Raw genomic sequence first — 57671 nt, 5'->3', positions numbered from 1 at the left:
GAGCAAAAGAGATCTTTTTTAGCAGTAATGATGCTGGAAACCCAGCGAAGTTTTACTTGAACTCTACACCCGCACATCAGAGCTATCCAACCAAACGCGTGACGAAAGCGGAAGCAAATAAAATTGAATTAGGTTCGATGGAAACGGCAAACCACCGCGTTATCAACCAAATGTTGCTTCATAAAGTATTGGACACCTGTCAATTGCAGATGGGAATGACCGAATTGAAACCAGGATCGGTTTGGAATACCATGCCGTCCCACACGCATGATCGCCGTATGGAAGTGTATTTCTATTTTGATTTACCAGAAGACCAAGCAGTTTCCCATTTTATGGGCCCAACGGATGAAACACGTCATATTTGGATGAAAAACGAGCAAGCGGTAATCTCGCCACCTTGGTCAATCCACTCGGGTGCCGGAACGAGCAATTACACCTTTATTTGGGGTATGGCGGGTGAAAACTTGGATTACGACGACATGGACAAATGTGCGATAACGGATTTGAAATAGATTACAACCCTGAAAATAAAAGAATATGTCTGTTTTAAATACATTTGATTTATCCGGAAAAGTAGCCCTAGTTACGGGTTGCAAACGCGGAATCGGAAAAGCATTAGCAGAAGCACTAGCGGAAGCTGGCGCCGATATTATCGGCGTCTCCGCATCGCTGGAATTAGAAAATTCTAAAGTTGCTCAGTCCGTAGAAGCCCTCGGGCGCAAGTTCTATGCGTATCAATGTGACTTCGCAAACCGGGATTCACTTTACCAATTCATTGAGCAGGTAAAAAAAGATCATCCAGTTATTGATATCTTGTTTAATAATGCCGGCAACATCTTGCGTAAACCCGCTGCGGAACATCCAGATGAATATTGGGATCAGATCATTGAGATCAACCAAAACGCACAATTTGTACTGACCCGTGAACTTGGGAAAGAGATGATAGCTCGTGGATCGGGAAAAATTGTCTTTACCGCATCCTTGTTAACATTCCAGGGCGGTATCACCGTACCGGGTTATGCGGCATCCAAAGGGGCGATCGGTTCATTGACCAAAGCTTTTGCCAACGAATGGGCATCAAAAGGCGTAAACGTGAATGCCATTGCTCCGGGTTATATCGCTACGGATAATACGGAGGCGCTACGCGATGATCCAGAGCGTTCCGCGTCTATCTTGGGGCGCATCCCTGCCGGGCGCTGGGGAGAACCGGAAGACTTTAAAGGTCCTGCCGTATTCCTCGCTTCCAAAGCTTCTGATTACGTGCATGGTACTATCCTAACCGTCGACGGCGGTTGGATGGGGAGATAAGTTCTTTACCTAAGAAAAGGAGAAATGGTGCGACAAGGTAAAATATTCGCACCATTTCTTACTATCTTATTACCATGGCATACCTAGGCCATGCAACTACACGAAATGTTCGTGGCATCTTCTCCCATTTTATCACCGAATCCGCTCAAAGACGGACACGAACTAAAACTAACTACACGCTTTTTCCCTGCCTTAAGGCAACGTCATCGTAGCATGGTCTACTTATACAAAATGTTTGTCGTACTTTTTTCTATATAACGACAACAATATCTCCGCATCGACGACGATTGTTATACGCTTGCTGTATTTTCCGCTACAATCGTACGATAATGCTCCGGCATCTTTCCATCACATAAAATCCTTGCACGAATTTTTTAGGGTGTTACACGCTTTTTATAAAAACGCTTACCATAATTTTGCATTGTTGTACAAGTTTGCAAAAAACTTGTCCGTTTCTTATTTAGACTTTTATCCCCTCACGGGAGTAAAAAAACCACCTTCAAAGGCCTTTAAACATTGTTTTTATCTTAAAAAGAACGCGTTTCAAACACCTCTCATAGGGTAAAATCCTGCCAAAAGTTTTTCGGGGTACCCCTATTTTTGGCAGGATTTTTCCCCATCCGCGTCAAACCAATGTCTTATGTTTGTATCGTTGCAGCAATTAAAAAAACAACTGTTTACCATTTAAATTTTGAAAATCATGAAAAGACCAACAACACAATCACATCTATTAAGCGATGACGCAATGATGCAATATGTAGAACAGATCATCACCAAAATGGAAGCGAATGAAGCTTTGTTTCCTGATCCGGTACCGGCACTAGGCGTTGTTGAAACCGCACTGGCGGCATTCCGTCTGTCGGCCACCGAAGCGGCTTACCGAGACACGCGGGCGGTAAAAATCCGGAAAGCAAAGCGAAAAGCGCTCGTTTACCAACTTCGCGAACTATCGAAGTATGTCGATACCGTAGCACAAAAAGATGATACCATTATTCTGGCGGCAGGCTTCGTTCCTTCCAAAGATCCGGAATCGTATGCCGGGTTCATACCCAAAGCTACACGCCTTATCGCTAAAACGCAAGAGGTCGGATCGTCAAGAATTAAATTAAAGGTAGATCGTTGGCAAGGTGCCCGCATGTACCAGTTTGAGTTTCGTAAAAAAGGTGCCGAAACAGCTTGGTCGGTACAACTCTGCTCCAAATCGACTTGTTTGCTGGAGGAGTTAGATAGGTTTGAGGAATATGAATTCCGTGTTACCTATATCGGGATCAACCCGAAACCAAATTATAGTGATATTGTATCAAGTTATGTGGTATAAATTAACCCAAGGGGTTTTATCAACGCAGATAAAGCCCTTTTTTATCGATAAACTCAATAACCTTATCCGGTACATAAAATTGGATGTTTTTTCCAGCTTTTACTGCTTGACGAACAAAGGTAGAAGATAGCTCCATCACAGGGGTTTCTGTCAGGGTAACCGATGGATGGGTCTTAAGTTTGCCGCCGTCATAGCCAGGTCTAGGATAAACGATAATATGGTAATCCCGAAGGAGAATATCAGCATTTTTCCACTTATGGAAACCCGATAGATTATCTTCTCCCATGATTAAGGAAAAATCTCTTGTAGGATATTTTTCTGCCAAATGGATCAAGGTATCAATGGTGTAGGATGGCTGCGATAAGGAGAATTCGATATCCGAAGCACGTAATTTCTCTGCGCCTTCAATGGCCAAGTTGACCATTTCGAGTCGATCATACATATTACCGAGGCTCTTCTTGTCTTTAAATGGGTTTTGAGGTGAAACAACGAACCAAACCTCATCAAGATCGGTATAGTTGGCCATGTAGTTCGCAATAATCAGGTGCCCGATATGGATGGGATTGAACGAACCAAAGAATAAACCAACCTTTTTATTTGCCATTATTTAGTCAAAAAATCCAACACCAGTGCTTCTGCTTCTTTACAGGCGGTTTCCAGATCGAAGTTATTTAGTACGACATCAAACTTATCTGCATAGCTCAGTTCCAGTTCTGCCTTCGCAAAACGCTCTTGCAACTTCTCTTCGGCATCGGTCCCCCGGCCCCGCAGACGTTCTTTCAACACCTCCAGTGAAGGTGGATTAACGAATATGGCCAAGGCTTCGTCTGGAAATTTAGATTTTAGGCGCAGTCCGCCGACAACATCAATGTCGAAGATCACCGACTTACCCAGTGACCAGATACGCTCAACCTCTTTTCGTAGGGTGCCATAAAAGGTCCCGGCATATACTTCTTCAAATTCTATAAATTCGTGTTTAGCTATTTTATGTAGAAAATCCTCCTTGGAAATAAAATAGTAGTCTTTTCCATCAATCTCTCCCGCACGGGCTTCTCGCGTACTGGCCGAAATAGAGAAAGCAATCTTATCGCCATGATCTGCTAAAAGGCGTTTAACAATGGTGGTTTTACCGGCGCCCGATGGAGCGGAGAATATGATCAGTTTTCCACTCATTTTATAAGACATTAAGTAACTGTTCCTTTACCTTTTCCAATTCTTCTTTCATCCGCACGACAATCTGCTGGATATGCGCATCATTTGCTTTAGATCCTAAGGTATTAATTTCCCGACCCATCTCCTGCGAAATAAAGCCTAATTTTTTTCCGTTGGAATCACTGGCGTTTAACGCTTGTATAAAGTAGTTGCAGTGGCTTTTCAAACGGACTTTTTCTTCCGTAATATCCAATTTATCGATATAATAAATAATCTCCTGCTCAAAACGGTTCATATCCACATGCTCTTTACCGACAGCTTCATCCAAATAATGGCTCAAACGCTCTCGTATTAACGGAATGCGGCTTCCTTCTACTTCTTCCACTTGCGACAGGTAGGAGAGAATTAAATGCACACGGCTTTCCAGATCTTTTTTCAGAACTTCGCCTTCATCCTCCCGAAACTTGGTAAAATGTGTTATTGCAGTATAAAAAGCTTCCATCAACACTTTTCCCTCTTCTTCATCTACCGCATCTTCGTTTACGCTTACAACCTCCGGCATGCCGAGTGCCATTTCAAACAGGGAAGCATTGGTTTCCCCCACATCCTGTGCTATTTCTTGTAATTGTGCGTAATATTGCTTTAAGAGTGCAGCATTAATCGTCGAAGCTTTCGCCGTTTGGTCAGCATATTCAACGGACACCGAGATGTTTACCTTGCCCCGCTCAATCAATTTGCTGGCTTCCGTGCGCAATGTAAGTTCTCGGTCTGAGACAACCTTCGGTAAACGTAAACTGAGCTCAAGAAACTTGGAGTTGAGGGATTTCAATTCGACGGTATATTTGACTTTTCCATTTTCATGGCTGCCTATACCGTATCCTGTCATTGATTTTATCATATGTTTATACTGCTTTTCTACTCGCTATTTTTTCTTTAACCACCTCAAAAATAATAGGAAGGATGGATAGAAAAATGATCAGTAATACCACTGTCGAAAAGTTATCACGTATAAGCGGGATATTACCTAAAAAATAGCCGGCCAAGGTAATGCCCACCACCCATACAAAACCGCCGACAACATTGTAGGTTAAAAACGTGCCATAGTGCATTCTGCCGATGCCTCCCACAAAAGGGGCCAGCGTCCGTACGATAGGTACAAAGCGGGCAATAACAATCGTTTTGCTTCCGTATTTTTCATAAAAGGAATGCGTTTTTTCGATCTGCTCGTCTTTTACAACGCGTTTTCCAAATAGTTTGAACTTTGTTATCTGCATCCCAAAGCGTCTCCCGATCGAATAGTTCATGGAGTCTCCGGCGATCGCCGCAACCAAAAGAAGGGCGATCAAGATCCATACGTTAAGGTCGTTGGGTTGTGCAGCTAACATCCCTGCCGCAAACAAAAGGGAATCGCCCGGTAAAAAGGGCATAACCACCACGCCTGTTTCAATAAATATAATAAGGAACAGGATAAGGTACGTCCACATCTGGTAATCATTCACGATCTCCACAAGATGTTGATCAATATGGAGAATAAAGTCTATTAACGAATATACTACTTCCAAAACGGATGGTTTAGATATTATTCAACATAACGGGCATCACCAACATCAAAATATCTTCGCTGTCTTCTTTTACCGCTGGAATCAATAATCCGGCTCTATTCGGTGTACTCATTTCGATAACCACTTCACTGGAGCTTAGGTTGCTCAACATTTCTACTAAGAATTTGGCGTTAAAACCAATTTCCATGTCATCGCCTTCAAATTGACAATTCAAACGTTCATGTGCTTCATTGGAAAAATCTAAATCTTCTGCCGAAATGTGGAGCTCACTTCCAGAGATCTTTAACCTCACCTGATGTGTTGTCTTGTTAGCGAAGATGACTACCCGACGTAGTGTATTTAAAAATAACAACCGATCTACCGTCAATTTATTCGGGTTGACCTGCGGAATAACAGCTTCGTAATCGGGATAGCGCTCATCAATAAGGCGACATATTAAATGGATGTTTCCAAACTGAAAAAATGCATTGGTATTGTTGTATTCAATAGAAACGGTCGCGTCATCGGTCGGGAGCGAAGATTTTAAAAGCGTTAGCGCTTTTTTAGGCAAAATAAACGAGGTCGGTTTTTCCGACCGCACATCGGTGCGGCGATAGCGAACCAATTTATGAGCATCTGTAGAAACAAACGTAATATTCTGTTCTGCCAGCTGTACCAACACACCGGACATCGCCGGGCGTAATTCATCGTTGCTCACCGCAAAAAGCGTCTTGTTAATTGCCTCCGAAAGGATCGATGCTTCCAGCGCCACGGTAGAAACATTTTCCACTACCGGAATCTTTGGAAAATCGTCGGCATTCTCTCCACTTAACTTATATTTACCATCACCCGCACTAATCTCTATAGCCAAGGTATTGGTATCCACAGAAAATGCTACTGGCTGATCAGGAAGGGTTTTTAACGTCTCGATCAATATCTTGGAAGGCATGGCTACACGTCCTTCTTCCTTCGCTTCTATCTGCAAGGAAGTCACCATACTCGTTTGTAAATCGGTTGCCGAAATCGTCAACAAATTATCTTTAATTTCAAACAAGAAGTTTTCGAGAATAGGTAACACGGTACTGCTGCTCGAAGCGCCGCTAATTGATTGTAGTTGTTTTAATAAAATTGAAGTGGATACAATAAATCTCATTTCCTGAATTTTATAGATTTTTATATGCAATATTACACAAAAGAATCTATATTTTGTACCGGAAGATGGGTTAATTCTTATCGCAAATTAATTAATTAGTACCTTTGTCTGGTTATATAGACATGCAGTTTAAGGATATTATAGGTCATCACGCGATAAAAACGCATTTGGTACAAACCGTAAAAGACAACCGGGTAAGTCATGCCCAGTTGTTTCTCGGTAAGGAGGGTTCCGGCGGCTTGGCTGTGGCGGTTGCCTATGCGCAATATATCAATTGTACACAACCTTCGGATAACGATAGCTGCGGCAGCTGTAGCTCCTGCCGAAAATATGAAAAATTGATTCATCCGGATCTGCATTTTTCATATCCTTTTTTTGCGAGTGGAGAAAAAGATGTGGCTACCACGTATTTGGATATCTGGCGGACAGCTTTTCTGACTAACCCTTATATGGGTCTGGATTATTGGCGCCATCAGTTGGAAGCAGGTAACAAGCAGGCAAACATCAATATCGCTGAAGCCCACGATATTATCAAAAAACTAAGTTTGAAAGCCTTCGAGGCGGAATATAAGGTACTAATCATGTGGCTTCCGGAATACCTGCAGACGCAGGGAAATGCTCTCCTAAAACTGATCGAAGAGCCCCCTGAAAAAACCTTGTTTTTGCTCGTATCAGAAAATCAAGACAGGATATTGAACACCATCATATCCCGTACGCAACTGGTCAAAATACCGAAATTTTCTTCGGATGATGTCAGGCAGTTTCTAGTAAGTGAAAAGTCGGTACCGGAAGATCGGGCAAATGAAATTGCCTTTATAGCCGATGGAAATATGCAAACGGCGATCAATCTGCTCGAAGAGGAAACGCATCCTTACTTTGAGCTACTTATCAACTGGTTACGATTCGTCGTGACCGATTCTGGGCTAAATATTATCCGCTTCTGTGAGGAGGATTTTCCGAAGTTAGGACGGGAAAACCAAAAAAATTTTTTACTTTACACCATTAATGTATTCCGCCAGGTGTTATTGATACAGACGGGACTTTCCCAATTAGTGCTTTTAAAGGGAGATGAACTAGATTTTACTCAGAAATTCGGCGATAATTTTAAAAGTGAACAATTGGAAGCCGCGATCGGCTTACTGGAAAAAACACATTATAAGGTAGAGCGCAATGCTAACCCTAAAATTTTATTTTTAGATTTATCTTTGCAATTAGTTTTAATATTTAAATATCAAATGGAAATATCTAAAAACTCCATAGATCAAGGCCTTTAAAAAAGTTAGACCCGGAGTTTACTTTCGTAAATGAGGATTTTAACTTTTTTAAGTAACGCAGAGATATGGGTTTTAGGTGTTCCAGAAACGTTCCCGCGAGGGACTCAATATATAAAAGGAAAGAATATGGGATGTGGCAATTGCTCATCCGGTGGTGGTTGTGGTAGTGGTTCTACCGGAAAAACACCTGCAGGCTGTCAAAACAACGGCTCTTGCATGACCAGCGGATGTAATAAATTAGATGTATACGACTGGCTTTCCGACATGGATCTGCCAGCAAACTATAAACCATTCAATATTGTAGAAGTGCGATTTAAAGGGTCGCGTAAGGACTTCTACATCAACACGGACAACCTCTACTTAGAGATGGGCGAAATGGTCGTTGTGGAGCCTTCAACAGGTGGATATGATGTCGGACATGTATCCTTAACGGGGGAATTGGTGCGTTTACAGTTAAAAAAAAATAACGTAAAAGCAGAAACGGTTAGCAAGAAAATATACCGAAAACCGACGGAAGCCGATGTACAGAAGTTTAATGCGGCAAAGGATCTGGAATGGGAAACCATGCATAAAGCAAGAAAGCTTGCGCTCGATCTGGGCTTATCCATGAAAATTTCGGATGTGGACTATCAGGGCGACAAAACCAAAGCAACGTTCTATTATACGGCTGAAGGACGGGTTGATTTCCGGGAGCTGATCAAACGTATGGCAGAATCGTTCCGAATCCGTATCGAAATGCGGCAGATTGGTATGCGCCAGGAAGCTAGCAGACTGGGAGGTTTAGGCTCCTGTGGTCGGGAGCTCTGCTGCTCTACCTGGTTGACAGACTTTAAAACGGTTTCTACCGCAGCAGCGCGATACCAAAACCTTTCTTTGAATACCCTAAAACTGGCGGGGCAATGTGGCAAATTAAAATGCTGCCTCAATTACGAACTCGACAGTTATATGGATGCGCTTAAAGATATTCCGAATAACGTGGATCGGCTGGATACCGAGGCTGGGACGGCTTATCTGCAGAAGACCGACATCTTCAAAAAAATTATGTGGTATGCTTATCCAGGTGCGGAAAGTTGGATTCCGCTGGAGGTATCTCAGGTACGTGAATACGCGGACATGAATAAGTCTGGCCGCAAATCTCAAGACCTAAAAATTCACCAAGAACCTGTAGAAGAAATTGAGAAACCCGTGTCGTACGATTATGAGAATGTAGTAGGACAAGATTCGTTGACGCGACTAGATGAGAAGAATAAGAAGCGGAGAAAAAAGAAGCCTAAGCAAAAAAGAGAGCCGGGGGCAAGTACCGGTAAAATTGCGGAATTGAAAAAAATAGAACCGGAAGAGAAAAAGGTACGGTCCGTAGCGAGTGAAAATTCCGGCGAGCAAAAGCCTAAAAAAAGGTTCAATCGCAATAAAAATAGAAATAGAGGTAATAGAACACCAAATAACGACAAGCAATAGCTAAAAGCTTTTCTAATGGAGAATGCGCTATTTTATGAAACGATGCAAAAGGATTGCGATATTTAGTCTGCTATTTTTTCTGGTGGCCTGTGTCAATGAACCTTTTTACGATGTTTACAAATCCGTTGAAAACAGACAGTGGCATCGTACGGAGAAACAAATGTTTCATGTACATGTAACGGAAAATAGCAGGCCCTATGATGTCTGGATGTATATCCGACATACAGGCGAATACGATTTTGAAAATTTATTTTTTATTTTCAGTCAGCAAGGCCCGGGAATTCCAACAAGCTCTTATAAGCAGAAACTAAATCTTGCTACGCCGGATGGGCGCTGGACCGGCAAAACGGCGGGTAATCTGTATGAAAATAGGCTTCTGTTACAGAAGAATTATATTTTTCCCGATACGGGCGTTTATGTTTTTGAAATAGCGCAACATATGCACGAAAATCCCATACGGAATATCACCGATATCGGATTAAAAATTGTTGTCAAATAATGGTACGGTTCTTTCGGTGGTTACTTTTTCCGTTTTCCATCTTATATGCTTTGGTGGTACGGTTCCGAAACTGGGCTTATGATAGTGGTCTTTTCAAAAGCACTTCTTTTAATTTGCCAGTAGTGGTTATCGGTAACCTATCCGTAGGTGGCACAGGAAAAAGCCCGATGACAGAATATGTGCTGCAGCTCATGAAACCTTACTTAAAGGTAGCGGTACTGAGCAGAGGATACGGAAGGAAGACTGTAGGATTCCGCTATGTAGAAACGGACGATACGGCTAAACTTGTCGGAGATGAACCCCTCCAGATTAAGCGTAAGTTTCCGGATTCGATGGTAACGGTCTGTGAAGACCGCGTATGGGCTATTCATAACATCCAAGACGAAGTTGATGCCGTGCTTTTAGATGATGCTTATCAGCACCGCAAGCTTAAACCCCGCTTTTCTATTTTGCTGCTGGATTACGAATCTATGCAGCATCCGATCCTTCCCTTACCTACTGGAAATTTCAGAGAACCGCTGCGGGGAAGCAAACGCGCGGATGTCGTTGTGATAACCAAATGTCCAGATGAACTACCTGTATCGATAAAAAGCACACTATCGGAGCGTTTGCGTAAATATACCTCGGCACCTATTTTCTATACGAAAATACACTATCAGCAGCTACAACGAGTAGATGGATCGTTGCTGGAAAATAAAACTGGGATGGATCGTATAGCTTTGGTCGTAACTGGTATTGCTAAACCCCAGCCTCTGCTCGACTATTTGCAGCCGCAATTTAAAGAAATCATTCATTTAGCTTATCGGGACCATCATTCCTTTTCGCCTACAGATCTTCAGAAAATAAGTCAAACATTCGCAGATATCGATACGTCTGAAAAAATTATTATTACGACGGAAAAGGATATGCAAAGACTTCCTCCTTCCTTTGTAGAGAAACATCCGCTTTATTTTCTTCCTATTGAACAAGTTTTTTTATACGATCAAGCTCCTGCTTTTGATCGTATCGTTAAACGTGCATTCGCTTGTTAATATTTCATCGCTTCAGGGATTTTAACCATTCCTAAAACCTTAAAAAGTAGCATTTTTATACGTAACGCTGTGAGGGTTAGCACGGTATCCGGTTTGTATTTATACGGGAACGTAGTTAATAAATGTTAAATTGTAACACTTTCGATACATAACAAACAACAAATCACACTCTCAAGGAGTTATATAACCGTAAATAAATTAATAATGGTATAACAATTAAAATATTCAGTCATGAAAAAACTATTTTTAACGGGAATCAGCTTATTGTTTGCAGCCTCTTTAACGTTTGCGCAGAGTGGAAATCCAGAAGACAAAGCGAAAGAAAAAGTGGAAAAACTAACCGAAAAATTGACATTAACAGCGGAGCAGCAAACTGCTGTACATGATATTGTACTCGAACATGTAAAAGCTAAAGAAGCGCTAAAAGCGGACGCTTCACAGTCACCAGAAGCTTTGAAAGATGCAAAAACGAGATTACAAGAGACAACCGATGCGCAAATCAAAGATAAACTTTCTGACGAACAGAAGTCTTTGTATGACAGCTTAATCGCTGAACGTCCGAAAGAGGAAACGACGGCACCGGCTACACCGGTAATCACACCAACGCAATCGGATCAACAACCCACCCAACCAACTGGAACGACAGATCCTATTGATCCTGGACAAACGACAGATCCAGGACAGGGTACTCCACTTGGACAGCCAACTGATCCTATGGGTCAATAAGCTTTAAAAACAATCATAAAAAATGCGAAGCCGATGATGGCTTCGCATTTTTTATAAAATTAAACTTAAATGATAATGAACTATCTCTAGGAGGATTTCAGCTTTTTCTGGATATCCTGTACATATGTTTTAAATTTTTTATCTGTTTCAATAAGATCTTCCACGGTTTGGCAAGCATAGATTACGGTAGAGTGATCGCGACCTCCAAAAAAGTTTCCAATAGATTTTAAGGATGACTTCGTATGATTCTTTGCTAAATACATGGAAATTTGACGGGCTTGTACGATCTCTCGCTTTCTAACCTTTGATTTTACCATCTCTACCGGCACCTCAAAATACTCACATACGAGCTTTTGTATATACTCCATCGAAATCTCTTTGTGAGTATTTTTTACAAAATTTTTCAGCATGGATTTTGCCAAGTTTAGATCAATCTCCTTTTTGTTTAGGGTAGATTGAGCAAGAAGGGATACCATGGCTCCTTCCAATTCCCGAACGCTATTATCGATCTGGGTTGCCACAAATTCGACAACATTTTCGGGTAGTTCTATGCCGTCAGAATACATTTTCTTTTTCAAGATGGCCATGCGTGTTTCTAAATCAGGTATCTGGATATCTGCAGACAATCCCCATTTAAAACGACTTAATAAACGCTCTTCTAAACCAGAAAGATCTTTAGGTGCTTTGTCCGAGGTCAAGATAATCTGCTTACCAGACTGATGTAGGTGATTGAAAATATGAAAGAAAATATCTTGTGTCTTTTCTTTCCCGGCAAAATTATGGACGTCATCCATAATAATTACATCCATCGCCTGATAAAAATTTACAAAATCGTTTATGGTATTGTTCTTTAAGGAGTCTACGAATTGCTGACAAAATTTTTCGCAAGATACATAGATCACCAGCTTATCCGGCAGATTCTTTTTCACCTCATTGCCTATTGCTTGTGCCAAATGTGTTTTGCCTAAACCTACGTCACCGTATAGCATCAAGGGATTGAAAGAAGTTCCTCCCGGTTTATTCGCCACGGCAAAACCGGCCGAACGGGCTAAACGATTACATTCTCCTTCAATAAAATTTTCAAATGTATAATTCGCATTTAACTGCGGGTCAACTTGAAGTTTCTTTAGACCCGGAATAACAAACGGGTTTTTAATATTCTTATTCAATGCAACCGGCACCGGAATAGATTGCTTTTTACCCTCCGCCCCATTTCCATTCGAAGGAATATTGGTGGTATAGGGGGTATTCGCCGACGACTTATCGACGATAATATTATACTCTAAACGACCCTGCTCGCCCAAGAACTTTTTTATCGTTTTACGAAGGATACCTACGTAATGTTCTTCCAGCCATTCGTAAAAAAATACCGAGGGTACCTGAATAGTTAAAACGTTACCATTTAAACCCACTGCTTTAACAGGTTCAAACCAAGTCTTGAAACTTTGCGCAGGGATATTGTCTTTGATAATCTGAAGACAGCTATTCCAAACACTCGTACACGTTTTTTCCATTCCTAAATTGTTAATAACTTGAAAACCAATATTTGACAAAAAATTGTTTAAAACTTTCGCCTTAGACGAAGATGACAAAAAAAAACGATCAAAAAAACTAAAATCTTAAAAAAAAGATAACTCGTTTACAGTTAGGTTTTTAACATAAAATAATAGTGTTTTCTTATGTTAAAATGGTGTGCAAAATAATTTTTCAACATGAACTATTTAAAAGTACTTACGATAGCTTTTTTGCTTCAAAAATAACCCTAAATAATTTCAGTGTGGAAAACTATTCTTTTTTTTATTTTATAAATATAGTAAAAATTTGTGGTTTCCCCCTAGGATACCATGGTATCGGTTTTTATTCCCGCGGTCAGTTTTTTTACTCGGCTAACAATCGATAAGGCATCGTATTCACATATTTTCCACAGCTCTGTTTGTTCTCCATGTTCGACCACTTCATCGGGTATTCCTAAGCGGACGACGGTAGCCTCATAACCTTGATCTTTCATAAATTCTAAAACAGCAGACCCTACTCCACCGATTATACTGCCATCCTCCAGGGTTATCACTTTTTTAAATTTTTTAAACACTTCATGCAGGAGTTGCCCATCCAGTGGCTTCGCAAAACGTAAATCATAATGTGCGGGATGTATCCCTTCTTCATTCAATAGTTGTACCGCTTTCACCGCTTCGTTTCCGATAGCTCCAAAACTGAGAATGGCAACTTCTTCTCCATCCTGTAATCTTCGTCCTTTACCAATTTCTACTTTAGTAAACGGACGCCTCCAATCCACCATAACCCCGTTACCTCTTGGATAGCGAATCACGAATGGCCCGGCGTCTGGTAATTGTGCTGTATACATCAGGTTTCGAAGTTCCTCTTCGTTCATGGGCGCGGAGACGGTTAAGTTCGGAATGCAGCGCATGTAGGCGATATCGTAGGCACCATGATGTGTTGGCCCGTCCGCTCCTACCAAGCCTGCGCGATCCAAACAGAAAACTACATTTAAGTTCTGAAGTGCAACATCATGAATTACTTGATCATAAGCCCGCTGCATAAATGAAGAGTAAATATTACAGAAGGGGATTATCCCTTGGGTTGCTAACCCGGCACTAAAGGTAACCGCATGCTGTTCGGCTATCCCTACGTCAAATGCGCGATTGGGCATTGCTTTCATCATGATATTCATGGATGATCCCGAAGGCATAGCGGGGGTAATACCCATAATTTTATCATTGACTTCGGCCAACTCTACGAGGGTATGTCCGAAAACATCTTGATACTTCGGAGGCTTAGGCTGATCGCTGATCGATTTTTTTATCTCTCCGGTAATCTTATCAAACAAACCAGGTGCATGCCATTTGGTCTGGTCTTTTTCTGCTAAGGCGTATCCCTTTCCCTTAACGGTCACAACATGCAATAGTTTAGGCCCAGGAATACGTTTAAGATCTTCCATCGTTTTTACCAACTTCGTCACATCATGTCCGTCTACTGGTCCGAAATAACGAAAATTCAACGATTCAAATAAATTAGCATTCTTTAACAAGGTACCCTTAATTCCTTGCTCTAATTTTTTTGCCCATCCGTAAGCATCTGGTCCATTTTTCGAAATCTTAGCTAAAACAGCAATCAAATCGTCCCTAAATCTATTGTAACTTCGAGAGGTTGTTATATTGGTTAAGTATTCTTTCATCGCTCCCACGTTAGGATCGATCGACATACAATTGTCATTAAGTATAACCAAGAGGTTTGACTTTTCAATTCCCGCATGATTTAACGCTTCGAAAGCCATTCCACCCGTTAATGCGCCATCACCGATGACCGCAACATGCTGTCTATCCTTTTCTCCCTTATATTCTGAAGCGACAGCCATCCCCAAAGCAGCAGAAATCGAAGTAGAAGAATGCCCTACACCAAACGCATCGTATTCACTCTCGCTTCTTTTGGGAAAACCCGACAAACCGCCAATAATCCGGTTGGTGTGAAAAGTATCTTTTCTTCCTGTGAGAATCTTGTGTCCGTAGGCCTGATGACCTACGTCAAAAATAACTTGATCATACGGTGTATTTAATACATAATGCAACGCAACCGTAAGCTCTACTACTCCCAAACTCGCTGCAAAATGCCCACCATTCTCGGAAACAATATCGACAATATATTGCCTCAATTCCTTGCAAACTTCCTCCAATTCGCTAGGTTTCAGCTTTCTTAAATCAGATGGAAAATTTATTTGTTGTAATAGTGGACCTGCCTCTACTTGCATGTTCTAAATTATATAAATAAGTTACAAACTTAATAACTTATTCCCTAAACTACAGAACAATGAAAGCAAATAAATGTTTATTCCTGTTCTTTGTGATCGCAAAAAGAATCAAAAATTCCTCGCTTCGGATATTTGAAATAATGTATAGTGCAAAGAAAAAGAATTTCTACAAACTTCAAATGTCCGAAGGCGGCATTAAAAGTTAAGGGGGATAGTACAAATGAGTAAATAAAGGCGATCAATAACGCTTCGCGGTTATGCGGCGTATAACGGCCTTGCATTGTTCCTTTTTTTGTTAAGAAAAAAAGAAAAGAAAAAAACCGTTGATAGAAACCTAATTGTGGATAAAATAAGAAGCTGCTTTACCTCACATTTGTTATTTTTGAACTAGATATGGAGACGACAGGTTACGAAATCAAACTAGCGCAATTTGAAGGTCCTTTTGATCTATTGCTTTTCTTTATAGAACGGGATGAACTAAATATCCATGACATCCCTATCTCTAAAATAACGGATGACTTTCTAGATTATATACAGAAAATGCAATCCCTGAATATAGAGCTAGCCAGCGAGTTTATATTTGTAGCCTCAACCTTAATGCGTATTAAAGCTAAAATGCTTTTGCCTCGCCCCAATTTGGATGATTCGGAACACGAAATAGACCTTAAAAAAGAACTTACGCAAAAACTTATTCTTTACAAACAATTCAAGGAAATATGTGAAGAGTTGCGCCTATTAGAGGAAAAACGAGCGCAATTACATCCACGCGGAAATATAAATAACGATAATAAAAAAGCGAGGTATACCAATACAACGGAAGAAGAACTTTCTTCTTTCGATTTATACAAGCTTTTGATGGTTTACGAGAAGTTAATGTTCAATTTTACGCATCGTATCCAGAAAACTGTCCATACGGTTGTAAAATTTCCTTATACTATTGAGCAACAAAAAGTTGCTATTACACAGTTACTGGAAATGAATAAAAAGCTTGATTTCCAACAAATAATAAAAAATTCTGAAAATAAAGTCCAATTGGTCTTCAATTTCTTAGCTATTCTGGAGATGCTCCAACAACGCTTATTGGAAATAGAAATTGGTCTCGGATTCAATAACTTTTCTGTCGGAAAAAAAGTAGAAAACCGCTATGAAGCGGAATATGTCGCTTAATTCATTGAATTATTTTTTAAAGGCATTCCAACCCTGTGCTGTAATGGGATGAACATTTCCTGATTTGGAAATCATCTCACAACCAGCAGCTTCTTCCGTTATGTAGCCGATAATCGTAATATCCAACTGATTTTTTACTTTATCATACGCATCTTGTGGGACAGTAAATAACAATTCATAGTCTTCGCCTCCATTTAAGGCACATACAGTTGGATCTAAACCAAATTCCCTAGCGGTATCATAAGTCATGGGATCAATGGGAATTTTATCCTCATATAATTTACACCCTACCTGTGATGCTTTACAAATGTGCAATATTTCTGAGGCTAAGCCGTCTGAAACGTCAATCATAGCGTGAGGTTGTATACCATATGTTTCGAATAGTTGGATTAGATCTTTCCGGGCTTCGGGCTTCAATTGGCGTTCTACGATATAGTCTTTTCCTTCTAAATCTGGCTGAATCTGCGGGTTCTCTAGAAAAATTTGTTTCTCGCGTTCTAAAAGCTGTAGTCCTACATAAGCACCACCTAAATCGCCACTCACACAAAGTAGGTCACCTTCCTTTGCACCTGACCGATAGGCGATCGCGTCTGCTTCCCCATACCCGATACTGGTAACCGAGATAACTAGACCTTGTGCTGAAGCCGAGGTATCACCACCGATAAGATCTACCTCGTATTTTTTACAAGCTATGAGTGCTCCTTCATATATTTCTTCCACCGCCTCCAACGGAAACTTAGACGAGAGCCCAATGGAAAACGTAATCTGAGATGCCTTACCATTCATGGCATAAATGTCGCTTAAATTTACCTGCACAGCTTTATATCCCAAATGTTTTAAAGGTACATATCGCAGGTCGAAATGTATTCCTTCGAGCAAGAGATCGGTAGATATCAACGTTTTCTTGTTAGAAAAATCCAATACCGCCGCATCATCTCCGATTCCTTTTAGGGTAGTGGATTGAGTAAGTTCTACCGCCTTCGTAAGGTATTCGATTAAACCAAACTCCCCTAATTCATTTATTTCCGTTTTATCTTTGTTATCAAACATTATAAGCCGAGCCTTTCTGATATTTCCAACATTCTTTCAATAGGTTTTCTAGCACGTTCTACCACATCCAACGGCAAGTCCACTTCCGGCAGTTCATAATACAAACAATTATAGAGCTTTTCTAAGGTGTTAAGCTTCATATGTGGACAATCGTTACACGCGCATATATTATTTGGCGGCGCCGGAATAAAAGTCTTCTCCGGACTGGCCTTCTGCATCTGGTATAAAATTCCTGACTCTGTAGCCACGATATACTGCTGAGCACGATCTTCGATTGTGAACTTCAACATACCCGAAGTAGACCCGATATAGTCGGCTTCCGCTAGAATATGATCTTCACACTCAGGATGCGCTATAAATTTTGCTTCGGGAAACTGTGCTCTTAAATCAGCTATTTTATCTTGCGAAAATATCTCATGCACCATGCAGGCTCCGTTCCATAACACCAAGTCACGTCCGGTTTTCTTCTGTACATATTCTCCTAAATTTCGGTCAGGACCAAAAATAATTTTTTGATCTTTTGGTAAACTTTCTACAATCTGTACCGCATTGCTCGATGTACAGACTATATCAGATAAAGCTTTTAATTCTGCTGTACAATTGACATAGGTAATAACCAAATGATCGGGGTATTGCTCTTTAAATTTAGCAAACAAATGGGGCGGACAACTGTCAGACAATGAGCATCCAGCTTTCAAATCCGGTAATAAAACCTTTTTTGATGGTGATAAAATTTTGGCTGTTTCAGCCATGAAATGTACCCCTGCAAAAACAATCACGTCGGCATCTGTCTTAGCGGCTTGCTGGGACAGGCCTAAACTATCGCCAATATAATCCGCGATATCTTGAATCTCTGCGTCTTGATAATAATGCGCTAAAATAACAGCATTCTTTTCTTTTTTAAGCCTTTGAATTTCAGTTACAATATCTATGGTAGGGTCGATCGGTTCATCGATATAACCTTTCGCTTCCAAATCCCTTTCAAAAATCGCTTTCATTAGTTCTCTCTATTTAGCTTCTTTAGTTTGACTAAACAACAATACAAAGGTAAAGAAAGAAAATCAAACGAAATCCACATTCCCTTTTTTCAATAAATGATAATATTTTTTTAAAGAAAGAATCTTATTATTTATTAGCGTGTGGAGAATGGGGATAAAAGGGCTTAAATTTATTTGGAAAAATGTTTTTTGTTGTGTTTTCCACAGGTTGTCCACATTTAGTAGAATATTAGTACTTGATTTTCAAATAGGTGATTTTTATAGCGATTCTTTTTCCATAATTTTTTGTTGAATGTTTGTTGTTTATAATTTGTTAATATTAGCTTCATTTTTACTTAACTTATCCCCCGAATTTATGAACAGACGAGGTTAATTGTGGATAGTATTAAAGTTTTCATTTTTAGTTAACGCTTTTTATACAGCTTTTCCACATATTTTGTTAATTTGTTCTTTATAAAGATGAGCGGTATTTAGCTTGATACACATTTATGATACATAGACACGTTGATTTTTTGGTAGTAGGTTCAGGAATTGCTGGTTTGAGTTTCGCACTTAAAGCAGCGGAATTAGGTAAAGTATTAATAGTGACAAAGTCCAATGAAGATGAATCGAATACCAAATACGCGCAAGGCGGTGTTGCGGCTGTTGTGGATAAGTCGGATAGTTTCGAAAAGCATATAGCTGATACACAGGTAGCTGGTGACGGTTTATGTCAGCTAGATATTGTGGAAAACGTTGTTAGGGAAGCCCCGGAGAGAATTAAAGAGCTTATCGATTACGGAACGAATTTCGATAAAGTCGATGAGGAACATTATGATCTAGCGCGTGAAGGTGGTCATTCCAATCATCGGATTCTACATTATAAAGATATCACGGGGTATGAGATAGAGCGAGCGTTATTGGAAAAGGTGCATCAGCACCCTAATATCGAAATATTAACGCATTATTTCGCTGTGGATTTAATCACTCAGCATCATCAGGGTATCCATGTGGATAGAAGTACTGCGGACATACAGTGTTTTGGTATCTATGCCTTGAATACGCGTAATAACACCATTGAGACTTTTCTTAGTAAGGTTACCTTAATGGCCTCGGGTGGAGCAGGTCATGTATATGCGAGTACCACTAATCCTACAATCGCTACGGGTGATGGTATTGCGATGGTATATAGAGCAAAAGGAAAAGTTAGAAACATGGAGTTTATTCAATTTCACCCAACTTCTTTATATAACCCGAAGGAATCTCCCTCATTTCTTATTTCGGAAGCAGTCCGTGGTTTTGGTGGAGTGTTAAGACGTGTTACGGGAGAGTCTTTTATGGAGGAATATGATGAGCGTGCTTCTTTAGCGCCGCGTGATATAGTGGCTAGAGCGATCGATAATGAGATGAAGAAGTCAGGGATTGACTTTGTATATCTAGATATTACCCATCGTGCAAAAGCGGATATTATCGCACATTTTCCGAATATTTATGAGAAGTGTCTGTCGGTGGGATTGGATATGACTACGGATTATATCCCGGTTACTCCAGCAGCGCATTATTTATGTGGTGGGATTAAAGTCGATGAAGTGGGTAGGACATCCATCAAAAATTTATATGCTTGTGGCGAGTGTTCCTCCACGGGGCTTCACGGTGCAAATCGTTTAGCTTCGAATTCATTGTTGGAGGCGGTAGTATATGCACATAGAATTTTTGAGCATGCTTCTTCAGTACTCGATACGTTATCGTACGCTATTGATATTCCTGATTGGGACGAATCAAAAGTGCAATTAATGAATGAGGAAATTTTAGTCACACATAATTTACGTGAAGTGCAAAAGTTGATGAGTGATTATGTAGGGATCGTCCGATCAGATTTTCGTTTAGACCGAGCGATCAGAAGACTAGGATTTTTATATGAGGAAACCGAAGATTTTTATAAGAATACAAAGTTGTCTGTTAAATTGTGTGAACTGCGGAATGTAATACAAGTTTCTTATTTAATTGTAAAGTCCGCGATGCAACGCAAAGAAAGTAGAGGGTTACACTATACTACTGATTTTTCTTTCAAATCCAAAGTATTAAGCGATACCGTATTATAACATTATGCCGATTATTTTACCTGTAAGAGAAAACTATCCGCAGATCGACACATCTGTATTCGTAGCGGATAATGCTACTATCGTTGGAAATGTATCGATAGGTGAAAGTTGTTCAATTTGGTTTAACGCGGTCATCAGAGGTGACGTGAATTATATACGGATCGGAAATTATACCAATATTCAGGATGGCGTTGTAATACATTGTACCTACGAGAAAAATGGAACGGATATTGGAAATTTCGTGAATGTTGGGCATAACGCAATCGTCCATGGATGTGTTGTGCAGGATCATGTCCTTATTGGTATGGGCGCTATTGTTATGGACAGAGCGGTTGTGGAATCTAACGTGATTATAGCCGCGGGGGCTGTTGTTTTGGAAAACACTAGATGTGAATCTGGATACTTGTATGCAGGTATTCCAGCAAAAAAAATAAAGCCTCTTACAGATGAACAGGTGGGCATGCTACAGCAATTGCCGCATAATTATGTTTTATATAGCTCATGGTTTAATACGTAAACTTTCGTTGGATGTCATTTTACATTAATGACTTCGTTCTGATCCCAGTTCGCTCGAATAGTAAAGGTTTTGTTCAGATACCAGATATTTTCTGCTTGTTTTTTTGCATATACGTCGGCCGGATCCCATCGTCCATTTTTATTTTCATCGAAAATGATTCGTAAAGAATATTTACCGCCAGGATAGTTGGTATAATTTATTTTCGGGTTGATAGCTTCAAGCTTTCGCCTGTCGAATATCTTTTCTTTAGATTCATCAATAAGTTCGACAATATAGTTCATGGTAGAATCGAGTCCATTTACTGTAAAATGGATATTTCCATAATTTTCGGCTTCGTCTAGTGTAAATCTTGTTTTCGTTTCTATATTCACATCATCAAAAAATGTTTGCATAGCCCCTTCTTCGATAACTAATTCATAATCTTTTTTAGGACGCCAATTGTATCGGATGTGATAAAGGTTTTTGTTTGTAGAGTCTTGTTGTAGTTGAAAATTTCTTCGAGATACAGAGTCTTCATAGATAAATATTTTAGACTTATCTACATTTTGTAAAGGACTTTCACTGGTTAAAATTATATGACGTACACGATCTACTTTGTTTGAAATATTCAATATGGGTTTTACTTCGCGGTCGAATTTTGCATTTTTATTCGTTCGGATGAGAATGGTATCCAGTATTGTGTCAGCATCACGTAATTCTAGCTTTATTGAATCGAGTTCGGTACTTGGTAGATAGATTTTAACGGAGTCCTTATGGAAACTGTATCGCTCTATTTTAGTATCGTTTACTTCCAAAGGAAATAGAATATTTATTGTTGGTTGCTCGATTGGTTTAGTAAATGTCAACAAGATATGGCCTGTAGGCTCGAATTTTTTTTCCAATGTGCGAAAGTCTTTTGGATAAGCTTTGGTGATCTCAAGCTGTATGTTTGAGGTGTCTTTATTTAATTGGATGCTATCTTTCAAAAAGCCAATCCATTCGTCGTTTCCGTTAAAAATCCGGTCATTGTTTTGTTCCTTTAATGCATAGATTCGGTAGGTGTTTTCTCTTAAGTTATTAAATTTAAAATTTCCAGAGGTGTCTACATTAGCAAATATATTAGCTTTTCTTTTTCCAAATATAGAATCTTGTGCAGTTGGGATAAGTAGAATTTTGATATTCTCATCTTTCTTTTGATCAAATTCTTTCGTGAATCCGTTCCTAACAGAACCTGTGATAGAAAGAGAGTCTAATTCGTCTCCTGTAGAAAAAACATAGTTGTAATCAATAAAAGGATTACTTTCATTATAGTCGACCAGGCCTTTCCCAAAATTGATGGTATAAGTAGTATTCTCTTCTAATGAATCGGGCAATGTAATGATCAAGTCTTTTTTTCGTACACGATAATCTACAATGTCTTCCACATCTGGGCTTATACTGAATTCTTTATATTGATTGTTTAATTTAATGAATTCATCAAAACGAAGCATAATTCTCTTCTCCGTAAAATTTGTACTAAAATTAGGTACGGATTCCGCGAGAAGTTGGGGTGGAATAGAATCCTTAGGACCGCCGGTAGGTCGTTGCATATTGGCACACCGCATTAAGCTAAAGGATAACAAAAGGAAAATACTAAAAAATACGAATGGTCGTATATTTAGTGTTTTAACGCTGTTAGAGCGATTTTCTTTCGTTTTGAAGGTCCAACTCATAAATATTAAAATTATTGCTTGTGTGGCTTTAATTAATGTTTTGTTATTTTTTTAATTAAAATATTGATTTACAATAAGTTAACTCATATGTACCATTAATACGCTGATATCCGATGGAGATACGCCGGATATCCTCGATGCTTGACCTAGCGTGCGCGGTTTTACCTTTAATAACTTCTCTCGTGCTTCAATGGAAAGAGACACTAGTTGGCGATAATCAAAATCGGGATTTATTTCTTTATCTTCCATTTTCTTCATCTTCTCCACTATTTCCATTTCTTTAGCAAAATAGCTATCATATTTGACTTTTATTTCCGTTTGTTCTATCGTTTCTTCATCGTGCTCCTGGAGTAAGTTATTAAATTTGTCGCTCGCCTTAGCTAGATGTGAAATATTAATTTGAGGTCGGCTTAAGACATTGAACATTCTAGATTTTTGATTTAGAGGACTAGAACCCACTGCTTCTAAAACAGGATTCATTTCCTCTGGAGCTATACTATGTTGTTTCATATAGTTTACAAGATAATCGGAATCCGCTATTTTTTTATTGACTTTTTCCAGTCGTTCGTCGGATACTAAACCTAGTTTGTGAGCGATCGGTGTAAGACGTATATCTGCATTATCCTGTCTGAGAAGAAGTCGATGTTCTGCTCTGGAGGTAAACATACGATAAGGTTCTTCTGTACCTTTCGTGACGAGATCATCGATCAATACGCCTATATATGATTCCGATCGTTTCAATATCAGTTCATGGAGATCGTTAATTTGCTGGTGAGCATTGACGCCGGCCACGAACCCTTGTGCACCGGCTTCTTCATAGCCGGTGGTCCCGTTAATTTGTCCGGCGAAAAACAGACGTTTAATCTTCAATGTTTCTAAGGTCAAATCTAGTTGCATGGGTGGAAAGTAATCATATTCTATTGCATACCCTGGTCTGTACATTTTTGCCCTTTCAAATCCCGGAATTAAACGCAAAGCCTTTAATTGAACATCTTCCGGAAGAGAAGTCGAAAATCCGTTTACGTAGATCTCTACGGTTTGAAAACCTTCCGGCTCTACGAAAATTTGATGTCGATCGCGTTCTGCGAATCGATTGATTTTATCTTCTATTGAGGGGCAATAACGGGGGCCTAAACCTTTAATTCGGCCTGTAAACATAGGCGATTTTTCGAATCCTGTTTTTAGAACTTCGTGCACTTTATCGTTTGTGTAAGTAATCCAGCAGCAACGTTGTTCTTTTGGGATAGCTACATCGGTAAAGGAAAACCGGCCGGCTTTGTTATCCCCCCATTGTTCTTCCATCAACGTATAATTCAATGATCTTCCGTCAACACGAGGAGGTGTGCCCGTTTTCATCCTTCCCGATTCGAAACCCAAGCTGATCAGTTGTTCGGTAAGACCCGTAGCTGACTTTTCACCAGTGCGCCCTCCTCCTATTTTCTTTTCGCCAATATGAATGATGCCGTTTAGAAAAGTACCATTGGTTAGGATTACCGCGTCAGCTTCTATACGTAATCCGAGTGAAGTTACCACTCCTTTTGCGCTACCATGTTCGACGATTACTTCCTTGACCGTATCTTGCCACATATCAACATTAGGTAAGGATTCGAGTGTGAGGCGCCACTCTTCTGCAAATCGCATACGATCATTTTGAGAGCGCGGACTCCACATTGCGGGGCCCTTAGATAAATTGAGCATTCTAAATTGTAAAGTAGATTTATCTGCGATGATACCCGTATATCCACCCATTGCATCAATCTCTCTCACTATTTGTCCTTTTGCAACTCCCCCTATTGCTGGATTACAACTCATTTGGGCTATGACGCCCATATTCATCGTTATTAGTAAAACGGATGAACCTAGATTTGCAGCAGCAGCAGCAGCTTCACATCCTGCATGACCTGCTCCTACGACGATTACATTATATTTATTAAACATTCTTTAATTGTTAACGTTTCACGTGAAAAACCTAAATAGAGAAATGTTTCACGTGAAACAGAAATTATATATATTCTGCTAAGACTAACCAACGTTCCGATTTTTGGTCCAAGTCTTTTTGTAATTTTTCAATATCAGAAGCTATAGCCGTCAGTTGCTCGTGATCGTTAATTGTATTTAATATTTCGGTTTGTTGTCTGATTAAAGTTTCTATTTCTACAATTTCTTTTTCTAACGTTTCATATTCACGTTGTTCTTTGTACGATAGCTTTTTCTTCTCGGTTTTAGAAGCAGAGTCTTTAAGAAGCGGTAATGGAGATTTTGCTTTTTCGATACGACTGAGCTCCTCAACTTCCGATCGATAGTCTGCATAATTACCGTTATGTATTGTTAAGTTTCCCCCTTGCTCAAAAATAAAAAGTTGATCGGTTAATTTGTCTATAAGATAACGATCATGAGAAACTAATACCAACACCCCTCCATAGTTTTCTAAAAAATCCTCTAAAACATTTAAGGTGTCGATGTCCAGATCATTAGAAGGTTCGTCTAAAATCAGAAAATTAGGGTTTGACATCAATACACGCATTAACTGCAATCGTTTCTTTTCTCCTCCACTTAATTTTTCTACAAATGTATGTTGCTTCTCTGGAGGGAATAAAAATAAAGTTAATAATTGAGATGCGGTAATGACGTCACCATTTGCCATTTCGATGAAATCGGCTACATTTTTTACAATATCTAAAACCCGATCTGATGGGTTAAATGTCAGCCCTTCTTGTTTATAATAACCGAATTTCGTCGTTTCACCTACCGCGACATTTCCACTATCAGGAACAATACCTAGGCTGATTATATTTAAGAAGGTTGATTTTCCACTCCCATTTTTTCCTGCCAACCCAATTCGGTCCCCCTTTTTAAAAGTATAAGAAAACCTGTCTATAACGGTCTTTTCCTGAAATGATTTAGAAATATTTTCGAGTTCCAATATTTTAGATCCCTGTCTGCTCATTTTAACCGAAAGTTTAACATTTTCGGTTTTTGTTCCGCTTTTAGACTTTTTTTCGAGGTCATAAAAAGCTTCAATACGGGCTTTCGACTTCGTCCCGCGCGCTTGGGGTTGACGTCGCATCCATTCTAGCTCACGACGCAATAAATTTTGTGCTTTTTCAACTGCAACGGCGTCGATAGCTTCTCGTTCAGATTTTTTCTCTAAAAAGTAGGTGTAGTTCCCTTTATAGGAATGCAGTTGCCCTTTATCTAATTCTCTGATTTCCGTACATACATTATCGAGAAAGTATCTATCGTGGGTCACAAGCAGAACCGTTTTATTTCCGGTTACCAATAATTTTTCCAACCATTCGATTGTTTCTATATCCAAATGGTTCGTAGGTTCATCAAGGATATACACATCGGGCTCATCGATAAGTAATTTTGCAAGTGAAAGACGTTTCTTCTGGCCTCCTGATAGACTATCAATAGATTGTGTAAAATCTGAAATCTGTAGTCGATTTAAAATGGTCTTAATGTTGTGTTCATATTCCCAAGCCTCCATTGCCGATAGTTGGTCTGTGAGTTGGGCTAACTTGTGATGATCAATTTCATCACTATTCAATAATGTTTCGTACGCTTTTATTAATTGCTGTTGTTGGTTATCTGAACTATAAATGAAGTCGTTCACAGTTTCTAGCCCCTTAAAACTTGGTTCTTGAGAAAGAAAACCAACTTTGATACCCCTTTCTTTAACCACTTTACCTGTCGTGGGGACGATCTGCTCTGCAAGAATTTTTAACAACGTGGATTTACCGGTTCCGTTTATGCCGACTAAAGCTATCCTATCTCCTTTATTTAGGGCGAAGTGCAGATTCGTAAATAACCATTTGTCATGGAACGAATGACTAACTTGCTCTGTTGCAATAATACTCACTTAATATATTGATTATGAATTACTTAACACATATAATATATATATGTGTTCTAACTTATTTTTCCTGCTACACCCAACCCTATTTCAGATCAGATAAATTTCAGGTACAAAAATAAAGAAATAATGCTGTAAATGAGTAACTATCGTGGATAAGGACGATAATTTACAAAAGTATGGAATACCTAGTTTAGTTTGAAAGAAGCGATAAGATTAAATCTAGGAATTTCAGCGTGAAATATACTGCCATCTATTTCTTTAATCATCTCATAATAACCCTCCATATATCCTATTTCGCTTTTCAGATTACACCCAGAAACATATTGATATAAAGCACCTGGAATTAATACCGGCTGTTCTCCGATAACGCCTTCACCTTCTACCTGTTTTATTTCACCGATACTATCAAAAATATCCCAATGGCGATTAATAAGTTGTATGGTTGCATCACTTTGGTTTTCTATAGTGATTTGATAGGAAAACATAAAGTGCATCTTTGCCGGATTGGAATATTCGGGTTGGTAGACTACATCTACGGAAATTTTCACACCGGATGTTATTTGTGCATGCATATCATCTCCTGCTTTCTAGCGTATATCGGTACCGAACGATGTCTCTTACCATCGATAACGCCGTAATTGCGAGCAAATTATTAATTATCTTTTTAAACGTCAAATTTATTTTTATCTCGTATTTATGGCGATTTATAAGTATGCTGTGTTTTTAACATTCTTTTACGGATTCGTCCGTTGTATTTAGTAGTTTTGAACTATGTCTTTAGGAACATTATACCTTATTCCAGTACCCTTAGCTGAAAATGCGGAGAAGTATTCGTACACGCTATTTCATCGAGAATTGATTAACCAGATTGACGAATATATCGTTGAGAACGAAAAAACTGCCCGTCGCTTTCTAAAACAAGCCGGTCTGACCATTGCGCAGCGAGATTTAAAAATGCACGATTATGGAAAACATTCTCGCGAGACAATAGATTTTAATCTTATTTTTAGTTCGGTGAAAGAAGGAAAAGATATAGGCTTGATGTCAGAGGCGGGCTGTCCGGGCGTCGCCGATCCGGGGGCAGATGTCGTCGCGGAGGCACGTCGGCGAGGAATAAAAGTCATTCCTTTAGTTGGACCCAGTTCGATTTTATTAGCTTTAATGGCTTCGGGTTTTAGTGGACAAAAGTTTGCATTTCATGGATATATTCCTATTGATAAAAGCGAGCGAACGAAAAAGATTAAGGACATGGAATTTCAATCTCAGAAAGAGCAACAAACCCAAATATTTATTGAGACCCCATTCCGTAATAATAGTTTAATGGACGATTTGCTGAAGAATTGTAAAGAAAAAACGCAAATATGTGTCGCTTGTAACTTGACCGCTGCCGATGAACAAGTCCACACTTTATCTGTTTCAGAATGGAAGAAAAGAAAACCGGAGCTTCATAAAAAGCCCACAATATTTTTAATGTATGTACAAAATTAAACTTGCTTTTATATGATGGATATGCTGCCCGAGAATATAACGGATGATATGGCGATGTATGTGCTTATCGGCGGTATCATTCGGATTATAATATGGATATTTTTTGCGTTAACGCTTTATCGGACGTTGAAATTGGTTAAAAAAGATAATCAATGTATACTACCCAGTCAAGCTTGGTTTGTGGCGGTACCTATTTTTAATATCTATTGGAACTTCGAGATTGCTAGGCGTTTATCCGATTCGCTTAATAATGAATTTTTTGATCGGAAAATCGAAGTAGAAGAAAATCCCACATATAAATGGGGAATTATTTTTGCTTGGACCTTTTTATTAAGCAATATTCCGCTACCACTATTCGTATTGGTGATTATTGGCATTCTACATTTAGTATATTTTATCACTTATTGGATCAAAGTCAATGAATATAAAGTGCTGCTACGTATGCATATAGAGCATTACGGAGAAGATTTTGTAGCCAATAGCAATAAGGAAACGGAGGTATAAATCGCATGAAAATTAAGGAACTCGTACAATATTTAGAACAAGTAGCCCCCTTGGCTTATCAAGAATCGTATGATAATTCGGGGTTACTCGTCGGGAATCCAGAAGACGAAATACAGCAAGCATTAATAGCGTTGGACTGTACCGAGGAAGTTGTGGACGAAGCCATTGCAAAGGGTTGTGATATTATTATTGCTCACCATCCCATTGTATTTACAGGATTGAAAAAATTAAACGGAAAGAATTACGTTGAACGAGTTATCATTAAGGCCATACAGCATCGTATCGCACTGTATGCGATACACACCAATCTAGATAATGTTCTTCCTGGGGTAAGCGGAAAAATAGCGGAAAAATTAGGACTTGAATCCTTTGCTATCCTGCGGCCTAAGCGGAATTTACTCAAAAAACTTGCCGTCTTTGTACCACGTACACATGTTGAATTCGTGCGGACCGCATTATTCGACGCGGGAGCGGGCGCTATTGGTGACTATGATGAATGTAGTTATAATACTTCCGGATATGGAACATTTCGCCCTTTGGCTGGCGCGAACCCGACTATTGGAAATTTGAATCAGCAAGAACGTGTGGAGGAAACCAAAATAGAGGTAATTTATCCAGAAAGATTAGAGCGCGCCATTCTGGTCTCCATGTACGCAGCTCACCCCTACGAAGAAGTAGCGCATGATATTTTTGTACTTGAAAACACGCTGCATACCGTAGGAGCAGGTGCTATCGGTAATTTACCTCAGCCTATGGAAGAAGCCGAATTTTTGACTTATCTAAAAGACCGATTGAATGTGGAAGTCATTAGGCATACAAAATTACTGAATAAGCCAATTTCTAGAGTAGCTGTGTGTGGTGGCGCGGGAGGTTTTCTTTTAAATGATGCAAAGCGCTCAGGTGCTGATATCTTCATTTCAGCCGATTATAAATATCATGAGTTCTTCGATGCGGAAGGGGAAATCGTCATAGCAGACATTGGACATTTTGAAAGTGAACAATTTACACAGGAATTATTATTGGAAATAATTCAGAAAAAATTTGCTAACTTTGCTGTCCTATTGACAGGAATAGAGACAAATCCTATTAAATATTACGTTTGATAATGGAACAATCCGTAGAACAAAAGCTAAAAGCGTTATGGACGCTGCAGTCCATCCATACGAAAGTAGATAAAATTCGCCAGGTGCGGGGTGAGTTGCCTATCGAGGTTGCCGACTTGGAAGATGAGATCGCGGGTCTTGATACCCGAATTGAAAAAATCAGAACTGATTTAGATGATTTGGAAGATTCCATCGTAAATCGTAGAAATATGATCAAGGACGCACAAGCGGCGATCAAAAAGTACGAAGGACAGCTGAACGAAGTAAAAAATAATCGTGAATACGACGCTATTTCGAAAGAAATAGAAATTCAAGGGTTAGAAATTCAGGTTTGTGAAAAACGTATTCGTGAAGCAGAGTTCGATATAAAAAACAAAACCGAGCTTTATGAAAGCACACAACAAAGCTTGGGATATAGTAAGGATGAGTTAGAGTTAAAAAAGCAGGAACTCGAGACGATCACCGGCGAGACGCAGAAAGAGGAAGATGCTTTGTTGGAAAAGGCAGAAAAAGCAGAAAAGAATATAGAAGATCGCCTCTTGAAGGTATATAACAAGCTTCGTGGGACTTTTAGGAATGGTTTATCTGTTGTTTCTATCGAGCGCGACAGCTGTTCGGGATGTTATAATAAGATTCCACCACAGTTGCAATCTGAAATTCGTCAACGTAAGAAAATTATTATTTGCGAACATTGTGGAAGAATCATTGTAGACGAAGGAATCGTTTTCGATGAAGAAAATGCCTAGTCTGTCTAATAAATAAAAAAAATAGCCCCGCGAGCGTATCGCGGGGCTATTTTGTTAAAATATTCTTCTATTTTTAAATTATGAAGATGTCCGACACCTCGAAAAGGAGCCCTTGGGCTGACCTGCTGTCATTGCTTTTAATTACCTTTGTATGTCTTTTTATCGTTTCCTTATTCTTTAGTGTAATAGCACTGACGCTTTCGGAAGGTAAGGGATTTTTGCCGGAGATTTCCGGAGATCATACGTTAAAAACCTATTATGTATATCTCCAACTAGGAATAAGTTCCGCAGGTGCATTTCTAGTGCCCGCGTATATTTATCAACTTATCAACAAGCAAAATACGATATTTCCAAATCAAAACCTAACTGATTGGAAGCCGTATTTCCTCGGACTGTTGTTCCTATTTATTTTTGCTCCCTGTATGTCTCTTGTAGCCGAATGGAATATGCAGATGAAACTTCCCGAAATAGCGCAGCAGCTCGAACAGTGGATGCGCTCCAAAGAAGATGAGATGGCTTTATGGACGGAACACATCGTGATGACTACAGCTTGGAACAGGTTGTTCTTGAATATTGTAGTCGTCGGGATCTTACCTGGAATCGGGGAAGAGTTATTCTTTAGAGGGGCATTACAGCAAATTGGAACGCGAATTTTCAAAAATGAGTATGTAGCGGTATGGGTTATTGCTTTTATTTTCAGTGCTATACATATACAGTTTTATGGTTTTTTTCCACGGTTGCTTTTAGGAGTATTCTTTGGTTATATGGTCGTATGGACGAAGAATATTTGGACAGCCGTTGTAGCCCATTTTGTTAACAACAGCATGGTTGTTATATGGGCTTTTTACTATGCTACACAAGGTAAAAGTTATGCAGAGCTGATGAAAAGTGATTCTTATTCATTAATTGTGTATCTTGGTAGCTTAGTTTTCAGTGGCATTATTGCTTTCATATTTTACCGATACATCACGAGAATTAAGTTATATGGAAAAAGGGTGGATTAGAGTACAGACTTACACAGATGCGCTTCGCGGCGAAATAGATAAACAAACTTTAGAAGAAAATGGTATTCCGGCGGTCCTGCTAAACAAGCAAGATTCCTCCTTTATGTTTGGAAGGATAGACCTTTTTGTACATGAAAAAGACTTTTTATCCGCTCAGATGTTAATCCAAGAAAATGGGACGGGAACAAACACAGAAATAAATGAAAACTAGAGCAATAACCGGCTTGCTTTTTATCGCTGTTTTAATCGTAGCGGTGTTACTCGGTCCATATACATTTGTCCTCCTTTTCTCCCTTATTGCAGCATGTGCTGTTTACGAATTTTATCGTATGGTGCAATCGGAAAACACCAAACCCTTTCTATACCTAGCTACCGGAGTTGCGGCTGTTGGTTTAGGCTTAACGAGTTTGGTGCTTTTGGATCTACTTCCAGATACCATTCTACCCTTCGGTATTATCGGCATTTTGTTGTGTTACATCATGGCTCTTTTTCGAAAAACCGCATCCCCGATTCAGGATTTAGCCTATTCACTTTTCGGCCTGCTGTATGCCGTTATTCCTTTTATTTTCTTTATGAGTTTGGGCTTCTTCGGGGATACGTATAATGCTTTCATCCCTCTTGGATTTTTGATCTTGTTATGGACCAACGATACCGGAGCATATCTGGCGGGGAAAAGCCTGGGAAAGCATAAACTCTTCGTGCGAATTTCCCCAAATAAAACGTGGGAAGGGTTCGTTGGCGGGGTTTTATTGGCTATTATAGCCGGGTTTATCCTGTCAACCTATTTTGGCATTTTTCCCTCATGGATCTGGATACTTATGGCCGTGATTATTGGAGTTTTTGGAACGATGGGAGACCTTGTCGAATCCTTACTTAAAAGAAATGTGGGAGTTAAAGACTCTGGAAATGTATTACCCGGTCATGGCGGCTTACTTGATCGATTTGACGGATTGTTAATAGCCGCTCCGTTGGTATACTTGTTTTTAAAGAGTTTAGGTTAGAGCCGAAAGGAATGCACATAGACAAAGAGACATTAGATTTTTTAAGTAGCCTTCGGGATAATAATAACCGAGAGTGGTTTCAAGAGAATAAAGCCATGTATGAAACGGCTTTAGCGGACGTCAAAAACTATATCACACATCTTATCGCTGAACTGGCCGCTTTTGATATGCATATCAATACAGATATACAGGCCTCCCGTTGCTTATTTAGGATATATCGTGACACGCGCTTCTCGAAAGATAAAACACCCTATAAGACCTGGTTCGCCGCGGGAATTTCCGTCGACGGCCGGAAATTGGATGGCCCTGAATACTATTTGCATATCGAGCCCGGAAAGCATTTTTTTGCTGCCGGATATTGGCGTCCGCAGAAGCAGCATCTGCATGCGATACGCGAGGAAATCGATTACAATTATCAAGATATGGTCGAAGCACTGGCACAAGGAGGCTGGGTCATAAATGACTTATCTACAGAAGATAAAATGAAAAGAGCACCGGCAGGTTACAGCGAAGAAGACCCTCATATAGAAGTGTTGAAACTAAAGAGTTTTATTTTGTACCAATCATTTACCGACACAGATATAACAGGCGCTAAATCCTTACAAAAGCTTGTTGATACCGCCAAGCGAATCTTACCTTTCAAACGCTTTATTCATCAGGCTTTAGATCAATAGGGTAAACTAATTTTACCCATACATACCTCGGGTGCATCTTTAATGCGCTTTACATGACGAGGTGACCCTACCAACGTTTCATTGGCTAAAACGGCAAAGAGGCATGCTTCCTTGGCGTCGGGATCCAATCCTAGCATGCCAAAAGAGGATACCGGTAAGTCCACGAGAGATGCGCGAATATTTTTCATCAATAAAGGATTGTGGAGCCCTCCCCCACTGACGTAAATATGTACATCTTGAAGGTCTTTTGTAACGTTTCGAATAGCATTAGCAATAACCTGCGCAGTAAATCTATTTAACGTGGCTAAGACATCTTTCGGTGCAAGTGCCGATGTGCCAGAGATGGCTTGAGCGGTCTTCAAATAGGTTAAATTAAATAGCTCCGGTCCCGTCGTTTTAGGAAAACCTTCGGCAAAGAAAGGTGCGGATAATAAGACCTCCAAAAGTCGCCTATCGATAGCACCTTGTTTAGCAATTTGTGCATCTTTATCCATTTCGAGATCGAAATGCTCCAAAACGAATTGATTCATTAAAGTATTTCCTGGTCCGATATCGGAAGCAAAAGCTTTCGTATTGCTTGTTTTTTGAGGTAAGAAGGTGAAATTAGATATTCCTCCAATATTAAGCAAGATGCGGTTTTCCGCTTCTGCAGTAAAAAGAAGATAATCGCCGTAAGCTGCTAAAGGCGCCCCCTCACCACCTGCCGCGATATGCTTTTGCCTAAAGTCGGATACGGTAATGATCCCCGTGTCATAAGCGATATGATCGGCATCTCCGATCTGAAGCGTACTGTTGGGAAAACACCGATCTCCGGTTAACCGTTGCGGGGCATGATAAACTGTTTGTCCATGACTGGCAATGAGGTCCACGTCTGATGAAGCTATATCCCATTGTTGCAAAGTCTCTTTAACTAATTGAGCGTGCGTTTTCCCCACTAAAGCGTGCAACCCACACCATGTTTGTTGATCGATCTGACGTTTAGCGAATACCGCTCTAATTTGCATGCGGAAGGAGTCGTCGTAAGAGACGCTCGTGAATTTTTCCAGTGATAATCTCGTTCTACTTCCACTTTGATGTACGCGACATAATGCAATATCTAAGCCATCCAAGGAGGTGCCGGACATCAGCCCGAGGATACGGCGCTCCTTTTGGTTAGCGATATGGTACAGTTTTTCAATCTGGGAATTCATCGAGATGAAGATAAGAAGGATTTTTTGGTTATATCCGTAGATAGTTATATTTTTGGGTAAATAATATACGTATGAATTTTCCAGCTGAGTTAAAATACACCAAAGATCACGAATGGGTTCGTGTAGAGGGTGACGAAGCCGTTATCGGTATTACAGATTTCGCACAACGTGAATTGGGCGACATCGTTTTTGTTGATATCAATACGGTAGGTGAAGAAGTTACTGCGAATGAAGTGTTTGGCACGGTCGAAGCTGTTAAAACAGTATCCGATCTATTTATGCCAGCTACTGCTACGGTATTGGAAGTAAACGAAGCCATCGATGCTTCGCCGGAATTAGTTAATACTGATCCATATGGAGAAGGTTGGATTATCCGAGTAAAATTGAGCAATCCGGGCGATGTGGACGCTTTATTGTCAGCGGACGGTTATCAAGCTGAAATAAACGGATAACAAATAGGCCTGTAACATATAAAAAAGCCGATATTATCTTATAATATCGGCTTTTTTATGTTTTTTGTGATGCAGGCTTACTCTGCTACAACCTCTACCTCACTGATAATCGTAGATCCTTGAACCGTTACGGTCGTTTTTACACTGCTTGCTTTGGTAAAATGCGTTTGCTTATCCAGCGTATAGTGACCAACCATTGTTCCGATCTCTTCCCCCGAATCCTGCAACATTTTTCCGTCGATATGAATAACATACCCCTCTTGGTTTTCCTCTAAGAAAGTAGATGTCATTTTTATCGTAGAGAATAATGGATTTTCAGGTACTTGAGATGTACCTTCCCACGATTCTCCCGGTGTTACGGCATTTTCCGGAAAAGAAGGAGACATGTTTGAAAAAGAGCTGGCGTCGAAGCCCTGCGCAGCAAAGCTGGCAGGCAGATCTAGGTCGATGGTCTTGCCTTTTTCAGAAACAACAGATGAAATCTTTTGATCTATTATTTTGGAAAACTGTTCACCCAGCATTCTCGCTGTTTCATCCGTACTTTCTTCTTCGGAATTATAGCTTACCGTCATCATTCCGGCGTCAATATCCGCTTTAATAGCTTTGATGACATTTTCAAAGATGAAGTTTTCGTTTTCTTTCTTCGCGGGAAGTGTTTCCATCTTCATCTTCATATCCATGATAACACTTTGGGGGCCATCTATGTCTGTTTTCATGAGCATATTCATTTGGATCGGCTTCCCTATTTCCGGGTTTAATTTAAAATTGACTGCTTCTTGAGCCGAGACGGTAAAGCTGACAAAAAAAGTCAGGCAAGTAAATAAAAATGTTTTCATCGAAGTAATTTATATGTGAATATAAAAAAATTGGTTAAAGTAAAGAAATAAAAAGGTCTTCCATTTGCTATGGAAGACCTTTTTGATTATTTTTTCCTCAGAAAGAGGCTAAATTACTTCGTAATGTAAGACACTTCTTTTACCGCTTTTACCACTTTTGCGATGCTTGGTAAACTAGCTTCTACTAAAGTCGGCGCGTAACCCAATGGAACATCTGCAGAAGTCACCCGGATAACAGGAGCATCAAGATAGTCAAAAGCATCTTTTTGCACCTTAAAAGCAATTTCAGAAGAAATAGACGCTAATGGCCAAGCTTCCTCAACCACCACCAAGCGGTTTGTTTTCTTTACAGATTCGATAATTGCCGCATAATCGATTGGGCGTACAGAACGTAGGTCAATCAACTCGACATTAATGCCTTCTTTTGTCAATTCCTCTACTGCTGGAATAACAACACGTGGAACCATTTTACCAAAAGAAACAACAGTCACATCTGTACCTTCTTTCACCGTATGTGCTTTCCCGATAGGCAAATAATACTCTTCTTCCGGAACAGGACCTTTGTCACCATACATCACCTCAGACTCCATAAAGATAACCGGATCGGGATCTATAATAGACGACTTAAGCAGACCTTTTGCATCGTACGGATTCGAAGGAATCACCACTTTTAAGCCAGGGGTGTTTGCAAACCAGTTCTCAAAGTTTTGAGAGTGCTGCGCACCTAATTGACCAGCATTACCTGTAGGACCACGAAAAACAATCGGACAAGAGAACTGACCACCACTCATCTGACGGATTTTGGCCGCAGAGTTGATGACTTGGTCAATAGCTACTAGGGAGAAATTGAACGTCATGAATTCAATGATAGGTTTTAGACCATTCATCGCCGCACCCACACCAATTCCTGCAAAACCAAGCTCTGCGATAGGCGTATCGATGACACGTTTTGCACCGAATTCATCCAACATACCTTGGCTTACTTTGTAAGCACCGTTATATTCAGCGACTTCCTCGCCCATCAAGAATATTTTATCATCTTTACGCATTTCCTCGCTCAAGGCTTCGCGAAGCGCTTCTCTGAATTGTATTTCTCTCATCAGTTGTAAAATTGTATCTTATTTCAATAACGCAAAAATACTATAATTAATTGATATTTCGTAATGGATTGTAGGCAAAAAGTATACGTCGGAACGTGAGTACCAGAAGAACGATACCGGGACCGAAATAACCGTATGAGCGAGTGGCTCTCACGCCGTTAAACGGTCTACTGTTTTTTTCAGAAATGTATTCAAATTCTTGATGGCTAATGCAATCTCCCAAGTGTCGCGATTTCGAGGCTCTATATAGTTAGAAGTGGCTCGGAATTGTAAACAATAGATTTGCACCTGTTCCGCAACAAAAAAGACCGCGGCTCCCTCCATGGATTCGATCAGCAGATTTTGGTATTGCTGTTGGAGCTGGGCAATATTACCCACCGCGCCATGCACGTTGTTAACCGTGATTCCTTGCGCCCTTTCGGCGGGCGGAAACTGTATACCATCCGGCAGTCTCTCTTTAAATATCCGTTTGCCAAAGCCAAGTTCTTCGATCGGTATAAATAAACCATTGTCATCAGCTCCCAATCCAAATATTTCATCTGTGGATATTTGATATACTTCGCCCAAGCGCGCCGAACGATCCAATATCCCGCCAATTCCAACTTGCACGACCATGTCGACAGCATCTTCGAGTAAACGCTTTGTCAAGGAATAGGTCGTTGCCACCATCCCTATCCCCGTGATGAGATACGGAATGCCGCGCTCTTCCAAGAAAGGAAGAGAAGGTAATATTTCTGCACGCGTAGCCGCAACGACAAGAATCTTCATCCTAATAACAAATTTTGAGGCTCTTCCATCTGAGCCAAGTCATATAAAACGCTTTGGCGGGTCAAGATACTAAGAATATAGTTTTTATCCCCTATCTTTGTTTTATGATCTATATCACACGTAGAGAACGGTTCAGCGCTGCACATAAATTATATCGGGAAGACTGGTCTCAGGAGCAAAATGAGGCGGTATTTGGTAATTGTTCCAATCCTAACTGGCATGGTCATAACTACGAGCTTTTTGTTACGGTAAAAGGAGAAGTTAACCCCGAGACCGGATTCTTGATTGACCTTAAACGGATGAAAAGTATCATTTTAGAACATGTCATTCATAAGTTAGATCACAAAAACATTAACCTTGATGTAGATTTTATGAGCGGAAAAAAAGCCTCTACAGAGATCATTGCTATAGAGATATTCCGTGTGCTGAAACCCCATTTTGATCAGGAGAGTGTACAGTTGCATGCAGTGAAACTGTATGAAACAGAGAATAATTTTGTCGAATATTTTGGCGAATAATAACGCCAGTTTTAATTTAAACAAATGAGTAATCTAATATCCTTCGAAAGTGAAGAACAAGATGGTTATATTAAAATTGATCAGTATAATCAGAAACAAGTAGAAGAAATTGCTTCCTATTACCCTAATATCTTACGCGCTATTGGTGAAAATCCGGAAAGAGAAGGCTTAGTTAAGACACCTGAACGTGTAGCGAAAGCTTTGCAGTTCCTGACACACGGCTATGATGTCGATGGGGCAGAAGTATTACGGAGCGCTATGTTCGAAGAAGAATATAGCCAGATGGTAGTCGTCAAAGATATCGAGGTATATTCGATGTGTGAACACCATATGCTTCCTTTTTTTGGGAAAGCGCATATCGCTTACATTCCCAATGGACACATTGTAGGATTGAGTAAAATTCCGCGTGTAGTAGATGCCTTTGCACGGCGTTTGCAGGTTCAAGAGCGACTGACGAACGAGATCCGAGATTGTATACAGCAGACATTGAAACCTGCGGGCGTTGCTGTAGTAATGGAGTGTAAACATATGTGTATGGCCATGCGGGGGGTGCAGAAACAAAACTCCGTCACAACGACGTCCGCTTTTACTGGCGCCTTTCAAAACGATGTTACACGATCAGAATTTTTGAGGTTGATTACAGCCTCGTTGGATTAGGACGATATAACCAAAAAAAGCCTCTTTTTACGCTAAAAAGAGGCTTTTTTTATGTGTAACAACACCCGACAGCAGCCTTAATTTATGTTAAAATATTTTGTAATATCCGCTTACTTATTAGTTTTGCGACTATGCTTGAAGATGTAGATGCCCTGAACGCGTATTTAGAGAGTACATGCGATGCCGAAAGCGAGCTTTTACAGCGCATCAATAGGGAGACCTATTTGCGCGAAACGATGCCTCACATGCTTTCGGGTCATTTTCAAGGAAGAGTTCTTGCTATGCTGGCAAAGCTGGTTAGACCGAAAAGAATACTGGAGATAGGAACGTTTACAGGTTATGCGACTTTATGTTTAGCAGAAGGGCTCGATCATAAAGGAGAGTTACATACCATCGATGTCAATGAAGAGTTGGAAGAGCGCGTACAAGGATATTTTGATGCCTCTCCTTTTCGGGAACACATAACCTACCATATTGGGGATGCTGCCGAAATTATTCCGACTATCGACGGTGATTTTGACTTAGTGTTTATTGATGCCGACAAAAAGAGCAATTTGTATTATTTTGAAACGCTAATCAGCAGGGTGTCGAAAGGCGGTCTGCTTTTAATAGACAATGTACTTTGGAAAGGGAAAGTCTTAGCTAGCGCTCCTGATAACCAAACAAAGATGATTATAGAACTAAATGAAACCTTGGCAGCAGACAGCCGTGTAGAGAAACTGATCCTGCCTATTAGAGACGGACTATTTGCCTTACGCAAAAAGTAATGGTTGAACAAAATTAAAGGATATGCAACAAACAAGTATTGGTAAGTATATTATGGTACTACTAATGTTTGTGTTTACGGTCAGCGCGACCCATGCACAAAAGTTTTCACCAAGTAGTTATATCGCAACGCATAAAGAAATTGCTCAACAACTGATGATTGAAACGGGAGTGCCAGCTTCCGTTATTCTAGCGGTCGCTTTTCACGAAAGTGCATACGGTAATAGCCGAGTAGCCAAACATCTTAATAATCATTTTGGAATCAAAGGAAAAAATAAGAGTAAAACGATCCGTTCGGCCTATAAAGGCTATGGCTCAATTCAAGAATCCTATCGGGATTTTGTGGCCTTGCTACAGCGGCGCAAGGCCACCAATGGCCTATTCGAGAAATACGACGAGACGGATTATGAACGATGGATAAGCGGAATTGCCAGATCCGGTTATTCGACAACCCGTAGTTGGTCTTCGAAAGTCATCGCGACAATCCGTCGCTATAATCTGGATAAATACGATTACATACAGCAGCCCGTTACCAAAGGAATGCTAGCGAAAAGCGGCGCAGTAAAAATCCAACAGGATATCTTGTTGAGCGCTATGGAAGCACATGACACCTCGGTAGACTTTACTCCCTCCGAGAGCCATGTCGTTTCTAAAGGGGACACTCTTTCCGAAATAGCAACCCGCTATAAGACATCCGTAGAGGTGCTGAAACGACGGAACAATTTAACGTCTTCAAAGCTCTCTGTAGGACAGCGTTTGTTATTATAGAAACCCGAAACCAGTTAATAAACATGAAAAACAAGGGCTTATTTTTCGCATTCTTTCTCGCCATCCTCGTGCTAGGTTCCTGTGCTTCCCGGCGAACGGTATTGCAGCATCCCGAACATGGGAAAAGTCGCACAGAGCACACTCCGGCTCGGGGCGCGGTGCCTCGGTCTGGGCAAATGTATATTGCGCAATATAAAGATATTGCTATTGCTGAGATGAATCAGTATGGTATTCCCGCGAGTATAAAGCTAGCGCAGGCATTACTGGAATCCGGAAATGGAACCAGTTATTTGGCAAGAGAAGCGAATAACCATTTCGGAATAAAGTGTGGTGGCGTATGGGAGGGAAAGTCGGTTACCCGACCGGACGATCACGTGCGGGACTGTTTTCGCGTATACAATGATCCCGAACAGTCTTTTCGAGACCATAGCCAATTTCTTTTAAGAAAACGTTACGAAAAATTATTTACACTCGACAAAAACGATTATAAAAGTTGGGCAAAAGGGCTGAAAGCAGCGGGCTACGCTACTAATCCCCGTTATCCCGAGCTGCTTATTGATCTCATTGAGCGCTACCAGCTTTATCAATATGATCGGCCTGAAATGTCTTACGCGGGGAAAGAACAACGTGAAGAGAAGGTAGAGGAGATCATCCAAGAAAAAGAAAGCACAGAACCCCCCGCTAAAAAAGATACAGAGGAATTGAAAAGTGCCGTTGCGATGGTTATTTATGAGGTAAAAGCTACCGATACGCTCTTTGGTATCAGTCAGCAACAACAAGTAAGCGTCGACCAAATTAAACAATTGAACGGTTTAGCGTCTGATGAAATATTTGTTGGACAATTATTGGTTATCTCGAAATAACGACATCTTTTTTGTTAGTTTTATAGTGTGGAATCCCTAAAGTATATTGTCTTATTTTATCTCTTATATATCCCGATTATTACCGTAGGACAGGGTAAGAAGGTACAAGGTATTGTTTTTGATCAAGGAACCCAACAGCGTGTGGGGAAGGTGTTTTTAAAAAATGACAATACAAGAGAAAACACATTCAATAATGCTCGTGGAGAATTTGAAATAAGCGTTTCTCTAGGAGATCTGATTATTACATCCAAAGAAGGTTACCTAACCGATACTGTAAAATATACCGGTCAACAGGTGTTTATGATCTATTTAGAACGCACTTCCATATATATACCCGAGGTGCGGGTGGTAGCCCGCCGCTCGCCAGAAGAAATTTTGCAGCAACGTCGGGAAGAATTTAATAAAGCCTATAAACTCGCAGATCCCGGCTCAATATTTAGTGTAGGCCCTACCGGAGCGGGACTCAGCATTGGGTCAATCTATAATATGTTAAGCCGAGAAGGAAAAAATGCCCGGCGTCTGACACGTTTTATTCAACGGGAATATGAAGAAGATGTGATTGATTCCAAATTTACGCGCGATCTCGTCCGTAATATTACGGGTTTAACTGGCGAGCATCTTACTATTTTTATGGGGAATTATCGACCTACATATTATTTTGTCACCGTCGCCACACCTTATGAGCTAGCAACATATATCCGGAGCAAGTATGAAATATTTAAATTAAATCCTAACTTGCGCTTTTTACCGAAGTTACCAGAAATTGAATTAGAAGTAGAAAAATAAAACGCCATGTTTAAGAGCATAAACTTCCTGTTTGTTATTTTATTACTCGTTGTGAGCCAGCAGGGTATGGCCCAAATCGATCTAAAAGCATTAAGGGCAAAGCCGGATACAAATATTGTAGAAAAGCCGCAATCCCCCGTTACTCATCTCCAAGAATTACCGGTACCGATTCCACAATTAGATTTAGAAATTAATTATTGGAAACATTGGACCAAGTTTGGTATAAATATGAACCAAGCCTCCTTCAGTGAAAACTGGAATGCAGGAGGGGTCAATTCTATCGCGGTGGGGTTACTGGGATGGCATAAGTCAGAATACAACAAAAACAACTTTCAGTACACCACTGAAATCGATTTGCGCTACGGTAAAATTCGAACTTCCAACAAGGATGTGAGGCAACTTGCGAAAAAGAATAACGACCGGATTTTCTGGGATCATAAAATCGCGCATAAACTCTCGAAAAGTTGGGCCCTTTATTTTTCTGTGACATTTGAATCCCAGTTTGATGCCGGTTATAAATACGGCAGAGATCCGGAAACGAACGATGAGATTATTACAGATACTGTTTCCGCCTTTATGGCACCAGGATACTTTACGGAATCATTCGGTTTGGAGTACAAGCCCGACAATACCTTCTCGCTTCGGTTAGGTACTGGTACCGCACGGCAAACCTTATTGTTAGATAATCGTATTGCCGAGCCGGTAGACGGGAAAGAAGTATACGGCGTAGAACCCGGTAAAAAATTTAGAAACGATCTGGCTTTTCAGATCACGGCAAATTTAGATAGAAACCTTTCTAAAAACTTAAATATTAAAGCGCGGTACAATATGTTTGCCGACTATAAAGAAATCAGTGATCCCGACCACCGTTTGGACGCAACCCTGACCGCTAAAGTGACTAATCTGGTCAACGTCTCTTTAAGCGGTATCATGGTATATAACTCCGCAGAAGATACAAAAGTGCAATACAGCCAAGCTTTGGCATTAGGTTTGACTTATACCCTACCAAGATAGGTTTATCGTATTTGTTGCTAAAGGAGGTGGTGTTGCGATTGAGAAGTTTTTGTTATGTCTTTTTTGTTTTGGGGTTATTGGTCTCTTGTAGCACCAAGAAACCCCGGGTGTTATACCATAATAACGCCACCGTGGTACGTTTAGATACCGCTCAGGTTGCGCTAGACTCCCTGAAACAGCTTCCCTCGTTGGCAGTGGCTGTTGCCGAAACGCATACCATGGCTCTGCCCGTCACCCTCACGACGGAGGATAAGGTACGGATGCTGATGCGGGAGGGTATCCATAAAAATGCAGATTGGTCAGAAGCGGCACATTTTGATATCCGGAAGCCGAATTTCGTTATTATTCACCACACGGCGCAACATAGCCTAGCACAGACCGTAAGGACATTCCAATTGGCGCATACTAAAGTCTCTGCACATTACGTTATCGGTAAAGATGGGCAGGTCGTGCAGATGTTGAACGATTACCTACGCTCATGGCACGCCGGACGATCCAAATGGGGAAATGTAACCGATATGAATTCGGTATCCTTGGGCATAGAATTAGATAATAACGGACGCGAACCCTTCCCCGAAGTTCAAATTAATGCGCTACTAATCTTACTGGACTCCTTAAAAACCAAATATCAGATACCATTCACTAATTTTTTAGGACATGCGGACGTAGCGCCAGCGCGCAAGAACGATCCAAGTGTGTTTTTCCCCTGGAAGCTACTAGCTGAAAAGGGTTTCGGCGTATGGTATGATGAAAGCAACCTTGTCGCTCCTCCAGACAACTTCAACTATATCGATGCACTTCGGATAATAGGATATGACGTTAGTAATTTAAGTAAGGCAATTGTCGCTTTTAAACGCAAATTTATCGTGACTGATCTAGGTGATACGCTGACGGATTATGATAAACGCGTGTTATATAATCTATATCGACGATACTTTTGATTTAAGCAGCGATTGTAAGATCAGCCCAAAGACGATTACACAGACGCAGCCTACCAAGTTTAGCCATAGATACGCCATGATGTCGGCTTTCCAAATGCTGAAAACGACCACTTCCGAAAGCAAGGCCGCCCAGAAAACCGCCTTTCCACCGATACGTTTTACATAAAAAGCCACTAAAAATATCCCCAAAATAGTGCCATAAAAGAGAGACCCTAGAATGTTTACCGCTTCCAAAAGGTTCCCTAATTGACTGGCGTATAACGCGACGATGAGCGTAATAATTCCCCACAGCAGGGTGAATAGTCGGGAAGCATAGAGGTATCCCCTATCCGACCCCTTTTTGTTGATAAAGCGTTTATAAATATCCACTACGGTCGTTGATGATAACGAATTAATCGCACTGGCCGTAGCGCCCATTGATGCCAGGAATATAATCGCAATTAACAGGCCGATAAGCCCTTTAGGAAAAGTGCTGGTTACGAAAGAAAGGAAAATATAATTGTTGTCGTTGAGTTCGGTGGTCGGATCATTCTTTATTAACAAGGACTCCAGTTCTTTGCGAAGCGCCTGATCCTGTTGATTCGTATATTGCAGCGCCTGACGGGAAGCATCGATCACGGGCTTATCTTCCGTTTTTATCGCGCCGACAAGCTTTTCTACCCATTGCGTTTTTTCTTCACTAAGGGCTTCGTGCCGTTGCATGATGGCCGTGTATTCCTGGCTATAAATACTGTTTTCAATCTTTGCAACTTCCACATTATTGAAGAATAAAGGTGGCGTATGGAACTGATAGTAGGCAAAGACCAAGATACCAATCAATAGAATACAGAACTGCATCGGAACCTTCAACAGGCCGTTCATCAGGAGACCTAGCCGGGAATCGCGGATGGATGATCCGGTCAAATATCGACCTACTTGGCTTTGGTCGGTGCCGAAATAGGAAAGCTGCAGGAAGAATCCCCCTATCAGCCCTGTCCAGACCGTATATTGGTTATCCAAGTCGAAGCTCCAATCGATAGCGTTTGTCTTACCCGATTTTCCCGCTATGTGCAAGGCTTCTGTAAGACCAATCTCCGCAGGCAAAAAACGTACAACCATAACCCCCGCAGCTAACAATGCGGTAAAAATAATACCCATCTGTAGTAGTTGCGAATAAGATACAGCCTTTGTTCCTCCCCAAACCGTGTAAAAGATAACCATCGTCCCGATAATCAGGGTCGTATAGGTCACGTCGAGGTGCAATATGCTGGAGAGGATGATGGAAGGCGCAAATATGGTAATACCGGTAGATAAACCGCGTTGGATCAAAAAAAGCAAAGCAGTCAGCATCCGCGTATTCACGTCGAAACGCTTTTCTAGAAACTCATATGCGGTATATACCCGTAAACGGTGGAAGATAGGTACAAAGGTGATACAGAGAACGATCATAGCCAATGGCAAGCCGAAATAGAATTGCACGAAACTCATTCCGGAAGAGTAAGCCAGACCGGGAGCGGATAAAAAAGTGATGGCGCTAGCTTGGGTTGCCATCACGGACAAGCCTACATTGTACCACGGCAACTCACGGTCACCGACGATGTAACCATCGATATTTTTGATTCCCCTGCTTTTATAAGTGCCGTAAACAACGATAAGCAGGAGTGTAAAAAAGAGTACTATCCAATCAATAGTACTCATGAATAATGTTTAGTGAATCCATACATGAGCAAAATGCACAGAAGAAGCCATATACAAACGAGTATATAGAACTGTCGCCAGCTCTTTACAAATGGAGGAAGCCCCTTATCTGTCACTTGGTTTATGTGGAAGGAATACGCTAATGAAAAATATAGCGAAAATTAAGCCAATAACCAGTCCCGAGATAAAACCTAGAAATGTTCCACAAGTAACGATGGAGATTAAGCCGCCAAATACGGTGCCGAGCAATAAGATGATGCCTTTTACGTTTAGGTTTTCGTTGTTTTCTATTTGATTTTCCATTATACGATATTGTTTCTATTTTTCTTTTGCTAACAAATTTACAAATAATCTGTTAGCTCCGGGAACTCCAGCAGGCAATTGTCTGAAAAAAGATAAGGAAGTATACACTAATTTACCTTTTCCCATACTATAAATGAGCAAAGCGCCCTTATGTTGCTGTTCGTTTTCGTCTGCCATATACAAAGGAGTGCGATAGCCCGGATCGATCTCTTCGGCAAAGTAAAGGCCTCTTTCTTGCACCCAATGGTCAAAGTCATCAGCCGTAATCTTGTTCGGATAATTCAAAACTGGGTCTGTAGGGTCACTGAAAGTGACCTTTGCATCCTCCTCGGTTACCCGTGTTCGGCTAACGGAAAAAGGAGCGGGTTTGGGTGTAAAGTGTTCTTCTTGTAATCTCGAATGCACGTTGTATTGCATCAAAACCACCCCGCCTTCGCGTATGTAATCATATAGTAAGGGTAATTTTTCTCCAATCGAGGTCTGCATATTAAAGGCCCTAATGCCAAATATAATCGCATCATATTCCCCCAGTATTTCCGAAGTTATTCCGGCTACAGGAAGTATATCGACCGCTGTTCCTATATTTCGTAACGCTTCCGGTACGAGGTCCCCCGCCCCCATGATATAACCGACCCGTTTTACCGGATTGTCTAACACGATGGGGTTTAACGTTATTTCTGCCGGAGGAAACCATGCTTGTCGGGCGATGTGTTCATAATTGATTTCCCGAATCTGTTTCAGTTTTTTGCCGTCTACCGCAAAACTTAACGTTGCCGGTCCCAAAGCACCGTTATGTGTTATTTCGATCGTCCTGGACAACACATCCTGACCTTCCTCGAAAGATAAATTAATGATCTCCGGAGTTACTTTCCAACCTTGCGAAGAAACACGAAGAGCGACTGGTATTTCCCGGTCGGTTTCGCCATGTCTTCGAAAGGTTACACGGAGGCTTTTTTGTTCGGTTGGTTGAAGTAACAGGTTGTTTCCCGTTAAGGAAACCGTAAGAACCGGGCTTACTTGTAGATATTCATGTACCTCGCCTCTCACAGGATCGACATAGCGGTACTGAATCGGCGTATGTACATCCACGGGAACATCGGCAATCCTTAGTTGTATCCGAGCAGCCGGTAAATCGGGGTTTAATGGATGACCGACATGCTGCGGTTCGACCTCAAACTTGCCGGCTGTAGGCGGCTTAACTAACCAGTAAGGTTGCGTAACGGCGGTAGACGGGAGTATCTGCTCAAAGGTGTTTTTTAGGTTAAAGGGTAAGTTTTGGGCAATTTGATTGCCATTAATACTAGAAAGTTCCACGTGGACACCTGGATTTCGAACGATAATCTCCGTTTGAAAAGCAATCGGACTTTCCTCCGTTGTGCGTAATTGAGGCGTTATGCTTTCCACTTTTATACCCGCGCAAGCCAACAGAATATTCTCGATCTCTTGACCCTTTCTTTCCCTCCAGTAATTGTCTTCTATTTTTTGGACGTCCTGCCATAGCACCGCTAGTTGGGGAATAGATCGTTGCGGTTCTTCCGGGACGAAAGATGCCAAAAGTTGCTGAATACGCTCTTGAATGCCGGCACCTCCCGGAATGCGATTCCAAGAGAGATCAATATCATCAAAAAGATCTTCGTAGGCCTCCGGGCCCAACACATTTTCGAACGTCTCTAACGAAACACCATTACTGCTTGCAGAACCAAATCCTTGACTTTTATGTTGCGATCGGCTGATGGCCGATAGCTCACCATATGATTTGCCTAATAAAGGGTTGTATTGGCCTATATCGATACGTAGACGGTTTACATCGTCGCCCCGTAAGGGCATGAAGCTCGCCGTGTTCCAGAGGAGTCGTTTAGGTTGCCAAGGCGCTAATTCCGTCAATTGTTCGGGATACATTTTTGGATCACCGGCCGCTACGAAGGCCTCGTGTGCCAAGATGGCGGAAGCCTGATGATGACCGTGTCCACCCCGCTCATCAGGTGGAAAACGCGTGATGATGATATCTGGCCGTAGCTTTCGGATGAGCCATACCACCTCTTTTAGCAATTCTTGTTTCTGCCAAAATTTAAAGGTTTCTGCAGCGGTTTTTGAAAAGCCGAAATCAAATGCCGAGGAAAAATACTGCTCTCCCCCATCTACTTTTCTGGCTTGCAAGAGCTCCTGCGTACGAATCAACCCTAATTCAATACCTTGCTCCGTTCCGATTAAGTTTTGTCCCCCGTCGCCTCGTGTTAAGGAGAGGTAGGCCGTTCGAACTTTCCGTTCAGAAGCCAGATAGGCGATCAATTTCGTGTTCTCATCGTCCGGATGTGCGGCCAAATAAAGCGCGGAACCTAAAACGTTTAGCCGTTCCATTTGTAGTTGTATGCTTGCCGAATGGGTGGATTGAGCAAAAGACAGGTGAGTCGCGGCAAGAAGCGCGATAAGAATGCCGAAATAATATCGTCTCATGACCTCTAAAATAGGAAATATTTAAAGAACCTATAGGAAGAATACGAAATTATATAGAATTGAGGGTGCCTGCTTAAAATGGATGGGAAGTAAGTCTATAAAAAAATAAAAGGAATCAGATAATTTCTGATTCCTTTTACCAACAATTAAAACCTTTGTCTAAAACTTCCAATTCACCAAGCAAATTTCACAACAGACGGGAATAGGTGATAGTTTTAAATTAGTAACCTTATATAGTACAAGTAAAAGTAGGATTAATAAATAGGAAAGGACCCGTTTCGGGGCAAAAACTTTTCCACATCCCGGAAGTTATAAACAGCCGATGAAGCGTTTATTTATCGATGGAACCCAGAACACGCTGCATAAAGCCGTTCAATGCTTCTTTTTTCGGTGTGCCCTCTTTAATAAGCTTATCCACTTCTACGGCACCATACATATTGGAAATTAATTCGCCGATAACGTCGAGCTCTTCATCTTTGAGCGAGGGAACCTCGGTTAATGCTTCTAACGTTTCGATGGTCTCCAATACGAAGTCTGCATCATTTTGTTCGATAAACTCTATGAGATGTTTAATTACTGGTAACTTCATTTAATAAATCGATTAATCCGTCAATTTTGTTTGTCTGTACCTGGTTTACTAGCTTCCCTCCTTTATATGCAGCGAAAGTAGGTAAATTATTTACGTTTGCTAGTTTTCGAGATTCCGGAAATTTTTCCGCATCGACTACTATAAACGCCACGCTGTCGTTTTCAGAAGCTAATTTTTTGAATTTCGGTTTCATGATACGGCAGTTACCACACCAAGAAGCCGAGAATTGTACCATTACCGTATCATTATTCTCTACAAGTTCTTGTAGAGCATCTTTTTCTAATTCTTGTAACATAAATTTTTGATTTTTGAGAAAGGAGAGGGAATCCTCTCCTTTTGGTTTTTGGATAACGTGTTACTAGTTTGCAGATAGGTATGTAGCAACACCCTCGCGCGTAGCGTTCATAGCATCTTTGCCTTCTTCCCAGTTTGCAGGACACACTTCACCATGTTTTTGTACGTGTGTATATGCGTCGATCAAACGAATATACTCTTTTACGTTACGTCCTAATGGCATATCGTTTACAGACTCATGGAATACTTTGCCTGTCTCATCGATAAGGTATGTCGCACGATAGGAAACTGCAGAACCTTCTACGAGCGTACCGTATTCAGGATGTTCTACTTCCTTCATTTCTAAAATACCTAATACACTCGATAGGTTGCGGTTTGTATCAGCAATAAGCGGATACTCTACTCCTTCGATACCACCGTTATCTTTTGCTGTGTTTAACCAAGCAAAATGAACCTCTGCAGAATCACAAGAAGCACCGACTACAATTGTATTTCTTTTTGCAAACTCTTCCGCAAGTTCTTGGAAAGCGTGCAATTCAGTTGGACACACGAAAGTAAAATCCTTCGGATACCAAAACAACAATACTTTTTTGTTTTCTGCTTTTGCTTTTTCGAAAATGTTAAGCGTAAAGTTGTCCCCTAAATAATCAATCGCATCAACCGCAATACTTGGAAAATTTTTACCTGTAAAACTCATAATTAATATATATTTTTTCTTTTTTCTTGTGTTACAAAAGTACGTTTTTTATTGTCAAAAATGCATCACAAATCTTTATACGTTATCGCCAAAATCTATATTTAAATCGACTTATTTATAATAAATGGTTATATAATAAATAAATGAAAAAAAGTATTTTTGTAGGCATAAATGTAGGCCCCGTAGTTCAACGGATAGAATAGATGTTTCCTAAACATTTGATAGCAGTTCGATTCTGCTCGGGGCTACAATTTTTAACGAAAATCACCGAAATCTTAAAGATAAAGGCGATTTTGATTTTTTCTCATACAAGATCCCATACAATTTTGATTTTATAGTGTCTAAGAGATTTTAAAGAATAAGGATTTCGAGGTCTTTTTTCAGTAGGACAAGATTTCCGAAACTGTTTTCAATTAAAATCAAAGAACAAATTTAATTCCATCATTTTTTCTAATTTTTGTTCCTTTAAAAATTTATAAGTTTTTATCGCATCTTGGAGAGTCTTTTTATTTGAACATCCTATTAGTTTTGATGATCGATCAATTATCAATGCATTAAATATTGATGTATCTTCATAATAGAAACTTTTTTTTCTACTTACATCTCTTAGATAAAGTTTAGATTTTGATATTGGGAGAATCAATGGAGAGTTAAACAAATCATATGGCTGCCCGTGATTATTGAAGAAAATTAGAGGCATATCTCCTATACAAATTTGATCCATCTCAAAATTTATAAGTTGTATTTTAGTTATTTTGTTAGGATCCATTTTAAAGAATTCTTCTATATATGACGTAAAAAGCTTTGTTCTAAACAGCTGCTTAAATCCTGGCATTTCTTTTATTTCCTTTCTGTGCTCATTTAGGCTCTCGTTTACGAAGTTTATCTCGCTTTCATGGAAGATCTCGTCAAATAAATTGTCATTATTTTTGTTTCTTAAATAAAGGTCTAAAACAAAGATATTCATATATGCTATTATTTCGTTTGAAGTTTTTTCATCAATTTTTTCTACTCCAGACCGTAATAATTTAATCAGATGTTTTAAATTGTTGTCAAAAAAACAATATACTTCTTCAAATAAAGATATATAAACGTTATCTCCTAAATCTATGCTATTTCTATTCTCCTCAAAAAATATCCCACTGCTTCCTGATTTTTTATTTCTGATGATGTCTTTCTGTTTATCATAAATAAATAGTTCATTTTCAGAATCTGCAAATCCATTTATATAATATCTAGGAATAAAATGATGCTTTTTAGAACTCTTTTTTATTTCTTCCTGAATATCTATTTTTATTGTTTTAGATTCTTGATTTTTTATGTCATTCAGTTGCCGAATCATACGTTCACTGAATTTTTTGAAGTCCAAAAGTTCTTTCTCCATCTCGTAATTTAGAATATTTAATACACTAATATACAAAACTCAAGCAATGCAATGAGCCACCAAATTGTGACAAGACATCACAATTAACAGTTTCGACCTTAACCCCCCCTTGTTCATACTTCTCTTTGTTCACTTTATTATAAAAATCAGTCTCTTTTCTCGTTGGCAGTGTATATTGCGGAAGAATAACTGTATCGTTCAGAATGATGTTGTTGACATAGATCCCACTTGACACACTAAAACACCCACTTCTTTTTTTCTTTTTACATTCACATCTGATACTTTGGTCGACAGGTCTATCATAGACCCTAAATGTGTCCAGCCCTATCTGTGCAGCTTTTGTCGATATTGAATCGAGATACATATTGTCATCCTTTAAAAATGGCATATTTGGATAGATGCTTATTCCTAATTTGTTATTGGAGATGAAAGACGCATATCCGTCTATATGACCAATTACATCCTCTTTTTGTCTTTCGATAATTATCGGCTCTATACCTAAATTATCCTTAATCATCTGTTCTATATAGAATCTTGAAAACGAGGGGTTATCCTCGACAATCTTTGAAGTCATTAAGCCATACCTATCATTATTAATCAGATTCCCTCCATCCCAGATTAAAGGAATATCAATGATTTCTTTTTTGACCAATGCATTTATTACATCTTTGGACAGTTCATTTATTTTCTTAAAGTACTTCCATCGAAATCGATAATCACAGTACATTGGAAAATAAATAGGCTTTATCAATTTGTTGTCATTGATAAAGCCCATACAATCCCGTAGCCAAATTTCATCCCAATCTTTTAAGAGAAGAGGTTGAATAACCCTGTCATCACCTATCGTTTCAAAAAGACTATCCAAATCCTTTTCATTGGACATTATCAACTGTACATTGATGTCTTTTGGAATTTTGCTTATCAATTCTTCAATGACTGGAGTGGCTTTCTTAAAGTCATTTCTAAATGATTTGGGGTAAGCCAAAATGATATTTTCGACCTGTCTAAAATCACAATTCATACAAAAATAGTTTTATCCTAATTTTGCAAACGTAAACAGGAGATTTTCGAAGTCAAAATCTCCCTTATTCTATCTTTGCTACTTTTTTAGAATTAGAAGCAGCTATTGCTGCCCACATAATGCATATAAACCAATAGAATATAAAGAAGACTAATGTACCAGATGTTAGCAGTACCTTTAGTGCTGCGTTATCAGAATCATGCGACGACACAATTCCCATAATTAATAATACAGGCAATATTATCATTATCAGAGCACCATTTATAGTTGAATAGAACATCCCAAGTGGCCCGAAAAGAGCTGCCAAGATTATTGCCCCTCCAACACTCTTTGACCTATATATAAATGTTGTGTTCTGTGGCAGAGGATTTTCAGTCTGTTGTTGTAATTCAGTTTTTTTCTCTTTCCCATATATCGCTTTTAATAATAATCCTAGTACTATCAGGCTGATTATTAGTGCTATTATACCTGCGTAACTTCTTTTCTCATTATATTTAGCGTTGATTTCTTCAACTCCGTGACTGCTGATATATCCCTTAATCCTACCCTCCTCTATATATGACCAATCGTTGTCATATTTTCTTAGGTTTTTAATTTCATATCCTTTCGTCAAGTACCCTATTTCTTTCTGAAAATCAGGACCCGCATAAATTTTCACCTTTTCTTGGATTACTTTATAGTCCTGTCCTAAGAGTGTATTACCCAAAAGTATGATACTAATTACTGCCAAAATTGCTTTTTTCATTATCTAAGTCAATTATTTCTTCAAAAATAACGCATATATGCGTTTATACAAAATATAAATATCTCCCATTTTGCCTATGTGATAAACATCAAGAACATAGAACTTAACACAGCATTCGGTGAACACCTTAGACAACTCCGAACAGCTAGGAAATTATCACAGGAAGAACTCGCCAATTATGCCAACGTTCCCATCTCGCAAATAGGTAGAATAGAACGAGGAGAGGGGAACCCTACCCTTAGCACACTCTTTAGTCTTTCGCAAGCTCTAAATATAGGCCTCAAAGACCTTATCGACTTTAAACATCCCATATAAAGATTGTACCATACTTTCTTGTGCGCCGTATACCGAAGAATTTTTTGCGGACGCAAGATCTACCGAGCTGAAAGGAATTCTGCCGTATGTAGCTTCTATAAAAGTATAGGTTCTCATAGTTCGCTTATCATAATTATATAAAAATAAAGGCTGCCGAAGCAGCCTTGTAGCAATTAATTATTTTGATTTTTTAACATTTCTAAATAATCTCCAACTATTATTAGTAGGCGCACTCTATATTCCAAAAGCGTATTTAGGTTCAAGTCCAATTTTTGTTTTAACTTTTCAAGAAAATACAGCTTTAAACTCGTTTCATGGTTCTCCGGTGCTTTATCTATCACCTCGATAAATTCACTAAAATGGTTGCTCAATATCCAATCCAGAACTTCGAAAATATCTTCACTGAAGGACTGAAAATTATTTGAAGGTATTTCAACTACATTTTGTTTTCTTATTAAATTCTTCATTTTTTCTATTTTTAAATTATTATTTGTTTCTTCATTAAATACATCATTTGATTCTCGTTTCACCCATCCGTATGAACGGTGAAATCGGTATTCCTTACCTCGATAGTATATCCAATTTCTCATGTATCCTCCTTTCGATTATATTATGTAAGTCGTCCTCTGATTCACTGATTTCAGTGTATATACCTTTTGATTCCTTCATAAGTGCATTAAATTCCGATTTGCTGAGATGCCTAGCCAAATCTTGTTTTAATGTCTTATTGCCAAAGATGTGTATATTGAGTATTTGATGCACGTCTAGGGTATTATTTAGCAATAAAGGAGACTTTTTGATATTTCTGTACACTTCGATCATATAATCGCTTAATTTTTTCCAATTATAATCTTCTAACAGCGTCTCAAGTGTAACCTCTCTTTCACCCAAAACAGTTCTCAATTTTCGTATCTGCTTAAAAACAAGCTCATAACGGAGTATGTTCAATCCCGATAATTCACTAGCTTTGCCTTTGTCATAAAATTTTAGGTCATAGTCCGAAAGGTATGATTTGCGCATGATTGGCTTGCCTTTTCTAGGTTCACAAGTCGTGAATTCGTTGATAGAATTGTGAACTTGATAAGCCATGTATCTCTCAATGATAGAGAAAGGTGCGATAGGTGCTTTAACATTAAGCCCAAATTCAAATACTGCTGAAATCTTAAAGTCAGAAATATCCCGATCTATATAGACTACTGATAGGATTTCTGCAACGCATCTTGCGTCTGATAAAGTAAAATCACTCATATTATTGCAACTGCTATCTCCATCTATTGAGTTGAAATATTTATGTAGTGAATTCTTGATTCTGAGGATGTTGCTATTTGGGTAGTATATGAGCTTCAAGTTGTAGTGATAAAAAACAATAATTTCCCTATCGAGATTAATTGTTAAGCCTAAGCGTACAATCAGTTTCTCGAACTCCAAATTCGAGAAACCTTCAATATATGCGTTTGTATAGTCCATTATCCTAAGCTCCTTTCTTGATAGCATTCAGCACCTCGCTCTTTGAGAACAACAATCTCCTGCCACATTTGGAATACGGGATACTTTTGTCCTTAATCCTCTTTGTCAATGTAGTCTGCGATATTTTCAGGAGTTGGCACACTCCCAATCGGCATAGTATTTCATCATCTTCGGCTACATCCCTTGCTTCCTGTTTAGATTCCTGAAGCTTTTGATTAAACATTTGAAAGAAAACTTCAACCAAATTTTCAATTGATACGGTAATTTCTAATGTAACCTCCTGGGGTTTACGATTAGTGATGTTTGTTTTTGACATAATTTTTATTTGTTATTTCTATTATATTTATTTTAATAACTATTAATTAATATTATATTCAAATTTTTTTATATATCGAATTTTTCCAATAGCTGTGCCTTTTGGAAACTGGGTTCTATTTTATTGTATCTCGCAAATGACGATATGCTTTTGTGATTACTGAGCGACCTAATGAGTTCAGAGTCCATTCCTTGATTAAATAGATGAGAGATAAATGATTTACGTCCAATATGCGTCGTAAGAACTTCGTAAAGCTTGCGTGGGAATTCTCTACGTTCAGGCCCATAATATTTAACTTTAACGACGTCTCTATTGAGGTTCGCCAGTTTGCCTAGTTCTTTTAAATGTCCATTCATTTTCTGGTTAGATATAAAAGGAAGGAGTTTATCGCTATTGTTAGATTTATATTTTTCTATAATCTCCAATGCTGATGGATGAAGAGGGACACTAACAGGTGTTTTTGTTTTTACTGAAGTATAATTTAAAGAATCGTAACAAACATTATTCTTTTTTAGGTTAGCTGCATCCGAATACCTTAGAGCTGTAAAACATAGGAATAAAAAACAATCTCTTACTTGATCCAAATATTTGTTTTTGGATAAATCTAAATTCTTAATGGATAATATTTCGTCTTTCTTCAGAGCTACTATTTCCGGTTCTTTTGCTGAAAAACTAAAAGTTTTATAAACCATGTTTTTATTATACGCACGTTGACTACAATAGTTAAGAAATTGTTTCAATGTCTGTGTGTATTTAGCAATAGTCACATTAGAATGATTCATCTTAATCATCAAAAATTCGACGTATTTTTGATAGAACTCTGTATCAATGAAATCGAAATCAATTGCTATTCTATTAGTTGTTGAGAATCTTTTTAGGAGATCATAAGAGGTTCTATGCTTCTTAAGGGTGTTTTTAGCGCATTTTAACTTTACATTGTTGATGTACTCCTCGTAATACTCCCAAAAATTCTTTTTGTTACTTGTTTTGACTTGATTTAATACATTACGAATGTAAGCTGTAGTCACATCTACATTGTTTATTTTTGCATCCAAATAAACCTTTTCAATTTCTGATACCTTTTTTTGAATGACGGCGTTCAATTCCATGCTATTAATAACAGATGATTTAATTCTATGATTTTTTTGATCCCAGTTCTTTCTATCAATGGAGATCCCTGTTTGAATCCAAAGTCGCTTTCCACTGAAAGTAAAATCAATTAATATGGGAACATTGTTTTCTCTAACTAGACCCGTTTTGGAATCCTTTCTTTGCTCTAGTTTTGCGGTTGCTTTTGCCATTTTTTGTTATTAAAATTGTTTAAAAATTATATTATATTAATATATAAATATTTATATATCAGGTGTTTACAATTTTAATAACCTTGTATGGGATCTCCAAATTCTTTTTGAAAATTCTACTATATTTTTATATATAGAAAACAAAAAATAATGTATAAAATATAGGTTAAAATAGGTGTGACAAGAAAATGTGGAGGATTAATATTGTGTCGGACAACAATGTTGGGAATAATTTCAAAAATCAAAATGCAACTTATGTTTTAAGCTGATTTTTAAAGATTTTTGCCATAATTCACTTTTGATGATAGAAGTCATTATGTCAATGGCATAGCTTTCTGTAAAAAGATGATTTAAAATATTTGAGATAAAAATGTCAAAGCTTGAAACCTCTCTTAGGAAAGGGCCGTATGTCATTCCGCTATTCTTCAAATAGTTGCTTTCAATTTTATATCCTAAATTATATATTTCATCAAAAATAAATGCGGGATTGAATATATTTATTATAAAACATGAATGCAAATAAAGCTCTTTTAATAGCTTTTTGTCTAAAGGATACCAAAAAAATGGTGGTAATCCAGGCGAATTTTTTTCGTTGAAGTCTTTATCATACAATAGGTTTCCTATAATAATACCATTATTATTAGTGCTTTCTTTTATTATACCTGAAACTTCTTTAAGAATACCTTCACTTGCGTCTTTTATTGGATTTTTCTCACGATCAGTTCTTTCAAGAATTTTTTTTGCAAAAGACTTTTTAGAAATCCGAGTACAACATATCAATAGTCCAGAACTAATTTTTTTATAGGTTGTTTTGTTTATTTTAGTCTGAATAAATTGATCATTTAAATCTTTAATATAAGTGGTGTTTACTATATCCACGTTATCTTCAGGCAGTGACTCTTCTTTAGTAAGAAATTTTGCAATCTCCAAAACCTGTCTCTTTCGTTTGTCCTTCTCATAATGTGGCTTATCTTTATTAGGGAAATTGTCAGTGTTCTGATATGAGTTTCTTTCAAGGATTGTGAGCTGTAGTTCTAGACTTTTATCATCAGTTTTCTTTGTTTTAAGCTCTCCGATCCATTCGACTCTGAATTTCTTTAAATCAACAAAAGAGAAGTCCCCATATCTTAAACAGTTTGTTATTCCATGATATAATGTAAACTTTCCATCGACATGTTTAACATTTCTGATAAATTCTAACTCTCCCCTAATACCTATATCGGCATGTCGGCTTCCCGAAATTAAGACTGTGTAATTTTACAAAATTCTCTTCAAATTAACCTAAATCTAAATACCCTAACACGCCTGTTTATCGCCTTCAAAATTGGATAGAGCAGCATATTC

At 39.3% G+C, this 57671-nt stretch carries 61 protein-coding genes and 1 tRNA gene (1 of these 62 running past the window's edge); 30 read left to right on the top strand and 32 right to left on the bottom strand.

Translation table 11 applies throughout. From position 1 onward, the window contains the following. The 3 genes from kduI to LKO28_RS10130 all read left to right on the top strand — a co-directional run. Positions 1-512, top strand: partial view of a 5-dehydro-4-deoxy-D-glucuronate isomerase gene (gene kduI / locus LKO28_RS10140; protein ID WP_227694692.1) — the 3' portion only. 340 nt of this gene lie to the left of the window's left edge; the window shows 512 of its 852 coding nt (coding positions 341-852); the start codon falls outside the window, past its left edge; its stop codon occupies positions 510-512. 25 nt (positions 513-537) lie between these two features. Then, the gene (locus LKO28_RS10135) at positions 538-1308 is read left to right on the top strand and encodes an SDR family oxidoreductase (protein WP_227694690.1); all 771 of its coding nucleotides are present in this window, start codon (positions 538-540) and stop codon (positions 1306-1308) included. A gap of 700 nt (positions 1309-2008) precedes the next feature. Continuing rightward, the gene (locus LKO28_RS10130; protein WP_227694688.1) at positions 2009-2626 is read left to right on the top strand and encodes a hypothetical protein; all 618 of its coding nucleotides are present in this window, start codon (positions 2009-2011) and stop codon (positions 2624-2626) included. Positions 2627-2645: 19 nt separating this feature from the next. Here LKO28_RS10130 and nadD read toward each other — a convergent pair whose 3' ends face one another. From nadD to dnaN, 5 genes are read right to left on the bottom strand one after another with little or no spacing between them, the layout of a single operon-like run. Then, a complete protein-coding gene (gene nadD / locus LKO28_RS10125) occupies positions 2646-3230 on the bottom strand; it encodes a nicotinate (nicotinamide) nucleotide adenylyltransferase (protein WP_227694687.1) in 585 nt (194 codons plus the stop codon). Further along, positions 3230-3799 carry a guanylate kinase gene (gene gmk / locus LKO28_RS10120; RefSeq protein ID WP_227694686.1) on the bottom strand — a complete coding sequence of 190 codons (570 nt, stop codon included), beginning with the start codon at positions 3797-3799 and terminating at the stop codon, positions 3230-3232. Before gmk ends, nadD begins: the two co-directional genes overlap by 1 nt. A 1-nt stretch (position 3800) precedes the next feature. Further along, the gene (locus tag LKO28_RS10115) at positions 3801-4676 is read right to left on the bottom strand and encodes a YicC/YloC family endoribonuclease (RefSeq protein ID WP_227694685.1); all 876 of its coding nucleotides are present in this window, start codon (positions 4674-4676) and stop codon (positions 3801-3803) included. A gap of 4 nt (positions 4677-4680) precedes the next feature. After that, positions 4681-5340, bottom strand: coding sequence for a DedA family protein (locus LKO28_RS10110; RefSeq protein ID WP_227694684.1), 660 nt, complete (start codon positions 5338-5340; stop codon positions 4681-4683). Between the two features lie 10 nt (positions 5341-5350). Then, positions 5351-6472 (bottom strand): DNA polymerase III subunit beta, encoded by a 1122-nt coding sequence (dnaN, locus tag LKO28_RS10105; protein WP_227694683.1) that lies wholly within the window; start codon positions 6470-6472, stop codon positions 5351-5353. A gap of 122 nt (positions 6473-6594) precedes the next feature. On the opposite strand from dnaN, the gene LKO28_RS10100 reads away from it, so the two are divergent. The 5 genes from LKO28_RS10100 to LKO28_RS10080 all read left to right on the top strand — a co-directional run bounded on the left by LKO28_RS10100 (position 6595) and on the right by LKO28_RS10080 (position 11460). Further along, positions 6595-7746 carry an ATP-binding protein gene (locus tag LKO28_RS10100; RefSeq protein ID WP_227694682.1) on the top strand — a complete coding sequence of 384 codons (1152 nt, stop codon included), beginning with the start codon at positions 6595-6597 and terminating at the stop codon, positions 7744-7746. Positions 7747-7872: 126 nt separating this feature from the next. Then, on the top strand, positions 7873-9204 hold the full coding sequence (locus LKO28_RS10095) for a stage 0 sporulation family protein (RefSeq protein ID WP_227694925.1): 1332 nt from the start codon (positions 7873-7875) through the stop codon (positions 9202-9204). 34 nt (positions 9205-9238) lie between these two features. Next, the gene (locus LKO28_RS10090) at positions 9239-9703 is read left to right on the top strand and encodes a gliding motility lipoprotein GldH (RefSeq protein ID WP_227694681.1); all 465 of its coding nucleotides are present in this window, start codon (positions 9239-9241) and stop codon (positions 9701-9703) included. Next, positions 9703-10734: a tetraacyldisaccharide 4'-kinase gene (gene lpxK / locus LKO28_RS10085; RefSeq protein WP_227694680.1), complete on the top strand. Its 1032-nt coding sequence runs from the start codon at positions 9703-9705 to the stop codon at positions 10732-10734. Before LKO28_RS10090 ends, lpxK begins: the two co-directional genes overlap by 1 nt. Before the next feature lie 231 nt (positions 10735-10965). Then, a complete protein-coding gene (locus LKO28_RS10080) occupies positions 10966-11460 on the top strand; it encodes a Spy/CpxP family protein refolding chaperone (RefSeq protein WP_227694679.1) in 495 nt (164 codons plus the stop codon). A gap of 86 nt (positions 11461-11546) precedes the next feature. Here LKO28_RS10080 and dnaA read toward each other — a convergent pair whose 3' ends face one another. Beyond that, a complete protein-coding gene (gene dnaA, locus LKO28_RS10075; protein ID WP_227694678.1) occupies positions 11547-12974 on the bottom strand; it encodes a chromosomal replication initiator protein DnaA in 1428 nt (475 codons plus the stop codon). A gap of 320 nt (positions 12975-13294) precedes the next feature. Then, positions 13295-15223 carry a 1-deoxy-D-xylulose-5-phosphate synthase gene (dxs, locus tag LKO28_RS10070; RefSeq protein WP_227694677.1) on the bottom strand — a complete coding sequence of 643 codons (1929 nt, stop codon included), beginning with the start codon at positions 15221-15223 and terminating at the stop codon, positions 13295-13297. 393 nt (positions 15224-15616) lie between these two features. Between dxs and LKO28_RS10065 the strand changes: the two genes are divergently transcribed. Continuing rightward, complete coding sequence (locus LKO28_RS10065; protein ID WP_227694676.1) at positions 15617-16390, top strand: segregation and condensation protein A; 774 nt, start codon at positions 15617-15619, stop codon at positions 16388-16390. Between the two features lie 9 nt (positions 16391-16399). Here the strand turns inward: LKO28_RS10065 and thiL are convergent, their stop codons facing one another. Then, a complete protein-coding gene (gene thiL / locus LKO28_RS10060; RefSeq protein ID WP_227694675.1) occupies positions 16400-17440 on the bottom strand; it encodes a thiamine-phosphate kinase in 1041 nt (346 codons plus the stop codon). Beyond that, positions 17440-18438: a quinolinate synthase NadA gene (nadA, locus tag LKO28_RS10055; protein WP_227694674.1), complete on the bottom strand. Its 999-nt coding sequence runs from the start codon at positions 18436-18438 to the stop codon at positions 17440-17442. Before nadA ends, thiL begins: the two co-directional genes overlap by 1 nt. A 488-nt stretch (positions 18439-18926) precedes the next feature. Between nadA and nadB the strand changes: the two genes are divergently transcribed. Beyond that, positions 18927-20519, top strand: a complete 1593-nt coding sequence (nadB, locus tag LKO28_RS10050; RefSeq protein WP_227694673.1) for an L-aspartate oxidase — start codon at positions 18927-18929, stop codon at positions 20517-20519. Between the two features lie 4 nt (positions 20520-20523). After that, positions 20524-21036: a gamma carbonic anhydrase family protein gene (locus tag LKO28_RS10045; protein WP_227694672.1), complete on the top strand. Its 513-nt coding sequence runs from the start codon at positions 20524-20526 to the stop codon at positions 21034-21036. A 14-nt stretch (positions 21037-21050) separates the two neighbouring features. On the opposite strand, the gene LKO28_RS10040 is transcribed toward LKO28_RS10045, so the two are convergent. From LKO28_RS10040 to apaG, 4 genes are all read right to left on the bottom strand, one after another. Further along, a complete protein-coding gene (locus tag LKO28_RS10040; RefSeq protein WP_227694671.1) occupies positions 21051-22604 on the bottom strand; it encodes an Ig-like domain-containing protein in 1554 nt (517 codons plus the stop codon). A 201-nt stretch (positions 22605-22805) separates the two neighbouring features. Beyond that, positions 22806-24665 (bottom strand): tRNA uridine-5-carboxymethylaminomethyl(34) synthesis enzyme MnmG, encoded by a 1860-nt coding sequence (gene mnmG, locus LKO28_RS10035; protein ID WP_227694670.1) that lies wholly within the window; start codon positions 24663-24665, stop codon positions 22806-22808. A 64-nt stretch (positions 24666-24729) separates the two neighbouring features. Next, positions 24730-26589 carry an ABC-F family ATP-binding cassette domain-containing protein gene (locus LKO28_RS10030; protein ID WP_227694669.1) on the bottom strand — a complete coding sequence of 620 codons (1860 nt, stop codon included), beginning with the start codon at positions 26587-26589 and terminating at the stop codon, positions 24730-24732. 182 nt (positions 26590-26771) lie between these two features. Beyond that, positions 26772-27158, bottom strand: coding sequence for a Co2+/Mg2+ efflux protein ApaG (apaG, locus tag LKO28_RS10025; protein WP_227694668.1), 387 nt, complete (start codon positions 27156-27158; stop codon positions 26772-26774). 199 nt (positions 27159-27357) lie between these two features. Between apaG and LKO28_RS10020 the strand changes: the two genes are divergently transcribed. From LKO28_RS10020 to LKO28_RS09985, 8 genes are all read left to right on the top strand, one after another. Next, positions 27358-28074 (top strand): SAM-dependent methyltransferase, encoded by a 717-nt coding sequence (locus LKO28_RS10020; RefSeq protein WP_227694667.1) that lies wholly within the window; start codon positions 27358-27360, stop codon positions 28072-28074. 12 nt (positions 28075-28086) lie between these two features. Continuing rightward, positions 28087-28578: a hypothetical protein gene (locus LKO28_RS10015; RefSeq protein WP_227694666.1), complete on the top strand. Its 492-nt coding sequence runs from the start codon at positions 28087-28089 to the stop codon at positions 28576-28578. A gap of 5 nt (positions 28579-28583) precedes the next feature. After that, a complete protein-coding gene (locus LKO28_RS10010) occupies positions 28584-29681 on the top strand; it encodes a Nif3-like dinuclear metal center hexameric protein (protein WP_227694665.1) in 1098 nt (365 codons plus the stop codon). Between the two features lie 2 nt (positions 29682-29683). Further along, complete coding sequence (locus LKO28_RS10005) at positions 29684-30427, top strand: zinc ribbon domain-containing protein (protein WP_227694664.1); 744 nt, start codon at positions 29684-29686, stop codon at positions 30425-30427. Positions 30428-30507: 80 nt separating this feature from the next. After that, the gene (locus LKO28_RS10000; protein ID WP_227694663.1) at positions 30508-31431 is read left to right on the top strand and encodes a CPBP family intramembrane glutamic endopeptidase; all 924 of its coding nucleotides are present in this window, start codon (positions 30508-30510) and stop codon (positions 31429-31431) included. Continuing rightward, positions 31412-31642 carry a putative signal transducing protein gene (locus LKO28_RS09995; RefSeq protein ID WP_227694662.1) on the top strand — a complete coding sequence of 77 codons (231 nt, stop codon included), beginning with the start codon at positions 31412-31414 and terminating at the stop codon, positions 31640-31642. Before LKO28_RS10000 ends, LKO28_RS09995 begins: the two co-directional genes overlap by 20 nt. Next, the gene (locus LKO28_RS09990) at positions 31632-32432 is read left to right on the top strand and encodes a phosphatidate cytidylyltransferase (RefSeq protein ID WP_227694661.1); all 801 of its coding nucleotides are present in this window, start codon (positions 31632-31634) and stop codon (positions 32430-32432) included. The genes LKO28_RS09995 and LKO28_RS09990 overlap by 11 nt, the downstream gene beginning before the upstream one ends. A gap of 11 nt (positions 32433-32443) precedes the next feature. After that, the gene (locus tag LKO28_RS09985) at positions 32444-33106 is read left to right on the top strand and encodes a DUF2461 domain-containing protein (protein WP_227694660.1); all 663 of its coding nucleotides are present in this window, start codon (positions 32444-32446) and stop codon (positions 33104-33106) included. Here LKO28_RS09985 and LKO28_RS09980 read toward each other — a convergent pair. Further along, positions 33100-34296: an anhydro-N-acetylmuramic acid kinase gene (locus LKO28_RS09980; RefSeq protein WP_227694659.1), complete on the bottom strand. Its 1197-nt coding sequence runs from the start codon at positions 34294-34296 to the stop codon at positions 33100-33102. The genes LKO28_RS09985 and LKO28_RS09980 overlap by 7 nt on opposite strands. 71 nt (positions 34297-34367) lie before the next feature. On the opposite strand from LKO28_RS09980, the gene gcvH reads away from it, so the two are divergent. Then, positions 34368-34748 carry a glycine cleavage system protein GcvH gene (gene gcvH / locus LKO28_RS09975; RefSeq protein ID WP_227694658.1) on the top strand — a complete coding sequence of 127 codons (381 nt, stop codon included), beginning with the start codon at positions 34368-34370 and terminating at the stop codon, positions 34746-34748. A 77-nt stretch (positions 34749-34825) separates the two neighbouring features. Here the strand turns inward: gcvH and LKO28_RS09970 are convergent, their stop codons facing one another. From LKO28_RS09970 to LKO28_RS09960, 3 genes are all read right to left on the bottom strand, one after another. After that, positions 34826-35584 (bottom strand): DUF6263 family protein, encoded by a 759-nt coding sequence (locus tag LKO28_RS09970; protein ID WP_227694657.1) that lies wholly within the window; start codon positions 35582-35584, stop codon positions 34826-34828. Between the two features lie 113 nt (positions 35585-35697). Next, the gene (locus tag LKO28_RS09965; RefSeq protein WP_227694656.1) at positions 35698-36684 is read right to left on the bottom strand and encodes a pyruvate dehydrogenase complex E1 component subunit beta; all 987 of its coding nucleotides are present in this window, start codon (positions 36682-36684) and stop codon (positions 35698-35700) included. Positions 36685-36834: 150 nt separating this feature from the next. Continuing rightward, the gene (locus LKO28_RS09960) at positions 36835-37452 is read right to left on the bottom strand and encodes a futalosine hydrolase (protein WP_227694655.1); all 618 of its coding nucleotides are present in this window, start codon (positions 37450-37452) and stop codon (positions 36835-36837) included. A 104-nt stretch (positions 37453-37556) separates the two neighbouring features. Between LKO28_RS09960 and LKO28_RS09955 the strand changes: the two genes are divergently transcribed. The 8 genes from LKO28_RS09955 (at position 37557) to LKO28_RS09920 (ending at position 43764) form a co-directional block, all read left to right on the top strand. Further along, the gene (locus LKO28_RS09955; RefSeq protein ID WP_227694654.1) at positions 37557-37970 is read left to right on the top strand and encodes a 6-pyruvoyl trahydropterin synthase family protein; all 414 of its coding nucleotides are present in this window, start codon (positions 37557-37559) and stop codon (positions 37968-37970) included. 24 nt (positions 37971-37994) lie between these two features. Further along, on the top strand, positions 37995-38627 hold the full coding sequence (folE, locus tag LKO28_RS09950; RefSeq protein ID WP_227694653.1) for a GTP cyclohydrolase I FolE: 633 nt from the start codon (positions 37995-37997) through the stop codon (positions 38625-38627). A gap of 131 nt (positions 38628-38758) precedes the next feature. Further along, entirely contained in the window at positions 38759-39394 is a 636-nt protein-coding gene (locus tag LKO28_RS09945; RefSeq protein ID WP_227694652.1) for an O-methyltransferase, read from the top strand. A gap of 22 nt (positions 39395-39416) precedes the next feature. Further along, positions 39417-40160, top strand: coding sequence for a glucosaminidase domain-containing protein (locus tag LKO28_RS09940; RefSeq protein ID WP_227694651.1), 744 nt, complete (start codon positions 39417-39419; stop codon positions 40158-40160). A gap of 23 nt (positions 40161-40183) precedes the next feature. Beyond that, complete coding sequence (locus tag LKO28_RS09935; RefSeq protein ID WP_227694650.1) at positions 40184-41023, top strand: glucosaminidase domain-containing protein; 840 nt, start codon at positions 40184-40186, stop codon at positions 41021-41023. A 27-nt stretch (positions 41024-41050) separates the two neighbouring features. After that, entirely contained in the window at positions 41051-41809 is a 759-nt protein-coding gene (locus LKO28_RS09930) for a hypothetical protein (protein ID WP_227694649.1), read from the top strand. A gap of 6 nt (positions 41810-41815) precedes the next feature. After that, positions 41816-42823, top strand: coding sequence for a DUF3078 domain-containing protein (locus tag LKO28_RS09925; RefSeq protein WP_227694648.1), 1008 nt, complete (start codon positions 41816-41818; stop codon positions 42821-42823). Between the two features lie 131 nt (positions 42824-42954). Then, positions 42955-43764 carry an N-acetylmuramoyl-L-alanine amidase gene (locus LKO28_RS09920; RefSeq protein ID WP_227694647.1) on the top strand — a complete coding sequence of 270 codons (810 nt, stop codon included), beginning with the start codon at positions 42955-42957 and terminating at the stop codon, positions 43762-43764. Here the strand turns inward: LKO28_RS09920 and LKO28_RS09915 are convergent. From LKO28_RS09915 to LKO28_RS09890, 6 genes are all read right to left on the bottom strand, one after another. Beyond that, complete coding sequence (locus LKO28_RS09915; protein ID WP_227694646.1) at positions 43744-45441, bottom strand: sodium:solute symporter; 1698 nt, start codon at positions 45439-45441, stop codon at positions 43744-43746. The genes LKO28_RS09920 and LKO28_RS09915 overlap by 21 nt on opposite strands. A gap of 105 nt (positions 45442-45546) precedes the next feature. After that, positions 45547-45744, bottom strand: a complete 198-nt coding sequence (locus tag LKO28_RS09910; RefSeq protein ID WP_227694645.1) for a hypothetical protein — start codon at positions 45742-45744, stop codon at positions 45547-45549. Between the two features lie 15 nt (positions 45745-45759). Continuing rightward, the gene (locus LKO28_RS09905) at positions 45760-48198 is read right to left on the bottom strand and encodes a PIG-L family deacetylase (RefSeq protein ID WP_227694644.1); all 2439 of its coding nucleotides are present in this window, start codon (positions 48196-48198) and stop codon (positions 45760-45762) included. A 331-nt stretch (positions 48199-48529) separates the two neighbouring features. Next, entirely contained in the window at positions 48530-48787 is a 258-nt protein-coding gene (locus LKO28_RS09900) for a DUF6952 family protein (RefSeq protein ID WP_190312845.1), read from the bottom strand. Then, complete coding sequence (locus LKO28_RS09895; RefSeq protein WP_227694643.1) at positions 48768-49082, bottom strand: thioredoxin family protein; 315 nt, start codon at positions 49080-49082, stop codon at positions 48768-48770. Before LKO28_RS09895 ends, LKO28_RS09900 begins: the two co-directional genes overlap by 20 nt. 63 nt (positions 49083-49145) lie before the next feature. Beyond that, a complete protein-coding gene (locus LKO28_RS09890; protein WP_227694642.1) occupies positions 49146-49778 on the bottom strand; it encodes a peroxiredoxin in 633 nt (210 codons plus the stop codon). A gap of 176 nt (positions 49779-49954) precedes the next feature. On the opposite strand from LKO28_RS09890, the gene LKO28_RS09885 reads away from it, so the two are divergent. Beyond that, a tRNA-Arg gene (locus LKO28_RS09885) sits at positions 49955-50026 on the top strand. A gap of 161 nt (positions 50027-50187) precedes the next feature. On the opposite strand, the gene LKO28_RS09880 is transcribed toward LKO28_RS09885, so the two are convergent. The 3 genes from LKO28_RS09880 to LKO28_RS09870 form a co-directional block, all read right to left on the bottom strand. Further along, positions 50188-51162: a DUF4238 domain-containing protein gene (locus tag LKO28_RS09880; RefSeq protein WP_227694641.1), complete on the bottom strand. Its 975-nt coding sequence runs from the start codon at positions 51160-51162 to the stop codon at positions 50188-50190. A 25-nt stretch (positions 51163-51187) separates the two neighbouring features. Next, positions 51188-52183, bottom strand: coding sequence for an agmatine deiminase family protein (locus LKO28_RS09875; protein WP_227694640.1), 996 nt, complete (start codon positions 52181-52183; stop codon positions 51188-51190). A 64-nt stretch (positions 52184-52247) separates the two neighbouring features. Then, positions 52248-52928, bottom strand: coding sequence for a hypothetical protein (locus tag LKO28_RS09870; RefSeq protein WP_227694639.1), 681 nt, complete (start codon positions 52926-52928; stop codon positions 52248-52250). Positions 52929-53006: 78 nt separating this feature from the next. On the opposite strand from LKO28_RS09870, the gene LKO28_RS15590 reads away from it, so the two are divergent. Continuing rightward, on the top strand, positions 53007-53243 hold the full coding sequence (locus LKO28_RS15590; protein ID WP_227694638.1) for a helix-turn-helix domain-containing protein: 237 nt from the start codon (positions 53007-53009) through the stop codon (positions 53241-53243). On the opposite strand, the gene LKO28_RS09860 is transcribed toward LKO28_RS15590, so the two are convergent. From LKO28_RS09860 to LKO28_RS09835, 6 genes are all read right to left on the bottom strand, one after another. Further along, the gene (locus LKO28_RS09860) at positions 53196-53360 is read right to left on the bottom strand and encodes a hypothetical protein (RefSeq protein ID WP_227694932.1); all 165 of its coding nucleotides are present in this window, start codon (positions 53358-53360) and stop codon (positions 53196-53198) included. The two genes, LKO28_RS15590 and LKO28_RS09860, sit on opposite strands and share 48 nt — an antisense overlap. A 56-nt stretch (positions 53361-53416) precedes the next feature. After that, positions 53417-53833 carry a hypothetical protein gene (locus LKO28_RS09855; RefSeq protein WP_227694637.1) on the bottom strand — a complete coding sequence of 139 codons (417 nt, stop codon included), beginning with the start codon at positions 53831-53833 and terminating at the stop codon, positions 53417-53419. After that, entirely contained in the window at positions 53805-54710 is a 906-nt protein-coding gene (locus LKO28_RS09850; RefSeq protein ID WP_227694636.1) for a hypothetical protein, read from the bottom strand. The genes LKO28_RS09855 and LKO28_RS09850 overlap by 29 nt, the downstream gene beginning before the upstream one ends. A 4-nt stretch (positions 54711-54714) precedes the next feature. After that, positions 54715-55026, bottom strand: a complete 312-nt coding sequence (locus LKO28_RS09845) for a helix-turn-helix domain-containing protein (RefSeq protein ID WP_227694635.1) — start codon at positions 55024-55026, stop codon at positions 54715-54717. 68 nt (positions 55027-55094) lie between these two features. Continuing rightward, entirely contained in the window at positions 55095-56327 is a 1233-nt protein-coding gene (locus LKO28_RS09840; protein ID WP_227694634.1) for a site-specific integrase, read from the bottom strand. Positions 56328-56561: 234 nt separating this feature from the next. Next, a complete protein-coding gene (locus tag LKO28_RS09835; RefSeq protein ID WP_227694633.1) occupies positions 56562-57257 on the bottom strand; it encodes a hypothetical protein in 696 nt (231 codons plus the stop codon). Positions 57258-57671 lie beyond the last annotated feature (414 nt).

It is taken from the genome of Sphingobacterium sp. FBM7-1 (assembly GCF_020687765.1).
Taxonomy (GTDB): Bacteria; Bacteroidota; Bacteroidia; order Sphingobacteriales; family Sphingobacteriaceae; genus Sphingobacterium.
Note: the sequence above shows the minus strand (reverse complement) of the source record. Positions and strands in the feature narration are given on the sequence as shown.

Bases quoted from the DNA above. Each gene is read 5' to 3' on its own strand.
- LKO28_RS10135 (WP_227694690.1), top strand. From the start codon at position 538: ATGTCTGTTTTAAATACATTTGATTTATCCGGAAAAGTAGCCCTAGTT.
- LKO28_RS10130 (WP_227694688.1), top strand. From the start codon at position 2,009: ATGAAAAGACCAACAACACAATCACATCTATTAAGCGATGACGCAATG.
- nadD (WP_227694687.1), bottom strand. From the start codon at position 3,230: ATGGCAAATAAAAAGGTTGGTTTATTCTTTGGTTCGTTCAATCCCATC.
- gmk (WP_227694686.1), bottom strand. From the start codon at position 3,799: ATGAGTGGAAAACTGATCATATTCTCCGCTCCATCGGGCGCCGGTAAA.
- LKO28_RS10115 (WP_227694685.1), bottom strand. From the start codon at position 4,676: ATGATAAAATCAATGACAGGATACGGTATAGGCAGCCATGAAAATGGA.
- dnaN (WP_227694683.1), bottom strand. From the start codon at position 6,472: ATGAGATTTATTGTATCCACTTCAATTTTATTAAAACAACTACAATCA.
- LKO28_RS10100 (WP_227694682.1), top strand. From the start codon at position 6,595: ATGCAGTTTAAGGATATTATAGGTCATCACGCGATAAAAACGCATTTG.
- LKO28_RS10095 (WP_227694925.1), top strand. From the start codon at position 7,873: ATGGGATGTGGCAATTGCTCATCCGGTGGTGGTTGTGGTAGTGGTTCT.
- LKO28_RS10090 (WP_227694681.1), top strand. From the start codon at position 9,239: ATGAAACGATGCAAAAGGATTGCGATATTTAGTCTGCTATTTTTTCTG.
- lpxK (WP_227694680.1), top strand. From the start codon at position 9,703: ATGGTACGGTTCTTTCGGTGGTTACTTTTTCCGTTTTCCATCTTATAT.
- LKO28_RS10080 (WP_227694679.1), top strand. From the start codon at position 10,966: ATGAAAAAACTATTTTTAACGGGAATCAGCTTATTGTTTGCAGCCTCT.
- dnaA (WP_227694678.1), bottom strand. From the start codon at position 12,974: ATGGAAAAAACGTGTACGAGTGTTTGGAATAGCTGTCTTCAGATTATC.
- dxs (WP_227694677.1), bottom strand. From the start codon at position 15,223: ATGCAAGTAGAGGCAGGTCCACTATTACAACAAATAAATTTTCCATCT.
- LKO28_RS10065 (WP_227694676.1), top strand. From the start codon at position 15,617: ATGGAGACGACAGGTTACGAAATCAAACTAGCGCAATTTGAAGGTCCT.
- thiL (WP_227694675.1), bottom strand. From the start codon at position 17,440: ATGTTTGATAACAAAGATAAAACGGAAATAAATGAATTAGGGGAGTTT.
- nadA (WP_227694674.1), bottom strand. From the start codon at position 18,438: ATGAAAGCGATTTTTGAAAGGGATTTGGAAGCGAAAGGTTATATCGAT.
- nadB (WP_227694673.1), top strand. From the start codon at position 18,927: ATGATACATAGACACGTTGATTTTTTGGTAGTAGGTTCAGGAATTGCT.
- LKO28_RS10045 (WP_227694672.1), top strand. From the start codon at position 20,524: ATGCCGATTATTTTACCTGTAAGAGAAAACTATCCGCAGATCGACACA.
- LKO28_RS10040 (WP_227694671.1), bottom strand. From the start codon at position 22,604: ATGCAACGACCTACCGGCGGTCCTAAGGATTCTATTCCACCCCAACTT.
- mnmG (WP_227694670.1), bottom strand. From the start codon at position 24,665: ATGTTTAATAAATATAATGTAATCGTCGTAGGAGCAGGTCATGCAGGA.
- apaG (WP_227694668.1), bottom strand. From the start codon at position 27,158: ATGCATGCACAAATAACATCCGGTGTGAAAATTTCCGTAGATGTAGTC.
- LKO28_RS10020 (WP_227694667.1), top strand. From the start codon at position 27,358: ATGTCTTTAGGAACATTATACCTTATTCCAGTACCCTTAGCTGAAAAT.
- LKO28_RS10015 (WP_227694666.1), top strand. From the start codon at position 28,087: ATGATGGATATGCTGCCCGAGAATATAACGGATGATATGGCGATGTAT.
- LKO28_RS10010 (WP_227694665.1), top strand. From the start codon at position 28,584: ATGAAAATTAAGGAACTCGTACAATATTTAGAACAAGTAGCCCCCTTG.
- LKO28_RS10005 (WP_227694664.1), top strand. From the start codon at position 29,684: ATGGAACAATCCGTAGAACAAAAGCTAAAAGCGTTATGGACGCTGCAG.
- LKO28_RS10000 (WP_227694663.1), top strand. From the start codon at position 30,508: ATGAAGATGTCCGACACCTCGAAAAGGAGCCCTTGGGCTGACCTGCTG.
- LKO28_RS09995 (WP_227694662.1), top strand. From the start codon at position 31,412: ATGGAAAAAGGGTGGATTAGAGTACAGACTTACACAGATGCGCTTCGC.
- LKO28_RS09990 (WP_227694661.1), top strand. From the start codon at position 31,632: ATGAAAACTAGAGCAATAACCGGCTTGCTTTTTATCGCTGTTTTAATC.
- LKO28_RS09985 (WP_227694660.1), top strand. From the start codon at position 32,444: ATGCACATAGACAAAGAGACATTAGATTTTTTAAGTAGCCTTCGGGAT.
- LKO28_RS09980 (WP_227694659.1), bottom strand. From the start codon at position 34,296: ATGAATTCCCAGATTGAAAAACTGTACCATATCGCTAACCAAAAGGAG.
- gcvH (WP_227694658.1), top strand. From the start codon at position 34,368: ATGAATTTTCCAGCTGAGTTAAAATACACCAAAGATCACGAATGGGTT.
- LKO28_RS09970 (WP_227694657.1), bottom strand. From the start codon at position 35,584: ATGAAAACATTTTTATTTACTTGCCTGACTTTTTTTGTCAGCTTTACC.
- LKO28_RS09965 (WP_227694656.1), bottom strand. From the start codon at position 36,684: ATGAGAGAAATACAATTCAGAGAAGCGCTTCGCGAAGCCTTGAGCGAG.
- LKO28_RS09960 (WP_227694655.1), bottom strand. From the start codon at position 37,452: ATGAAGATTCTTGTCGTTGCGGCTACGCGTGCAGAAATATTACCTTCT.
- LKO28_RS09955 (WP_227694654.1), top strand. From the start codon at position 37,557: ATGATCTATATCACACGTAGAGAACGGTTCAGCGCTGCACATAAATTA.
- folE (WP_227694653.1), top strand. From the start codon at position 37,995: ATGAGTAATCTAATATCCTTCGAAAGTGAAGAACAAGATGGTTATATT.
- LKO28_RS09945 (WP_227694652.1), top strand. From the start codon at position 38,759: ATGCTTGAAGATGTAGATGCCCTGAACGCGTATTTAGAGAGTACATGC.
- LKO28_RS09940 (WP_227694651.1), top strand. From the start codon at position 39,417: ATGCAACAAACAAGTATTGGTAAGTATATTATGGTACTACTAATGTTT.
- LKO28_RS09935 (WP_227694650.1), top strand. From the start codon at position 40,184: ATGAAAAACAAGGGCTTATTTTTCGCATTCTTTCTCGCCATCCTCGTG.
- LKO28_RS09925 (WP_227694648.1), top strand. From the start codon at position 41,816: ATGTTTAAGAGCATAAACTTCCTGTTTGTTATTTTATTACTCGTTGTG.
- LKO28_RS09915 (WP_227694646.1), bottom strand. From the start codon at position 45,441: ATGAGTACTATTGATTGGATAGTACTCTTTTTTACACTCCTGCTTATC.
- LKO28_RS09910 (WP_227694645.1), bottom strand. From the start codon at position 45,744: ATGGAAAATCAAATAGAAAACAACGAAAACCTAAACGTAAAAGGCATC.
- LKO28_RS09905 (WP_227694644.1), bottom strand. From the start codon at position 48,198: ATGAGACGATATTATTTCGGCATTCTTATCGCGCTTCTTGCCGCGACT.
- LKO28_RS09900 (WP_190312845.1), bottom strand. From the start codon at position 48,787: ATGAAGTTACCAGTAATTAAACATCTCATAGAGTTTATCGAACAAAAT.
- LKO28_RS09895 (WP_227694643.1), bottom strand. From the start codon at position 49,082: ATGTTACAAGAATTAGAAAAAGATGCTCTACAAGAACTTGTAGAGAAT.
- LKO28_RS09890 (WP_227694642.1), bottom strand. From the start codon at position 49,778: ATGAGTTTTACAGGTAAAAATTTTCCAAGTATTGCGGTTGATGCGATT.
- LKO28_RS09880 (WP_227694641.1), bottom strand. From the start codon at position 51,162: ATGGAGAAAGAACTTTTGGACTTCAAAAAATTCAGTGAACGTATGATT.
- LKO28_RS09875 (WP_227694640.1), bottom strand. From the start codon at position 52,183: ATGAATTGTGATTTTAGACAGGTCGAAAATATCATTTTGGCTTACCCC.
- LKO28_RS09870 (WP_227694639.1), bottom strand. From the start codon at position 52,928: ATGAAAAAAGCAATTTTGGCAGTAATTAGTATCATACTTTTGGGTAAT.
- LKO28_RS09860 (WP_227694932.1), bottom strand. From the start codon at position 53,360: ATGAGAACCTATACTTTTATAGAAGCTACATACGGCAGAATTCCTTTC.
- LKO28_RS09855 (WP_227694637.1), bottom strand. From the start codon at position 53,833: ATGAGAAATTGGATATACTATCGAGGTAAGGAATACCGATTTCACCGT.
- LKO28_RS09850 (WP_227694636.1), bottom strand. From the start codon at position 54,710: ATGGACTATACAAACGCATATATTGAAGGTTTCTCGAATTTGGAGTTC.
- LKO28_RS09845 (WP_227694635.1), bottom strand. From the start codon at position 55,026: ATGTCAAAAACAAACATCACTAATCGTAAACCCCAGGAGGTTACATTA.
- LKO28_RS09840 (WP_227694634.1), bottom strand. From the start codon at position 56,327: ATGGCAAAAGCAACCGCAAAACTAGAGCAAAGAAAGGATTCCAAAACG.